We start from the raw sequence: 57,671 nt of genomic DNA, 5'->3' as shown, positions 1-57,671 counted from the left end.
CAGAGGAAGTGTCAGCTACTGTACAGGAACAAAGTAACTCAATGGAAAATATATCTCAAGGAGCATATATGTTATTTGAATTATCAAGTAAATTAAGTAATATAGTTGCAAAGTTTAAAATAGAATAACATTAATAAAAAAATCGGATTGTAATTTCAATCCGATTTTTTGTGTTCTATTTAAGATTTATGCACTCAGCATGATATTAAAACTGTTTCTTTATATTTTAGAATTATTACAATTCAAAATAAAGTAATTAATAAGTTTAGTAGATGTAAAGGTAAGTTATGAAAAATAGGTATAGATTAAATATAATCTAAATAACTATAAATATATCATAAAAATGTAAATGGAGGACTGTAAATTGAAAATTTCAAAGTTTCTAAAAATTATGGGATCAGTATTTTTAATCCTAATATTAAGTATTACTATAAGCATACTTTCACTTAATAGCGCGTTTGAAGAATCTAGAATAGCTATGAATCGTCAAATAGAGGCTAAAGAATTAGGATTTATGCTAAAAGATTCTTCGGACTATGTAGAAAATCAAATACAAGGTTATGTACAGTTTGGTGAGAAAAAATACTATGATAACTATTGGAAAGAATTTAATGAAACTAAAACAACAGAAGTAGTCATAAAAAGACTGAAAGAATTAAAGATTCCAGATGAATTAATAAAAATAGTACTAGATTCAACATCAGTTTATGAAGGGCTGGTTGCTTTAGAAGAAGAAGCTATGGCAGCAGTGGAAGCCGGAGATTTTGAAAAAGCTAGAAGACTTATATTTAGCTCTGAATATGACGCAGAGATGGAAAAAATAAATACACCTATATTTGAATTTATAGATAAAATGGATAAATCAGTTGCTCAAGATGTAGAAGATTCCAGAGGAAAATTAAAAGGTTTAATAATAACCATAACTATATTAATGGTTATAGCTTGTGGACTTATAGTGTATACATTTATTGTACTGATTAAAAGAGTAAGTAAACTTAGAGAAGTTTCTAATAGACTAAAAGAGTTATCCAATAGTGAGGGAGACTTAACAACTAGACTAAATGTACATAGCAATGATGAAATAGGAGAAATAGTAACTTCACTAAATAGTACTTTAGACAATCTACATAATATGATAACAGATATAAATCATACTAGTCACAAAGTAAATGTTAGTTGCGAAGAGTTCAGGAAGATGACTGATATAGCCAAAGAAGGAAATGAGCAAATAGCAGCTACTATGCAACAAATGGCATCTGGCTCTGAGGAACAAGCTAGCTCAGCAAGCCATGTAGCACATTCCAGCAGTGAACTAAACAATTATATAGATTCATTAAAATTAGATGGTAGTGAACTAAGAGATTCTTCGGAAGAAATACTAAATATAACTGAAGATGGTTCTGTTCAGATGGAAAAGACTACAGAACAAATCGTAATTGTAAATGATATAATAAAAGATGCAACTGATAAGATAGAAACTCTAGGAATAAAATCACAAGAGATATCAAAGTTGATTCAAGTTATAAATGACATAGCGGAGCAAACAAATCTCCTATCCCTTAATGCAGCTATAGAAGCAGCTAGGGCTGGTGAATCTGGAAGAGGATTTGCAGTTGTAGCAGAAGAAATAAGAAACTTATCGGATCAAGTAGGGGAGTCTGTAAGTGATATTACAAGAATAGTACAAGATATTCAAAAGGAAACTGAAAATATGACTAGTGTATTATTAAAAGGATATGATGAAGTAGAAGAAGGAACAAATCAGATAAAGACAACGGGTCAGACTTTTGAAAGTATAAATGAAAAGGTAGTTGAAATGGTAGATAAAATACAGAGAATATATGATGGACTAGATGAAATGTCAAAAAATAGTTCTTCAATAAATGATGCTATAGATAATGTGGCCGCAATAATAGAGGAAAGTACGGCAGGAACACAAGAAGTAGCGGCTACGGTGCAAGAGCAAAGTGATACTATGGAGAATATATCTGATGGAGCGAATACACTGTTTGAATTATCAAATAACTTAGATGATATAGTTAGAAAATTCAAAATAAAGTAAATATCAAACTAATAAGAAATGGAGCTTACCTTAAGGTAAACTCCATTTCTTATTAGTTATTAAAAGGTTAAATACATTTCTAAACTAGAGAATAAAAAGTTATCATAATATTAATTAAAAAATATGTGGAAAAAACATATTAGTTATTGAACTAGAATAAATATATAGCTAGGAGGAGATTTTATGAAGAAGATTAAAAAGGCATTAGCTATACTACTAGTTGTATTTATAGTTCTAGGTCCTATATCTGTGATTGTATTTAATATAGACATATCTGATGATGAAAATAATAGCAATATAGAAAAAGAAGAAGAGAGCTGGAGAGGCGTAATAAGAATGTGGGACTTTCCAAGGTTGGATACAACAACAGGTAGTAGATATGGCTGGATAGAAAACAAAATAAAACGATTTGAAGCAAAAAATCCAGGCGTATTTATAGAGCTTACTCCTATAGATTGGAATAAGGGGCCTATAAAGCTTGAAGTAGGATTAGAGACAGGGAATTTACCAGATATAGCCCCTGTAGGAACAGATTTTTTATATATGAATGATAAAACATTAGAGCCACTAGATAGCTATTTTGAAGATAGTGAAATAAAAGAGTTCAAAGATTTAGCAATAAAAGCCGTGAAAAATGATGGAAAAACGTGGGGAGTTCCATTTATGATGACTACATATGGAGTGTATATAAATCTAGACTTATTTAAAGAGAAAGATATAGAGCCACCAAAAGACGGAAACTGGACTTATGATGAATTTGTAGAGATAGCTAAGAAGCTTACATTTGACTCAGATAATGATGGAAAGATAGATCAATATGGCTTTCATTCATTTATAAAGCCTAATTACTATAATTTATGGGGAATGATATTAAGTGATGACGGAAAAATAGTGAATGAAAAGGATAAAAGTTATACGTTTTATGATAAGCAAGCAATTAGTGGGGTTGAAAAAATAGTAGATTTAAAAAATAAGCATAAAGTCACTCCAGAAGATTTTGGAACTTCCAATGAAAATAAGGCTTGGGATATGTTTAGCAAGGAAAAGAAGGTAGCCATTTACCCAGCAGGATCTTGGGGAGTTAAAGTATTAGAGAATCTAGACAAGAATGGAGAAGGATTTGATTTTACAGTAGTTAATTATCCTACAGGAGATAGTGGAAAACCTACATCACTTAATAATAGTATAAGTGCATATGGAGTATTTAAGCAAAAGGATAAACAAAAGTTAGATACAATAGTAAAGTTTCTAAAATTTCTTGTAGAAGATGAAACACAAAAAGAATTAGAAAAATTAGGTGTATTTAGTGTTAAAAATAATATTGATGAAATGTATGCTGATAATGAGCATATGAAAAGAATAGAGGAAAGTTTAAAGCATACACAAACCATACCTAAACACCCAAAGTGGAAGGAGATGGATAGAATACTACAAAATCAAATTAGATTAGCAGTTATAAAAGAGAAAACATCAAAAGAAGCACTTGAAGAAGCTAAAAGTCAGATAGAACAAATTTTAAGTAACTAATATTGTTTATTAATATGAAAAAAGATATACTTAATGATATATAAGACAATTGATTCATATAGATAATAAGGAGTGGTAACTTGAATAAAGAATTAATATTAAACTTATTTACGCAAATAATAAAACAAGGAAATATACTAATAGATGAACCAATGAAGAAACATACATCATTTAAAATAGGTGGACCAGTAGACTTTTTAATAACTCCTGGAAATATGGATGAAGTATATAAGTCAGTAAAATTATGTCGTGATAATAATATAGATTATATGATAATAGGAAATGGAAGTAATCTTTTAGTAAAAGATGGTGGAATAAGAGGTGTAGTTATAAAAATAGCAGATAAACTTAATAATATAGTTATAGATGAAGATAGAATGATAGTAGAAGCAGGTGCACTTCTATCAACAATATCTAAGACTGCACTAAAAAACTCATTAGCTGGACTTGAATTTGCAAGTGGAATACCAGGCACTATAGGTGGAGCAATGACCATGAATGCAGGGGCATATGGCGGTGAGATGAAAGATATAACAGAGAAAGTAAAATGCATAGATAGACATGGTGATATAATAGAGCTTAATAATGAAGAAATGAACTTTGGATATAGAAAAAGTCGAGTTGAAGAGGAAAATTTAATAGTACTTGAAGTAGAAATTAAATTAAGAAAATCAAATTATGAGGATGTAAAAATGCATATGGATGAGCTTAATAAAAAAAGAACTACTAAGCAACCATTAAATTTACCAAGTGGTGGAAGTACATTTAAAAGACCAACAGGATATTTTGCAGCAAAATTAATAGAAGACTGTGGACTAAAGGGAGTTACACATGGAGGAGCACAGGTTTCAGATAAGCATGCAGGATTTATAGTAAATATAGATAAAGCTACAAGTAAAGATGTTTTAAACTTGATAGAAACGGTAAAAAAAGTAGTAAGGGATAAATTTAAAGTTGATCTTGAAACAGAAGTAAAAATAGTAGGTGAAGATTAATAACAAAGAGGTGTAACTAGTGAAAATATTTGGGGACTACCATACTCATACAGTATATAGTCATGGAAAAGGAACTATAAGGGATAACGTGGAAAGTGCCATAAAAAAAGGGCTAAAAGAGATTGCTATATGTGACCATGGACCTGATCATATGTTTTTTGGAGTTAAAAAAGAAAACTTCAAAAAGATGAGGCAAGAAATAGATGAACTTAATGATGAGTATAAAAATATAAAAATACTATTAGGGGTAGAAGCAAATGTAATAAGCTTTGAAGGTGAGATAGATGTGGATGATGAGATCTTAAGACTAATAGATATACTTTTAGTTGGATTTCACTTTGGATCAAGGCCTAAAACTTTAAAAGATGCATATAATATGTATATATTTAACAAAGTTTTATCGAAATCAAGAATTATTAGAAAGAAATCTAGATATTTAAATACGAAAGCATTAATAAATGCGATAAATAATTATAATATAGACTTAATAACACATCCAGGGGCAAAGGTGAATATAGATACTATTGAGTTAGCAAGAGCTGCAGTAAAAAGAGGAACAGCTCTTGAGATAAACTCTAGCCATGGATATTTGACAGTTGATGGTATAAAAGCGGCTATGAACGAAAATGTAAACTTTATGATAAATAGTGACGCTCATACGAAAGAGCGAGTAGGAGATGTGCAAAGTGGTATAAATAGGGCAATAGAAGCTGGATTAAATAAGAATCAAATAATAAACATAGAAAAATAAACTATTCATGAAAGGAGTAATTTACAATATGCAAATAGTTATAATAACAGGACTTTCAGGGGCAGGTAAAAGTCAAGCATTAAAGGCTATGGAGGACAATGGCTTTTACTGCATGGACAACCTACCACCTGCTTTACTTCCAGACTTTGTAAAACTATGCTCCAAATCTCAGGATAGTATAGATAAAATAGCACTAGTGTTGGATATTAGGGGTGGCGATTTTTTCAATGATTTGTTTAAAAATCTAGATATATTGGAAGAGCAAGGATTTAATTATAAAATACTATATTTAGACTCTTCTGATAATACTTTAATAAAAAGATTCAAAGAGTTAAGAAGACCTCATCCACTAAATCCAAGAGGTAGAATAATAGATGGAATAGATAAAGAAAGAGATATATTAAGAGAGGTCAAGCGAAAGTCAGACTATATAATAGATACATCAGGGTTAACGATTGGAATACTTAAAGAAGAAATCTTTAAGATATTTTTAGAGGGAAAAGAATCGGGAAATCTAACTCTTTCTATTATGTCATTTGGGTTTAAGCAAGGAGTTCCAATAGATGCTGACTTATTGTTTGATGTGAGGTTTTTACCAAATCCATACTATATACCAGAATTAAAAGAATATACAGGAAATGATATTCAAGTAAGAGAATATGTAATGAAGTGGCAACAGGCACAGACTTTTCTAAATAAATTAGTAGATATGATAGAGTTTTTAATACCTTTTTATATTAAAGAAGGAAAAACACAATTAATTATAGGAATAGGATGTACTGGTGGAAAACATAGATCGGTAACTATAGCAAATGAGCTTTATGAATACTTGAAAGAAAAAACCATAGAGTAACTATAAATCATAGAGATATTGATATACACTAAAGGGGAAAATCATGAATATTAAAAATTGGATTAAACCAGGATTGGGAATAAAAAGATGGATATTTTTAGGTATACTTGGAATGATATCATTCTCTACAGGAATTTTTAGTATGGGTATTGATATTTCGAGCGATATACTAGACAAGGCACATATATCTATAGCCCTCATTATATTAGGTATAATATTGATATTTATAGGTATCAACAATTCTTTTGCTTCGATACTAAAAGTGGTAAACCAATATAAAAATTGTGGAAATATGAATAGAGAAAAAGTAAATAAATTGATACACAGAGACAAAATACTAAACAAAGGACCTAAAATAGTAGTAATAGGAGGAGGGACAGGACTTTCTGTACTACTAAGAGGGCTTAAAGAATATACATCTAATATAACTGCTATAGTCACGGTTGCTGACGATGGAGGAGGATCAGGTGTACTAAGGGAAGACCTAGGGATGTTGCCACCAGGTGATATAAGAAGCTGTTTACTTTCATTAGCTAATACAGAACCTGCTATGGAAAAAATACTACAATATAGATTTAAAGATGGTAACTTAAAAGGTCAAAGTTTTGGAAATTTATTCATAGCTGCTATGAATGAGATACATGGAAACTTTGAAGTAGCAATAAAGGAAATGAGTAATGTATTAGCTGTAACTGGTAGAGTAATTCCTATGACTCTTCAAGATGTAAAGCTATATGCAAAATTAAAAAATGGAGATATAGTTCAGGGAGAGTCGAATATACCGGAAAAAAGCAAAGAATTAGGAAGCAAAATAGAAAGCGTATTTTTGAAACCCAAAAAAGTACATTCACCAGAAGATGCAATAAAAGCAATAAGAGATGCAGATTGTATAGTACTAGGTCCAGGAAGCCTTTATACGAGCATAATTCCTAATTTACTAGTAAAAGATATTGTAAAAGAAATAGATAAGTCTAATTCTATTAAGATATATATATCTAATGTCATGACACAGCCAGGCGAGACAGATGATTATAGTGTTATAGATCATATAGATACTATACACAAGCATACTAAAAAGGACATAATAAACTATGCGATTGTTAATAATGGAAATATATCAGACACTACTTTAGAAAAATATTTTAAAGACGGAGCTAAACCAGTTATAATAACAGAAGAAGAGAAGGAAGAACTACTATCGAAAGGCATATGTGTTGTAGAGGATAATCTTATAGATATAAAAAAGAACTATATAAGACATAATGCCGAAAGACTTAGTGAAATAATAATTGGTATAACTAGTCGGATATAGCATCTAAAAAAATAAAAAGCTAAAGTAATTTTAATTACTCAGCTTTTTATTCGTTTCTATATTTATCCATAACACCGGAAAATAAATTTGACATAGATGGTGGAGTATAAGTAATGGCATTTGCACCAGCTTCTATAGTTCTTAAAATAGAGTCATCATTAGGTCCACCAGTAGCTATGATAGGGACGTCAGGGTACTTCTCTCGTATACTTTTTACAATATCGGGAGTTCTTGATGCACCAGAAACATTAAGTATATTAGCACCATATTTAAGTCTAGACTCTATATCTGATTTTTCAGAAGTTACAGTTACAACTATCGGTATATCTATAGTGTTAGCAAGCTCATCTATAACTTCATTAGATATAGGAGCATTAACAACTACACCTATTGCACCTTGAAACTCAGCATGTAAAGCGAGGTTTATAGTTCTTTTACCAGTAGTAAGACCGCCACCTACGCCACAAAAAACGGGGATATCTGCTGCTGTCATTAGTGCTTGGGTTATTATAAGCTGAGGTGTGAAAGGATAAACAGCTATAACTGCATCGGCATTTATATTTCTTATAATAGCTACATCTGTAGAAAAAACTAATGATTTTATTAGCTTTCCATTGACTCTTATTCCAGACACATTGTCAATTACAGACGGAACATATATCATATTTTTTCTAAGATAGCTTGAAACGCTAGGGATATTATTTTTAATCATGACATCCTCCTTTTTATTAATAATATAGATTAAATAAAATTTATCATTAAATTATAACACTAAGCGACATGTATTCCAACTAAAAAAATAAGATGTTAGAATTTCTGGAAACCTGTTGTATAGTATAACTATAGCTTATATTAATTATTCTATCAACTATGACAAATCTGAAAATATTTAAAAACATAAAATATATGACTTAAAATGTTAATAGTTGAAAAAAATTAAGCAATATGATAATTTAAATAGAGTGGTACTATAGAGGAAAACGTATATTAGTGCATGATTTAGAGGTATGTCAAAAGTCGGGGTAATAAATTAATGCATGATATAAGGTCCGCTCTTAATTGAAAAAATTGAATGAAGTTTAGTATCACAAAAGACAAGGTTGATCAAAAAAATAAAATAGTTTATAGTTATAGAAGTTTAGAAAAAATCCGGGGTAAAATCTAAAATAGAAAAATATTAGTGAAAATATAATATAAAGTTATAAATGTAAAATATGATTAATAAAGTGCTTTAGTAGTCTTAATCACTGTATAAAAATAAGGTAATTAACAGATGTGAAAAAAATATAAAAGTAGATTTATTTATATTTAGAAGGGGTAGATATATATATGTTATCGTTCTCATCCACAACAAAAAATGAACTTTCTAGGATAAATATAGAGGGAAACTGCTGTATACTAGCTGAATTAGCAGCACTTATAAGAATGAACGGTAGCATTCAGATAAATGGTGTAGGAAGAGTAAACTTAAAATTTTCTACAGAAAATGCTGCTATAGCTAGAAGAATATTTACCTTAATTAAAAGTTTATATAATATTCAAACTGAAGTTATGGTTAGAAAAAACAAGCAATTAAAAAAGAATAATAATTATTTAGTTTTCATAGATTATTCAAATAATGCAGAAAAGATATTGCTAGATACAGGAGTTTTGAAACAAGACAAGTATAGCTATTATAGTATAAACTATAGCATACCTCAGCATCTGATCAAAGAGAGATGCTGTAAAAGAGCGTATATAAGGGGTGCCTTTTTAGGTGGAGGATCAATCAGTAATCCTGAGAAAACGTATCACTTAGAGTTTGTAACTAATAGTAAAGAACATAGTGAAGATTTATGCAATTTAATAAATACATTTGGACTGAATGCAAAAATAGTTATTAGAAAAGACAACTATGTAGTTTACTTAAAAGAAGGAGAACAAATTGTAGACTTATTAAATATAATAGAAGCTCATACGTCACTTCTTAAACTGGAAGATATTAGGATTTTGAAAGAAGTAAGAAATAACGTAAATAGGATAGTAAATTGTGAGACAGCCAATTTAGCAAAAACTATAAATGCATCTATAAGACAGATAAATAATATCAAATATATAGATAGTGTAATAGGAATAAATAATTTGCCTGAAAATTTAATAGATGTAGCGAGGTTAAGAGTTGAGAATAGAGATGCTAGCTTAAAAGAATTAGGAGAAATGCTTAATCCACCGGTAGGGAAGTCAGGGGTCAACCATAGATTAAGAAAATTAGATGAGATAGCTGAAGATTTAAAGAAAAAGGGGGAGAAAAAAATTGATACATAAATCAATTGAAATAAAAAACAACGAGGGACTTCATGCTAGAGTTGCAGCACTATTCGTTCAAACATGTAGTAAATATAAAAGTGATATCTATATAGAAAAAAATGGCATGCAAATTAATGCAAAAAGTATAATGGGTATAATGGCATTAGGAGCTTCTAAAGGCGAAACAATAAATATAATTGTAGACGGATACGATGAAGAAGAAGCTATGAAAGCAATAGAGGAGCTTCTAAAAGATCTAGGGTAAATTTTTTAGAAAGACCTAAAAATTCTATGATTTCTGATATAATTAAAGATAGTGAGATTCACTATCTTTTTTAATTGAAAAGGATGATAAAATATGAAAAATAAATTTACACACCTTCATGTCCATACATCCCATAGTCTTTTAGATGGTTCAGTTAGAATAAATGAATTAATGGATAGAGTAAAAGATTTAGGCATGGAGAGTATAGCTATAACAGACCATGGAAATATGTTTGGAGTAATAGAATTTTACAAACAGGCAACTAAAAAGGGAATAAAGCCTATACTGGGATGTGAAGTATATGTTACTAAAGGAAACTATATGGAGAAGGACAAGTCTAAAGAAAGAGAACAATACCATTTAGTTTTACTTGCAGAAAATGACGAAGGGTATTTAAATTTAATTAAAATAGTATCAGAAGGATATATTAATGGGTTTTACTATAAACCTAGAGTAGACCATAATGTATTAAAAAAATATAGTAGTGGAATAATTGCGTTAAGCGCATGTTTAGGTGGAGAGGTTCAAAAACACTTAATATATAATGAATATGATGAAGCTAAAAAGATAGCAAATATATATAATGAAATATTTGGACAAGATAATTTTTATCTAGAAGTTCAAGACCACGGAATGAGAGAACAAAAGTTAGTGAATCAACAGCTTATACGATTAAGCAGAGAAACGAACATACCATTAGTAGCAACAAATGACATTCATTATATAAGAAAAGAAGATGCAAAAGTACATGATGCACTTCTATGCATACAGACGGGCAAAACTATAGATGAAGAAAATAGAATGAAATTTCCATCTGACGAGTTCTATTTAAAATCTTACGAAGAAATGAGATCAATGTTTCCTAGCTTAGAAGAAGCGTTAGAAAATACAGTAAAGATATCAGAAAGATGTAATGTAGAGTTAGATTTTAATACAATACACTTACCAGAATATGATATTCCAGATGGGACTACCAATTCAGAGTACTTTAGAAAACTATGTTATGAAGGACTAAAGAATAGATATGAGATCATAACAGAAGAAATAAAAGAAAGATTAGAATTTGAAATAGAAACTATAGAAAAAATGGGGTATGTAGATTACTTTCTAATTGTTTGGGATTTTATAAAATATGCAAAAGATAATGGAATAATGGTAGGTCCAGGTAGAGGTTCAGCAGCGGGAAGCTTGGTGTCTTATACTCTTGGAATAATAGATATAGATCCATTAAAGTATGGACTACTGTTTGAAAGGTTTCTAAACCCAGAAAGAATAAGCATGCCAGATATTGATATAGATTTTTGCTATGAGAGAAGAGAAGAAGTAATAGATTATGTAGTTGAAAAATACGGAGAAGATAGGGTAGCGCAAATAGTTACATTTGGTACAATGGCAGCAAGAGGTGCAATAAGAGATGTAGGAAGAGCTATAAATGTATCTTATGGAGAGGTAGATGCTATAGCTAAACAAATTCCTGTAGAAATAGGAATGACTATAGAGAAAGCTTTAGTTATGAATAAAACATTGAAAGAAATGTATGATAAAAATGAAACTGTAAAAGAAGTTATAGATTTAGCACGTGCAGTAGAAGGACTACCTAGACATACATCGACTCATGCAGCAGGAGTTGTTATATCTAAGCTACCAATAACAGAATATGTTCCACTTTCTAAAAATAATGATTCTATTACTACTCAATTTACTATGACTGAACTAGAAGAACTAGGATTATTAAAAATGGACTTCTTAGGTCTGAGAACTTTAACTGTAATAAGAGATGCACTAAAACTTATAAAAGATAACTATAGTAAAGATATAGATTTTTCGCAGTCAAATCATGACGATCCAAAAGTATATGAAATGTTTAGTAGAGGAGAGACTCTAGGAATATTTCAATTTGAGAGTTCTGGAATGAGACAAGTTTTAAAAGAATTGAAACCAACAGGATTTGAAGACATAGTAGCAGCGAACTCACTTTATAGACCAGGACCTATGAGTCAAATACCAAGATTTATAGAAAATAAGGAAAATGCATCAAAGATAGTATATGCTCACCCTAAACTAGAACCAATATTAAACGTTACTTATGGATGTATGGTATATCAAGAACAGGTAATGCAGATAGTTAGAGATATTGGTGGATTCTCGATGGGTAGATCCGACCTAGTTAGAAGAGCTATGGGTAAAAAGAAAATGGATGTAATGGAGGAAGAAAGAAAAAATTTCATATATGGTAAAACTAATGAAAATGGTGAGGTAGAAATTGCTGGTGCTATAAAAAATGGAGTAGATGAACATATAGCGAATAAGATATATGACGAGATGATAGACTTCGCAAAATATGCTTTCAACAAATCACATTCAGCTGCATATGCGGTAGTAGCATATCAAACAGCATGGTTAAAACTATATTATCCTGTAGAGTTTATGGCAGCACTTATAACTAGCATTATGGGGAACTCTACATCGGTATCTCTGTATATCGAAGAATGTAAAAGATTAAATATAGAAATACTTCCTCCAGATATAAATGAAAGTTTTGCTAAGTTTACTGTATCAAATGGAAAAATAAGATTTGGACTATCAGCCATAAAAAATGTAGGAGCATCTGGTATAGAAGCAATAACTAAATGTAGGGAAACTGATGGCAAATATAAGAACTTCACAGACTTTTGTAAAAGAGTAGATTCAAGTGCTTTAAATAAAAGAATGTTAGAAAGTTTAATAAAGTCAGGTGCATTTGACTCTTTTGGTGTAAAAAGAGCACAACTTTTATCTGTATATGAAAGAATAATAGATGGAATAAATAAAGATAAAAAAAGAAATGTAGAAGGACAATTTTCTTTATTTGATACTGTGGAAGATGATAAAAATGAATTTGATATAGAAAACTATCCAGATATAGAAGAGTTTGAAGAGAGAATTTTACTTGCTATGGAAAAAGAAATGATGGGAATATATATAAGTGGACATCCTTTGTCATCATATAAAGAAGACTTAAAAGATGTATCTAATACTAATACTATAGAGATAAATGAAGTAAATGAAAATCAAGGAGTAAAGCCTATAAGTTCTAAAATAAAAGATGGAAGTTTTGTAACTATAGGAGGAATAATATCTAAAAAGCAAAATACAATAACTAAGAACAATAATATGATGTGCTTTGCTACTTTAGAAGATTTATATGGATCTATAGAAGTTATAGTATTTCCACAGGTTTATGAGAAATATGGTAAGTATGCGATAGAAGATGAAGTTGTAGTGGTAACAGGTAAATTAGTAATGAATGAAGAAGATAATCCTAAGATAATATGTGATAAAATAGAGCCAATAAATGATGCAAAAGACAGAAAGAAAAGACTATATATAAAAATACCAAAAGAAAACAATTAAGCATAATGGGAGAAGTGAAACTTATACTGTACAAATATAAAGGATTAACACCAGTATATGTTTATGTAGAAAAAGTAAGAAGACTGTTGTGGCAGAAAGAGATTATTGGGTAGATATAAAAAAGATGACTTATATGGTGAGTTAGAAAATATACTTGGAGAAAACTGTGTAGTAGTAAAATAAGAAGAGGGAGGATAAAGATGAAAACTATAGGGGTACTTACCAGTGGTGGAGATGCACCAGGAATGAACGCAGCTATAAGAGCTGTGGTAAGAACAGGAATATATAACGGGATTAAAGTTATGGGAGTAAAAGAAGGATATAATGGCCTTATAAAGGGCAATATATCAGAGATGAACCTTTCATCCGTGGGAGATACCATACACAGGGGAGGTACGATTTTAAGATCAGCTAGAAGTGATGAATTTAGAACAGATTTAGGCAAGAATAGAGCTTTAACTGTAATGGAGATATTTGGGATAGAAGGACTTGTAGTTATAGGTGGAGATGGAACTCTTAGGGGAGCTAATGATTTAAATAAGCTAGGGGTTCCGGTTATAGGAATACCAGGAACTATAGATAACGACCTAGCCTATACAGACCTTACTATAGGCTTTGATACTGTTGTAAATACAGTAGTAGATTTGATAAGTAATGTTAGGGATACATCTGCTTCACATGGAAGAGCTAATATAATAGAAGTAATGGGAAGAGAATGTGGAGATATTGCATTGTGTTCGGGGCTTGCAGGTGGAGCAGAAAGTATAATAGTGCCAGAAGAAAAACTAGATATAGATGAAGTGTGTAAGAAATTAATTCAAGGAAGAAACAGAGGTAAACTTCATAGTATAATAGTTTTAGCAGAAGGTGCAGGGAATGCATATGAATTAAAAAATAGTATTGAAGAAAAGACAGGTATAGAAACTAGAGTAACTATACTAGGACACATTCAAAGGGGAGGAAATCCAACAGCGACAGATAGAATAATAGCTAGTAAAATGGGGGCAAAATCTGTAGAGCTTTTAATGAAAGGAATTTCAGGTAAAGTTGTTGGAGTAAGAGACAATAAGATCATAGATATGGATATAGATGAAGCTCTTTCAATGAAAAAAGAATTTGACAGTGAGACTTATAAACTATCTAAAATGATTTCAATATAAGGAGTGGTTTTATTGAGAAAGACAAAAATAGTTTGTACCGTGGGTCCATCTACAAAAAGTGAAGAAATGTTAGAAAAAATAATGCTTAAAGGAATGAATGTAACTAGACTAAATTTCTCACATCAGACACGTAAAGAACATAAAAAAATGATTGATAGTATAAAAAAAGTAAGAGAAAAGCTTAACTTACCCGTGTCTATAATGCTAGATACTAAAGGACCTGAAATAAGAACAGGGGACTTTGAAAACGGAGAGATAGAAATTAAAGAAGGCAGTGAATTCATTTTAACTACAAGAGATATACTAGGGAACAATGAAATAACCAATATAACATATAAAAACTTACCTAATGATATAGCAATAGGAAATAAGATTTTAATAGATGATGGACTTATAGAACTAGAAGTAATAGAAAAAAGCGACACTGATATAAAGTGTATGGTTAAAAATGGAGGTATAATAAAGAATCATAAAGGTGTAAATGTTCCGGATGTACAAGTAAATTTACCAGCCATTACGGAGAAAGATATAGAAGATATAAAGTTCGGAATAGATAATGAGTTAGACTTTATAGCAGCATCATTTATAAGAAAAGCTACAGATGTAATAGAAATAAGAAAAATACTAGAGGAAAACAATGGAGAACATATTCAAATAATCTCTAAAATAGAAAATCGTGAAGGTGTAGAAAATATAGATGATATAATAAAGGTTTCAGATGGGATAATGGTGGCTAGGGGAGATTTAGGTGTAGAGATACCTCCAGAAGAAGTTCCACTAGTTCAGAAGATGATAATAAAAAGATGTAATGAAGCAGGAAAGCCAGTTATAACAGCAACACAGATGTTAGACTCTATGATGAGAAATCCAAGACCAACAAGAGCAGAAGTAACGGACGTAGCAAATGCAATACTGGATGGTACAGATGCTATAATGCTATCAGGAGAAACTGCCGCTGGAAAATATCCAGAGGAATCAATACAAACTATGAATAATATTGCCATTAAGACGGAGAGCTCACTGAATTACGAAGAGTTGTTAAGAAACAAAACTATAGGAAGAGATATAACTATAACTAATGCAATAAGTCATGCTACATGCTCTACTGCACAAGACTTAGGGGCTGCTGCAATAGTTACACCAACTTCTTCAGGATATACAGCAGTAGCAGTTTCTAAATATAGACCACATGCACCAATAATAGCAACAACACCAGACGAAAGTGTAATGAGAAAATTATCATTAGTATGGGGAGTTTATCCTTTAAAATCTAAGCATGTTGAGACTACTGATGATATAATAGACTCATCAGTTGAAGCTACTTTAGAAAAAGGGTATTTTAAACAAGGGGATCTAATAGTAATAACAGCAGGAATACCAGTAGGAGAAATAGGAAGTACTAACTTAATAAAGGTTCACATAGTTAGTAAAACATTATTAAGAGGAATAGGCATAGGGGAAAAATCTATAAGTGGAAAAGTTTGTATAGCATCAGATAGAAAGAAACTACAGGAGTCGTTTGAAGAAGGAGATATAATCGTAGATATAGCTACAGACAAAGATATAATAGAATACTTAAAAAAAGCATCTGCAATAATAACAGAAAGTGGAGGACTCACTTCACACGCTGCAATAGTCGGTTTAAACTTAGGAATACCAGTTATAGTAGGCGTTGAAGATGCTACTACTAAGCTTAAAAATGATGAAGTAATAACAGTAGATAGCGTCGGAGGATTAATATACAAAGGAGAAGCGAAGGTGTTTTAAATTGATAAATGAAACAATAGTTAGAGTTAGATATGCAGAAACAGATCAAATGGGGGTCGTTTATCATTCCAACTATATTGTATGGTTTGAGATTGGAAGAACAGAGTTTTTCAGGAATATAGGATTAGAATATACTGAACTAGAATATAACAACATACTAGTTCCAGTAGTAGATGTTAGATGTACTTACAAATCATCTGCAAAATATGATGATGAAATAATAATAAAAACTAAAGTAACTAAGCTTACACCAGCGAGAATACAATTTGATTATGAGATAGTAAGAAAATTCGATAAAGAAGTTTTAGCTAATGGGTATACAGTTCATGCATTTGCATCAAAAGATTTAAAAATTATTAACATGAAAAAAAATTATAAGGAAGTTTTTGATATAATATATGATATTATAGAAAAATAATATATATTATATTACAATAAATAGGTATAGAAAAAATTTCTAAGGTATAAAATGTATAGTAGGACAACAACAATAAAGGCAAACTGATTCTAATCTTTGGCATACCAATTGGCTGGGTATGCTATTTTTTTGCTAAAAAAGTAAAGAGGAAGTGAAATTATGAAAATTAACAAAAGATATTCAAATATAGTTTCTGGATTTATGATTTCTGTATCGTTGTCATTATCCATATCTTTTTTTATAACAGTTATAAAAAGTGCGCCTCTTCCTATCGGACAATTTACAATTATTTGGCTTAAATCTTCATTATTAGGATTTTGCATAGGATTTCCTTTAGCTCAATTATATGTGCCAGTTATACTAAAAATAGTGGATAATATGACTGATGATAAAGAACGTGAAAATGGATAGTAATTATATGAATATTAAAAATTTATAGGCTGGACAGTAAAAATAATATTACTTATAATTGAAAGGAAGAAAAGAGAGAGAGGTCAGTATATGAGTGAAATAATAAAAAGAGGAACTATATTAGATGGAGAAATCATAGATATAACACATGAAGGAAAAGGTGTAGCTAAAATAAATGGATTAACTGTATTTATAGACGGTGGAACTATAGGAGATATAGTAAAGATAAAAATAAGTGAAATGAAAAAAAGATTTGCTTTAGGAAAAGTATTAGAAATAGTAAAACCATCAGTCTATAGGGTCGATTCATTATGCAAAGTATCAGAAAATTGTGGTGGATGTCAACTCAGAGATTTAAAGTATGAAAAACAATTAGAATTAAAGACAAATAAAGTAATTAATGATATAGAGAAAATAGGAAAACTAAAAAACGTAATAGTTCATAACATTATAGGAATGGAAGACCCATTAAGATATAGAAACAAGGTTCAAGTTCCAGTAGATGAAAATCATATAGGATTTTATAAAAAGGAAAGTCATAATATAGTAGATACAGATGAGTGTATAATACAACATGAACTGAGTGAGAAAGCTATAAATATAGTAAGAGAGTTTATGAAGAAATTCAATGTATCTGGATATAATAGGAAGACCGCAGAAGGAAATATAAGACATGTAATAACTAAAGTATCTTTTAAAACTAAGGATACTATGATTATAATAGTAACTAATACTAAAAGATTACCTTATTATGAAGAACTTATAGATATGTTAAAAAAAGAAATTCCAAGTGTAAAAAGTATAGTTCAGAACATAAATAAAAATAAGACCAACTTAGTACTCGGAGATAAAAATAAAGTGTTATATGGTGATGAAAAAATAATAGACTATATAGGAGCGTTAAAGTTTAATATTTCTCCACAATCATTCTTTCAAATAAATTCTATTCAAACTGAAATACTATATAAGAAGGCGCTAGAATATGCAGATTTAAAAGGAAAAGAAACTGTGTATGATATATATTGTGGTATAGGTACAATATCATTGTTTCTTGCCCAAAAAGCTAAAAAAGTCTATGGTATAGAAGTAATAAGTGAAGCTATAGAAGATGCTAAAGAAAATGCAGAACTAAACGGTATAGAAAATGTAGAATTTTATGAAGGAACAGCAGAAACAGTACTACCTGAACTCTATAAAGAGGGAATAAAAGCAGATGTAATAGTACTAGATCCACCAAGAAAAGGATGTGAAAAAGAAGTACTAGACACTATAGTGTCAATGAAACCAGAAAGAGTAGTTTATGTCTCTTGTAATCCTTCTACACTTGCTAGAGACCTTAACTATTTAAGTAATAAAGGATTTTTAGTTAAAGAAGTTCAACCAGTAGATGTTTTTGCTGGGAGTATGCATGTTGAATGTGTAGTTTTGTTGGTGAATAGTGGACAAGTGGGAAAATAAGACGATTTAATCATAAGATGTTGAAGTTTTGTTCGTTTTTATAGATGACATCCTAAGAACGCAAATTTTATAGAGGAAAAGTTCCCTTTCATCGCAATATATCAAGAAATGAGAGAATCTTCAAGATGATATTAAATATTCTAAAGGAGATGTGATATGAGTCATATCAAACATATTATAAATAAATATTATGATATAGAGGTCAATACCATTGCTTCTCAAAAGGGAGGATGGTCGGCACTGGCGTACCGTATTGAAGATTGTACACACACCTATTTTTTAAAGAAGTATGAGAAATCCAGAGCTTCAACGCAAAAGTATACAGCTTTGATAGATCAATATATTCCAATTACGCAGTGGCTCATACAGTACTCTGATTTAAAAGGAAAGCTGCCAGTTCCTCTGTTAACAAGGGATGGAACATATAAGTGTGAAGATAAGAACGCTATCTATCTTCTCTATGAGTTTATAGATGGTGAAACAGTAGGGGAAAAAACTTTAACACCAAAGCAGGTAGAACAGCTTGGAGGATTAGTCGCATCCCTTCACAAGTACGGAAAGGAGATTCCTATTCATACAGAGGATATTGTTGAAAGTTTCGAAGTTCCTTTTATTAGAGAGCTTAATAAAATACTCTTAGAAAAAGCTGGTCTCCTTCCAGCCACAGTCAAACTACTGTTACAGCCTTATATTTCTTCCATCAATATTTTGATAGATACTTTATTAAAGTTGCAAAAAAATTTAAAAAACAGTAATATTAAACGGGTACTCTGCCATACAGACCTTCATAACTGGAATCTAATGGAGTCCAAGGGACAATTGATACTTATTGATTGGGAAGGATTAAAGCTGGCTCCTCCAGAGGCGGATATTATGTTTTTCACGGATAAAACCTATTACTCTCAATTTATGGATGCCTATCGAAAAACTCATAAAGATTTCACTCTAAATCAAGAAGCCTTGAGATTTTATCAAATTCGTCGGAATTTAGAGGATATATGGGAATGGCTGGAGCAACTTTTGTTTGACAGACAGGATGAAGATGCCAAGAATGATAGTATTGAGGGACTTCAGATGGCATTGAAAGATACAGAATTTTTTAATTCTAAGTTTGTATTGTAATTATGGATGGTTTCCAATGGAGGTAACATAATGAATAAAGAGAAATATAATATTCAGACTTTGACACCAAGGGGGTATTAGGCTCAATTGGCATTTTTGTATTCCCAAGGAACGTTGAATGTGTTGCGTTTATAGAGAGAATGAATCTTTTTTTATATTAAAAACTAAAAGGATAAAGGAGAAAGAAATATGAGTTTACTTGAACTGTTTATTATAGCAGTTGGGTTATCAATGGATGCATTTGCAGTAGCCATTTGTAAAGGATTGTCTATAAAAAAGATTAATGTTAAAAAGGCTGGAATAGTTGGGCTGTATTTTGGAGCATTTCAAGCAGGAATGCCTTTAATAGGATATTTTCTTGGAGTGAGGTTTCAAAACAAAATTACATCTATTGACCACTGGATAGCATTTATATTGCTTTTATTTATTGGTTTAAAAATGATTCGTGAATCAAGAGGTTGCGAATGTGGAATTGAAGATGACTCTAAGAGTATAGGTGACTCTCTTAGTTTTAAAAGCATGTCCGTGTTAGCAGTTGCAACAAGTATTGATGCCCTAGCGGTAGGAGTTACCTTAGCATTTCTTAATGTAAACATTACTACGGCAGTTTTGCTTATAGGAATTGTTACTTTTGTATTATCAATGTTTGGTGTTAGGATAGGAAATACATTTGGAAATAAATTTAAGACGAAGGCGGAACTTATAGGTGGACTAATTCTAATATTTATGGGTACTAAAATTTTATTTGAGCATCTAGGAATAGTAGGATCTTAGACAGAAGAAAATATTATTTTGAAATCTGTAGTAAGAAATAAATCAAAACTAATATTAAAAAATAAGAAACGAAAAAATACTAGAATAGCAAAATATAATGAATAATTCTTAATTTTCATAATTTAAGTAAAAGATATAAAGTAAGTCTATAATTAATAAAAAAAAGGATGAACTAACCTTAGATAAAATAACTAACAGGGAGAATTTAAGTTACCCTGTTTTTTCTTTATAAGATCAGATAGATTTAAACTATCTGATCTATTTTGATTCTTTATAACTTAATACAAGTAAATAATTAACATAATAGATCAAATAAGTAAGTCAATAATAGTAAATATATTGACTGAATGAATTGCTTAAATTGCTATGATAATATAAAATAATATCTTAGGAAAAAACAATACAGATTTAGAGAAAGTTATAAAATTAATACAGTAAATAAATCTAAGAATTTTAAGGATATAAAATACAATAAAAAGAAGGTGTATATATGACTGCTAAAATATTAGTAGTTGAAGATGAAAAAGAAATAGCTAACTTAATTGAATTATACTTAAAAAATGAGAACTTTATAGTATTTAAGTGCTATACAGGAGCAGAGGCGATAAAAGTTATAGAAAATGAACAGTTAGATATGGCTATTTTAGACATCATGCTTCCAGATATAGATGGATTTTCAATATGCCAAAAAATAAGAGCTTCTTACAACTTTCCAATTATAATGTTAACTGCAAAAGATGAAGAGTTAGACAAGATTACAGGATTGACACTAGGTGCAGATGATTATATTACAAAGCCATTTAGACCACTAGAATTAGTAGCAAGGGTAAAGGCACAGTTAAGAAGATTTACAAAGTATAATCAATTAAATAAATCTCAAAAAGAAAATATAATTTCTATAGGAGGATTAATAGTAGATAAAGATACTCATGAATGCTTCTTAAATGAAAAATCATTATCCTTAACTCCGACAGAGTTTTCAATTCTATGGGTATTATGTGAAAATAAAGGACAAGTTGTAAGCTCTGATGAATTGTTTAGGAAAGTTTGGGGAGAGAAATACTTTACTAACAATAATAACACTATTATGGTTCATATTAGGCATCTAAGAGAAAAAATGAATGATTCTGCTGAGAATCCTAAATATATCAAAACTGTATGGGGAGTTGGTTATAAAATTGAAGGCTAAAAGAACAAGAAAAAATGACTACTTAGCATTTAAACGGAAAATATCCTTTAAAGTATTAATGCTTATCTTAGCAAGTGTTGGATTTTTAATATTATTAAGTATAGGATTAAGAGGTCATTTTGGAAATTGGATTGTAAATTTTTTAAAGGATACATTTTATTTATCTGACTCAGATGCAGTGATTATTCATCAATATGTATTTCGTAATAATATAAATGAAATTATGTTGGGGTCATGCGTTGTTTTTTTCTTAATTATATTTAGATTTGCTATCTCTTGGGTGACAAAATACTTTGATGAGATAGACAGGGGAATGGATATTTTAGTGAGTGGTTCAGACGGAGATATTGAATTATCACCAGAGATGAGCTCTATGGAAACTAAGTTAAATATGTGTAAGCATATTTTAGAAAAGAGAGAAAGAGATGCTAAACAGGCAGAGCAAAGAAAGAATGATTTAGTTGTTTATTTAGCACATGATATAAAAACTCCTCTTACTTCAGTTATTGGATATTTGGATTTAATGTCAGAGATACCCGATATGCCTATTGAACAAAGAGCAAAGTACATGGAAATTACTTTAGAAAAGGCAAGTAGACTTGAAAAACTTATTAATGAATTTTTTGAAATTACTAGATATAATCTTCAAGCCATTGTATTAGAGAAAAAAGATTTTAATTTATCTTATATGCTGTTTCAAATGGCTGATGAATTTTATCCAATGCTTTCTGAAAAAAAGCAAGAAGTTATAGTAAATGCAGAAGATAATATTATGCTTTGTGGTGATCCAGATAAACTAGCAAGAGTATTTAATAATGTATTTAAAAATGCAATTGCATATGGTTATGAAAATAGTGAAGTTACAATAGATGTGAAGAAACAATCGCAGAATGCCATTATAACTTTTAAAAATTATGGAAAAAGTATTCCACAGCAAAAATTGAACAGCATATTTGAAAAGTTTTATAGGATAGATGAATCTAGAGGAACAGAAACTGGTAATGCTGGTTTAGGCCTTGCTATTGCTAAAGAAATTATAACTCTACATGAAGGTGAAATTTATGCGGAGAGCAATGACGACTATACTACATTCTATATAAAAATACCGGGAGTAATCAATAACTAATGAACACCATTCTACTATGATATGAAAAATCATAGAGAATGGTGTTTTTTATTGGGTTAAAAAGTCATGAAAACATTAATCGGTTCTTAAGAGAATCTTAAGTAGTCTATAAGTGATTGTTTATACATAAAATATTTACTTTTATTAGAATTGTATTGTAAGACAATATTGTAATTTGCACTTAGGAGGAATATTAAAATGAGATCACGTAGACAAAGACACAATGAGAAAAAGAGCAAGATAAAGCTTACTCTTCTAATGATATGTATATTTTTTACAATATGTATAGCGGCTTTATTTATGTTAAATCACTCAACAAATAAAAATAACCTTGAAACAGAAATAACTGAAGAAAAACAAAAAGTAAGGTCTTACGATAAAATTAATCAGGATGTAGCTTATGATATACATAGTTCAAACGCCATTCTTATTTCTTTAGATGATAATGAAATATTATTGGATAAATCAGGTGATGAAAGAGTTTATCCTGCATCTCTTACAAAAATTATGACAGCTATAGTAGCAATTGAAAATCTACCTAATCTAAATCAAAAGATTCATCTAGAGAAAGATATGTTTGATGAACTATACACACAAGGTGCTTCTATGGCAGGTTTCTTACCAAATGAAAGTGTAGAAGCAATTGATTTAATTTACGGAGTATTACTGCCTTCTGGCGCAGAAAGTTGTATTGGATTAGCTAACGAAATTTCAGACTCAGAAAAAGATTATGTTAGGTTAATGAATGAAAAGGCTCAAGAGCTAGGAATGAAGAATACTCACTTTACAAATTCTACAGGACTACATAATGAAAGACATTATAGTACTGTAAGTGATATTGCAATCCTGCTGGAATATGCATTACAAGATGATACATTTAGAGAAATATATACATCAAAAAGCCATACAGCACAGGGGACTAATCTTCAACCTGATGGAGTTACTTTACAAAGTACAATGTTCAAACATATGGATACAGATGAGCTGAATAATGGAACCATTGAAGGTGGAAAAACCGGTTATACACAAGAGGCTAAGTTATGCCTTGCTAGTTTAGCAAATATAGATGGCAAGGAATATATTCTGGTTACTGCTAATGCAGACGGAAGTCCTCAAACGGAGCAGTTCAATATTCTAGATGCATTTACTGTGTATAACCAAATTTCTGATAGTAGTGACTATTGAAAATATTAAGCGTCTCATAAGCAATTCTTAAGAATTCAATAAGGATATATATACAAATATTCTCCTTAATTCCTATAAACTCTATTTGTTGTCATGAAACTATTTATGAAAGGAGAAATAAAAATGTATAGAAAAAATTATATTTTTATTGGAGGACCATAAATTATAAGTTTTTTGAAATCAAAATTAGAATAAACCAAGTTGTTTATATAGCTTTATAAGCTTTATTTATAAAATAGTAAATTAGCAATTATTATAGCTAAAGCATGAAAATATAAAAATAAAGGAGAGTTAATATGAAAAGAAAAATCTTAATAACCTTAATAGCGGGAGTACTTTCTATATCAATGGTAGCGTGTGATAAATCTAAGGAAGAAAATTCAAAGCAAACCAAAAGTGAAACTAAAAAAGCAGAAACCGTACAAGATGAAACATTAAGAAGATTTGAAGATATAGGAGTTGAGTTTAGTGTACCTAGCAAGTGGAAGAGTAAAGCACAAAATATAGATGCATATGCAACCCAAGCAGAAGAAAATATAGAAGGACAAATGATAGTTAGTTTCATACCTGATGAGACTATGGAGAAAGCACGAAAATTAAGTGAAGAAGCAGACAAAATTCCAGAAACAGATAAAGAAAAAATCAAAAAAGCTGCAGATGAAATTATGGATTTAACTAAGGAATTTAAAGAGTTATGGACTGTAGCAGTTATAGATAAGGGTAAAGAAGAGGGTAAACTTCAGAAAGAGTTATTTGCAAAATATAAAAATAAAGACTTAATGGGAAAAGAAGATAATCTTGAATTTTACTTACTATATAATGATACTCTTGATACTAATGGCTTATCAGAAAAGTCTAAGAAAGAATATGAAGAAATACATGGAGAAATTAAAGAATTTAAAAGCTTGATTAAGACATTTAAGCCAGTAACAGAACAGGAAAAATTAAGTGAAAATAAGAAACTTGAATTTAATGCTAAAACTCTAGATGGTAAGAAAATAGACAGTAGTATTTTAAAAGATAGTAAACTTACGATGGTAAATATATGGGCTACATATTGTGGACCATGTATAAAAGAAATGCCTGATCTTCAAAAGCTTTATGAGGAAGTTAAGGATGAGAATATTAATATCCTTGGTATCGTTTCAGATACACCGGATCCAGATAATGAAGAACTAGCTAAACAAATTGTATCAAAAAAAGGTGTAAAGTTTGCCAATATTATTCCAGATGAAAAGCTTATGAATGGTATATTACAAGACGTTTCAGGAGTTCCAACTACGTTCTTTGTTGATAGTGAAGGTAATATCATTGGAGAGTTTGTAGTAGGTGCTAAGAATAAAGACGGATATATGAAAGAAATTCAAGATAGATTAAAAAGTATAAAGTAGTAAAATATATACCTTACCTTATAGTAGGTGAGGTATATAACTGTTATTTAATAAACGAGATATTAAGGAAGTGGAATTTATGAATGTAGATAAATTCAACAGAAAAGTAAGATATGGAATGTTAATTATGAGCATTATATTTATTTTTACTGGAATATACAGAGATGAAGTAAGAATTGTATTAAAAAAGGCAATAAACATATGTTTGGAGTGTATAGGAATTGGATAAGAGAATAATAACACAAATTATTGCGACTATAACTACTAATGCAAATATAAACGGATTTCTAAACGGTACTATCTATAAAGGAAATACAAAAAAACTATGTGTTCCAGGTCTAAACTGTTACTCTTGTCCAGGAGCCATGGGATCTTGTCCAATAGGTTCTTTACAGGCTGTTATGGGAACAATAAGGTATAATTTTTCACTATATGTAATTGGATTTATGTCTTTATTCGGTGTAATATTTGGGAGATTTATATGTGGATGGTTATGTCCATTTGGCTTTATTCAGGACTTACTATATAAGATACCTTCTAAAAAGATAAATGTGAGTAAAAAGGTAAACAATGTGCTTAAATACTTTAAATATATCATACTAGCACTGTTTGTTATAATCTTTCCTATGTTTTTAGTAAATGAATTTGGAACAAGTCCTCCATATTTTTGTCAATATATATGCCCTGCAGGAACGCTAGAAGGTGGAATACCACTAATTTCACAAAATGAATCTTTAAGAGGGGCCTTAGGATATTTATTTGTTTGGAAGATGTTTTTATTAATTTTAACGATTGTATCATCGATACTTATATATAGACCATTTTGTAGATTTGTATGTCCATTAGGAGCATTCTACTCACTATTTAATAAAATAAGTTTTTATAAGTATGAAGTAGACAAAACCAAGTGTACAAGCTGTAGCGCATGTACACACAAGTGCAAGATGAATATAGAAGTTTATAAAAATCCTAATAGTCCTGAATGCATTAGATGTGGAGAATGTATAAAAACATGTCCTACGAAATCTATAAAAAAAGGATTTAAATTTTAAAGATTCATATAAAAACTTAAAATCATAAGCATTATATAAAATCTTGATATTAATTAATGAATAAGGAATACCATCTTACTATAGTACAAAAAAGCATAGTAAAATGGTATTTCTTTATTTTTGTGATAAGTTGAAACTATGAGAATTAAGCAGCCCTTAAGATAATCTTAAGAAGTCTATAAGCTGTTGTTTATACAAAAAGTATTGCTTTATACTAGAATAATATTATAAGACAATACTTAATCTTATATCCAAGGAGGAATATTAAAATGATAGCTTATAGATCAAAGAACGAAACCAAAAAGAGAAAAATAAGAGGTGATCTTTTAATAATATGTATATGTATTACAGTATTACTTTTATTAAATAGTGTAATGGCTAATGACTTATATAATAATCTATATAGTTCAAATGCCATTCTTATATCTTTAGATGATAATGAAGTATTAATAGATAAATCAAGTAATAAAAGAATTTATCCAGCATCTCTTACAAAGATTATGACGGCAATATTAGCGATTGAAAATCTACCTAATTTAAATGAAAAGATTTATTTGTCAGAAGATATGTTTCAAGAATTGTACTCTCAAGGTGCTTCTATGGCAGGTTTCTTACCGAATGAAAGTGTACAAGCAATTGATTTAATTTACGGAGTACTATTACCTTCTGGTGCAGAAAGCTGTATTGGATTAGCTAATGCAATTTCAGGATCAGAAAAAAACTATGTGAGGTTAATGAATGAAAAGGCTAAAGAACTAGGAATGAAGAATACTCATTTTACAAACTCTACAGGATTACATGATATTAATCATTATAGTAGTGTAAGTGATATAGCAATACTACTAAAATATGCATTACAGAATGATACATTTAGAGAAGTATATACATCAAAAAGTCACACGACACAAGCTACTAATCTTCAACCTAATGGGATTACTCTTCAAAGTACAATGTTTAAACATATGGATACAGAAGAGATAAATAACGGAATTATTGAAGGTGGAAAAACTGGTTATACAGAACAAGCTAAACTATGTCTTGCTAGCTTAGCAAAAATAGATGATAAGGAGTATATTTTAGTAACAGCTAATGCAGATGGAAACCCCTATACAAAGCAATTCAATATTTTTGATGCATTCACTGCCTATAACCAAGTTTCTCAAAATAATGTCTCTTTAAAATATCAAAAATAGGCTTTGTTAGGTAATTGTGTTATTAATTATATAAGCAATAGTTATGAAATAGATATCAACTATACTTCATAGAAAGCATGCCTATTTTATTGCAAGAGATGGATAGAAAATCCATGGGTAAAGATTTGAATAAGGATGAACTTAGATATTTAATTTCAGTAGCACAAGGTACTAATTATATAGATTAAGTTATTAAATGAAGGAGTAAGAAACATGAATAAAAAAAGACACAATTTATTAGTAACATTATTACTAATTTATACAATTGTTATAATCTATTTTATGTTCTTTGGATTTGGTAGACTGCAGGCAAGTAGCACTATTCTAGGATATCGTTTTTCGATAATTCCTACAAGAATACCATTATGGTATCCGAAGGAATTGTCACTTTTGTGGTTTTTTAGTTTAGGTAATCTATTAGCTTTTGTGCCTTTTGGAATACTAATACCTATGATATTTGATACTAAATATTATAAATTTATATTTGTTTTTTTGATTTTCATATTATCATTAGAAATTCTTCAAATGATAACATATCTTGGTAGTTTTGATACGGAAGATATAATTATAAACTCAATAGGAGCTACTATAGGCTTTTTATCATACAAAATAAGTAATAAGTTTAAACTAGTATCACAAAAAACAATCAGTACTTTATTTTTAATTTTGATTTTATCTTTTACAATGATTAATTTTGCAGAGATTTTTAATAAATTTATATCCTATACTTAAATGGTCAACGAGAATTTTATAGTTCATAACTTTAATATATTGCGTACTCATCACATAATTGTCTAATGTAGCCTAAAATTAAAATACTAAAGATTTATATATGCTAATAGTGAAACCGTAGATGTATATACAATACATTGACATGCATCCATAAGAGGAATAGGATATTAATATATGGGTAAAAATAATGACAAAACAAAATATTCTGGAGGTGCTTATGTGTTACTAAAAGATAAGGTTGCTGTTATCACTGGTGCGGCATCAGGATTTGGAAAAGAAGCATCATTACTATTCTCTAAGCAAGGTGCAAAAATAGTAGCAGTGGATTACGATGTGGCTGGCGAAAAAGTAGTAGAAGAAATCAAGAAAAATGGTTGTGAAGCAATATTTGTAAAAGCAGATGTATCATCAGATGAAGATGTTAAAAACTTTATTGATAAAGCAATACAACAATTTGGAAAGATAGATATACTTTTCAATAATGCTGGGGTATATGTCCCTGGAAAAGCTGATGAACTTTCTGAAAGTGATTGGGATAGAGTAATAAATATAAATTTGAAAAGCGTGTATTTAGTAAGTAAATATGCAGTTCCACATATGAAAACAAATAATGAAGGAGTAATAATAAATACTGCTTCAGCTGCTGGAATTATTGGCTTCCCAGATGCTATATCTTATGCTGCATCTAAAGGTGGAGTTGTTTCTTTAACTAAAGCTATGGCGGTGGATTATGCTCAACATAACATTAGAGTAAACTGTATTTGTCCAGGTACTGGTGAAACTGGAATGACCAAAGATGTACTTGAGAATAAAGAACTAAGAGAAATGTTTTTAGCACCCATACCATTAAAAAGGTTTGGTCAAGTAGAAGATATAGCAAATGCAGCGCTTTTCTTAGCATCTGATTTATCTTCATATTTAACAGGAGTTGTTCTTCCTGTAGATGGTGGATGGACTGTAGCATAATTTAAAAGTTTAAATACTTATAAAGACTATATAAAAACTAAAAGCTAATATATTTTTCATGTTCCCTTAGACAGATAGTTTAAGGGTCATTTTTATTATAAATTGTAGGAATACAAGCACAATATAGTTAACGAGAGGAAGATTATATGGAAAAAATAGTTGAAAGATTTACTAGATATATAGCTATAGATACAAAATCTGATGAAAGTAGTGAAAGTTGTCCAAGTACACCTGGGCAATTAGAACTTGGAAAGCTATTAGTAGAAGAGTTGAAAGAATTAGGACTTAAGGATGTAAAACAGGATGAGAATGGTTATATATATGCTACACTTAAGTCCAATATAGATAAAAAGGTACCGACAATAGGTTTCATTGCTCACTTAGATACTAGTCCTAGCTTAGATGGTAAATGTATAAATCCTAATATACTTCTATACGAGGATGGAGATATAAAACTAAATGATCAATATACTATGACAGTAAAAGAGTTTCCTTTCCTAGAAGAGCTTAAAGGAAAAGAAATCATTACAACAGATGGTACAACTTTACTAGGTGCAGATGATAAGGCGGGAGTAGCTGCAATTATGGATGCCGTTGAATATTTAATTAAACATCCAGAAGTTAAACATGGAGATATTAAAATAGGTTTTACGCCAGACGAAGAAATAGGTAGAGGAGCAGACTTATTTGATGTAAAGGGTTTTAATGCAGACTTTGCTTATACTATAGATGGAGGGCCTGTTGGTGAGTTGGAGTATGAAAACTTTAATGCTGCAAGTGTAAAGATAGAAATTCAAGGTAAAAATGTTCATCCAGGAACAGCAAAAGATATTATGGTTAATTCACTTAGAGTGGCTATGGAGATTGAAAATATGTTACCAGTAAATCAGAAACCAGAATATACCGAAATGTATGAAGGTTTCTATTTATTAGATTCAATGTCTGGAAGTGTAGACTATACTGTTTCTAACTATATTATTAGAGATCATTCAATAGATAAATTTGAGGAGAAGAAAGAATATTTAAAAAAAATAGTAGAACTTTTAAATCACAAGTATGACAATATAATTAATATGGAAATAAAAGATAGTTACTACAATATGAAAGAAAAGATTGAACCGCATATGGAGATTGTTGAATTAGCTAAAAGTTCTATGATAGAGCTTGGAATAGAACCTATTATTAAGCCTATAAGAGGTGGAACAGATGGTGCAAGACTTTCATATATGGGTTTACCATGCCCTAATATTTTCACAGGTGGATACAACTTTCATGGAAGGTTTGAATTGATACCTACAGAATCTATGAAATTGGCATCAAACTTAATTATAAAAATTATTGAGAATAATGCTAAATAGGTAAGGTTTTTAGACTATTAAATTTAAAAATAATAAATAAGAAGAGGTCAGGAAAGAAAGAAGAGAAGAAAAACAACTTTCAATCCTGACCTTATTGAGTTATGCCCATTGTAAAGATATCGTTATAGAACATAATCATTGCTCCTGCTGTAGTTTTTTGAGCTAAAGGCAGTGCACATTTGGTAACCTGATAATAACGTTGTTCATCATCTAAAATGAGATTAAACTTTGTATAAATTTTAATAGCAATTCGAGCGTTATATCTAATATAGTCCTCTATGGAGTCTAATAAATATAATTGTTTGACAACCTGAAAGTCTTTAATATATTTATAAGTTTGTTTAACAAAAGTTTCGTATTGACGATGACTGTCTAGTAGTCTGATATTAGCATGCTGTGGTATAGTCATATCCTGAATAATATGCAAAGCTGCGCCTAAATAAAATAGAGATTTGTTGAATTCTCCAACTTTCCATAGGTTAATGGCATTAGAGTAGTAATCTATACCTAAGTTCATAGCATTACTTCTGCCATACAAGCCTTTATTTTTATAGGGATTATAAAAATGATTTGAGCTTTTAAAATCTTGATCTGCCCACACAGCTCCTTCGTTAATATTTAAAATATAACTATTAAAAAAGTTATGCTCTTCCATATAACCATTATTCATAAGCACTTTTAATGATTTAACGTTAATAAACTTATGAACCTCACATTTAGTTTCAATAATTGACTTCTTTAAAGGATTTGCAATACCAAACATTGTCCTTAAAAAATAATCATAGGCTGTTTGCAAAATGTCTATTTTAATTACCTCCTATCTTTCCGTATATAAAATTATTGTTTGTAATTTTAGAAAAAATAGACACTATAATTACTTAATTTTGATTGTAAGCATCACTTTTATAGTGTATTTTAACGTTCTATACGTGTACATTTACTAGAATTTAGTTATAATTTGATTAACTGTGAAGGTTATTAATCATAAATTCTCCTAAAAGATATAATTTATACAGAAGTAGTTTAGGAAGTTCCATATTTATGATAGAATAAATACTAGGATAACTTAAAATACAAACATATATAGCTCATATCATTTAAAAATCATTATAAATAACAGTAGGTAATAAAACTATTTTTACATGTGTTTATAAAACAAGAGGAGGTTTTTTTATGAAACTAGGACTTATAGTAAATCCAATTGCAGGAATGGGAGGAAGAGTAGGACTTAAAGGGACAGATGGTCCTGAGGTTTTAGAGAAAGCACTTAGTTTAGGTGCAGTACCTGAATCACCAGAAAAAGCAAAAAAAGCTTTAAAAGTCTTACTTCCACTCAAAGATAATTTACAAATCATTACTTATCCTGGAAAAATGGGTGAAGAAGAAGCTATAGAAGTGGGATTTGAACCTACAGTACTTGGAGATGGTAAAGGAGACACTAGTCCTTTAGATACAGAGCAAGCTGCAAAACAAATGGTTGAAGCTGGAGTAGATATAATACTTTTTGCAGGTGGAGATGGTACTGCACGTAATATCTGTAGCGCTATAGGAACAGAAATACCAGTTATAGGTATACCAGCAGGAGTAAAAATTCATTCAGCAGTGTATGCAAATCATCCTAGAGCAGCAGGTGAAGTAGTTTTAAAATATCTTCAAAATGAAAATATGAACACAAAAGAATCAGAAGTAATGGATATAGATGAAGAAGCATTTAGAAAAGGAACAGTGACTACAAGGCTATATGGTTATATGAAGATTCCTGTAGAAGAAGGATTAATTCAAGTAACTAAATCTGGTGGGGGAAGTTCAGAAGCAGAATCATTAGAAGGGATCTCTGAGAGAATAGTAGATGATATGGAGGATGATGTATTCTACATAATTGGATCAGGTACATCTATTAGACCTATCATGGATAAGTTAGAGTTACCTAATACTCTTTTAGGAATAGATATTGTAAAAAATAAAGAATTAGTGGCATCGGATGTAAATGAAAAACAAATTCTAGATATAATAGGAGACAATAAAGCTAAGATAATAGTTACTGTTATTGGTGGTCAAGGATACATTTTTGGAAGAGGAAACCAACAGTTAAGTGCAGAAGTTATAAAAAGAGTAGGAAAAGCAAATATACGAATAATAGCAACTAAAAGCAAACTTATGTCACTAGAAGATAGACCTCTTTTAGTAGACACAGGAAACGATGAAGTAAACAGTATGTTTACTGGCTACACAAGGGTTTTAAGTAATTATGACACTGAAAATATAATGGAGATAAAAGGTTTATAATAAAGTACAAAACTTATTTAAATAATTAAATCTAGACTCCCCTATACTTATAGTTAGGGGAGTTTAATATTAATACAATGTTTATGCTATGATATTTTTTATAATATAGTGACTTTAATGAATGAAAGGTGAGATACCAATGACTCAAGACATTATGCTATATCAATATATTTGGTTCTTTACAATCTATGCTTTTATTGGATGGTGCACTGAGGTTATTTATGCCACTGTAAATACCGGTAAGTTTGTTAACAGAGGCTTTCTGAATGGACCAGTATGTCCTATATATGGATTTGGAACAGTTATATTAGTTTATTTTCTAACACCAGTTAAGGATAATCTTATTATACTTTTTTTAGGTTCAGTTATCCTAACTTCACTACTTGAATATATAACCGGTTTTATACTAGAAAAACTATTTCATCATAAATGGTGGGATTACTCTGGGGAACCTTTTAATATTCAAGGGTATATTTGCTTGAAGTTCTCACTTTTATGGGGACTTGGATGTATATTAATTATGAAAGTTATTCATCCAATTATAAATAGGTTTGTTATGGATATACCTAAATTCTTCGGATATCCACTTGTTTTATTTATACTATTAATTTTTATTGTAGATGCTTATGTTACAGTAGTATCAATATATGGCCTAAATAGAAAGCTTGATCAGCTTGAGGATATTACAATTAAAATAAAAGAACTTTCAGATGAGCTTGGTGAAAATATATCTGGACGAACTCATACTATATTAGAAAAAAATGAGAAGTTAAAAATAAGATTTAATGAATTAAGATTAAAACAAAAAGAGGTCTTAAAAGAAAGACAATTAATACACAAAAGACTTATTAAAGCATTTCCAAATATGAAATCGAATCGATTCTATGAAGCTCTTGAAAAATTGAAAAAACATAGTAAATAATATAAAAAACTTTATAAAAAAATTGTAGCAAAATTATAAAATTTAGAGCAAGTTTATAACAAAGTTGGGTATAGAATAAATATGTAATAAAGTTTATTGAATAAAGAATTTGAAAGTGTTTAATAATTCACGTACAAAGAATGTATATTTCTTAAAAGGTACAAAAGCAATACTACTGTTTTAAAAAACTATATCCAAAGAGGAGAGATAAAATGCCAAATTTAATGTTTTGTTATCAATGTGAGCAAACAATGGGAGGAAAAGGATGCACAAAGAGTGGTGTATGTGGAAAAGTACCGGAAATTGCTAACTTACAAGACCTCTTAATATACCAACTAAAAGGTATAGCTTGTTATGCAAAACCTTTAATTGACAATGGAGAAGTTATTGACAAAGAAATTGTAGCGTTTGTAGAAAATGGATTATTTACAACATTGACAAATGTAAACTTTGATGCAGAAGTTCATGTACAATTATTAAAAGAATCGCAAAAAATAAAAGAAAGCTTGAGAAATAAGGCGCCACAAGGACAATATCCTGATGCAGCTACATATAACCTTAGTGACACTAAAGAAGATATGCTAAGAGACTCTGAAAGAGCTGGCATCATGTATGATCAATCTCTTAATGAAGATATACGTTCTTTGAGATCAACAATACTATATGGATTAAAAGGAGTAAGTGCTTATGGACATCAAGCAAGATTTATAAACTACAATAGTGATCAAGTAGATCAATTTTATTTCATAGGGCTAGAATCTACTACAAATGACAAGTTAACTCTTGAAGATATGATACGAATGACTATGAGAGTAGGCGAAATGAGCGTAGAAGTAATGAGAGTATTAGATGAGGCTAACACCACAAAATATCAAAATCCATCTCCTCATAAAGTAAATGTGCATACTAAAAAAGGACCATTTATAATAATATCAGGGCATGATTTAAGAGATTTAGAAATGCTACTAGAGCAAACAGATGGAAAGGGAATTAATATATATACTCATGGAGAAATGTTATCATCACATGGATATCCAGAACTAAAAAGATATAAGCATTTAGTAGGTAACTATGGGTCTGCTTGGCAAAACCAACAGAAAGAATTTGACAATATACCAGGATGTATATTGATGACTACTAATTGTTTAATGAGACCTAGAGAAACATACAAAGACAGAATATACAGCACTAATGTTGTGGGCTGGGATGGTATTAAGCATATTAAAACAAATGAAGATGGAACTAAAGACTTTAGTGAAATCATAAATAAATCACTAGAATTAGGTGGATTTAAAGAGGATGAAGAGGAAAAAGAAATATTAGTAGGATTTGGACATAATGCAACATTGTCTCATGCGGAGGATATAGTAAATGCAGTAAAAGGAGGTCAATTGAGACACTTTTTCTTAATCGGTGGATGTGACGGAGCTAAGCCAGGAAGAAATTATTATACTGAGTTTGCAGAAAAAGTTCCTGAGGATTGTGTAATACTTACATTAGCTTGTGGAAAGTATAGATTTAATAAATTAGATTTTGGAACAGTATCGGGATTACCAAGATTGTTAGATGTAGGACAATGTAATGATGCATATTCGGCAGTTAGAATTGCAACAGCGCTTGGAGATGCATTTGAAACAGATGTAAACTCTTTACCACTTACAATAGTATTATCTTGGTATGAGCAAAAGGCGGTAGCCGATCTATTAGCATTGTTATCACTAGGAATAAAAGGTATGTACTTAGGGCCAAGTCTACCAGCATTTTTATCTCCTAATGTATTACAATATTTAGTAGATACGTTTAATATAAAACAGATAAGTATAGCAGATGAGGATTTAAAAGATGCACTTAAGCAAGCAAACTAAAGATATAATTATTTAAAATACAAAACATCTGTTATTCTGAAAATTCATATACTTTCAGAATAACAGATGTTTTATTTTGAAGAAAAGAAAACGTTGTCATAATGCTATAAAGGTGATAAAATTGAATTTATTAACAAACCATATATAATGTTTTTTATCATAAATACTGGGTATAAGAATTAGAAAAAATAAAAGAGGAGTGAGGATATTAGAGGATAACAATATGAAATTATAAAGTAAAATTAAAAAAAGGGGAAAATATAATGAATAAGGCAAATAACAAATGGATGAGATCTGCTATACCTGCACTTTTAATTCACTGTAGTATAGGTACTGTTTATTGCTGGTCGTTAATAAAAGGTGATATTGCTAAGCATATTGGCAGTACTCAATCAGAGATAGAATGGGCTTTTAGTTTAGCGATTTTTTGTCTTGGAATATCAGCTGCATTTTTTGGTAAGATTATAGAGAGAGATGTCAAAAAATCATCTATAATTTCAACTATATGCTTTACACTAGGACTTGCTTTAACTGGAGTCTCGATATACTTTAAATCTCTATTAGGTATATATATAAGTTATGGTGTGATAATGGGTATAGGTCTTGGTATAGGATATTTATCACCAGTAAAGACACTTATGCTTTGGTTTGATAAGCAAAAAGGTCTAGCAACGGGTCTTGCTATTACAGGATTTGGTTTAGCAAAGGTTATAGCTAGTCCGGTTATGGTTTTCTTATTAGAAAAGGTTGGTCTCGTTTCAATGTTTTATATTTTAGCGGCAGTTTATTTTGTTATGATGATTACAGGAAGTATACTAATCAAAAAGCCGGAAGGATGGGTTGAAGAGCAAGGGAAGACCGACTTTAAAGTTATCTCTATGTTTAAAGATAGAACATTTATAGGTATTTGGCTTATGATATATATTAACATTACATGTGGTCTTGCTCTAATCTCACAAGAAAAAGATATTATGAAATTTGCAGGACTATCTTTATCAGCAGTAGGTATGGTGTCTTCGTTAACAGCGGTGTTTAATGCAGGCGGTAGACTTGCTTACTCAGCAGCATCAGATAAGTTGAAAGATAGAAATACTATATATAAAATAATACTTCTACTTTCTATAGCTACTGTTGGATTAACAATTATAACAAATAGTATTCAAAGTGGAATTGCCTCTATAGTTATTATTTTACTGTGTGCTATAAACTCCACATATGGTGGAGGATTTAGTAACTTACCAACGATATTATCAGATTGCTTCGGTATGAAAAATATTAGTAAGATTCATGGATTAGCACTTTCAGCATGGGCCATAGCAGGTTTAAGCGGTAATCAACTAAGTGCATTTATTTTTTCTAGAACAGGATCATATAATGATATATTATTAGCAATATTAGCACTATATACATTAGCATTAATTATTAATTTCACAATGGTACGTCAAAATAAAGAAGTAAAAGCTTTATAGTAAATAAAAACTCTTTTCTGACAAAGATTATAAAATCTATGCTAGAAAGGAGTTTTTTATTTTCCATAATGTTGATATTTTTCTTATTATAATATTTAAACTTGATAGTCAAATATTGTTTTTAAATATCTATTATAGAAAAAATTTATCGAAAAGCAAAGAATTATATAGAATTACTATTTGAAGTAGGTATTTCTTTGGTATATCATGGAACTGGTATTTGAAAAATAAATATTAGAGAAAGGGGGAGATGCTTATATGAATAAAAGTTCATCTAAAGTACTTAACGGAATTCTAGTATTAGTAGGGTTTATAGTTATAAGTGCAATACTTATATGGTCACCAGTTTGTGAGAAAATGATAGAGTTAGCTAATGGAAATATGACTCATATGAGATGCTTCTATACAGGACAAGCATCCATATTATTATCTATAGTTCTTATAGTAGCTGGAATAGAGTCACTGTTTATGAATACAAGAAAACCTTGGACGTTTATAGCAATAGGAATTTTGTTTTTAGTAGTTACATCTGATTCAGTATTAGGAATAGGACTATGCATTAAAGAGACTATGCCATGTCATAGTACTGCTGTTTGGATACGTGGTGGTGGAATATTAACTATAATATGTGGGCTATTATCTTTAGTTAAAGGTGATACAAGACAATAGCTAATAGGATAATAAAAAATAAAGTAAATACGATTCTATAATGAGCTAGTCAGACTATTTAATATTACCTATTGAAAATTATATGAAACTACATATAAATGATACAGAGATCAAAATTATTACCTTACTATACTTTAAATTATATCTAGACATAAAAAGCTAAAGAAAAAGGAGATGATAATGTGAAAGCAATGAGTTTAACAAAAGAGGAGCTACTTGAGATGGAAAGTCTGCCTAAAACCAAATTAGATGTTATGAAGGATTATCTAATATGTTTTTTACCAGTTACTATAGGCATTTTATGTTTATTAGAGTACTATTTCATTCCTAACTATGGAATGAATACTATTACTAATGTATATGGAGGCTTTATAGGTATTCTTATAACAGTATTTTTTATAATGTTTTTAATCTCTTTAAAGAACAAATTGGTTTTTGAAAAGTTAAGATATAAGGCACCTTTTTACTCCGCGGTTTTTATGTTATTAACTGGCTATGATGTATTAACATTAAAAACAGGAACTTTGATGCTACCATATTTTCCTTGGACAGATCGTATTTTAAATGCAATGATTTCTGACTGGAGATATTTATTAGATTGTGTCAAAAATTCTTTGATTCTTTTATTTACAGGATATTTCTCTGGAGCAATAATAGGACTAATTACAGGAATATCTTGTGGATATAGTAAGAAAGTTAACTATTGGATATCACCATTTATGAGACTTTTAGGGCCTATTCCATCAATTACTTGGCTACCAATTGTAATAGTAATTATGACATCTTTATTTAACGGAGCAGTAGTTATCATTGCATTGGGAGTGTGGTACTCTGTATCTATGGCAACAATCACAGGCATAAGTAATGTTGATGCTTCTTACTTTGAAGTTGCAAAAACGTTAGGGGCAGGTTCTAAAGAGCTTGTATTTGGAATTGCAATTCCACATGCAATGCCTAATATATTTCAAGGTTTAACTCAGGGAATGAGTTCTGCTTGTACAGCTTTATTAATTGCAGAGATGGTGGGAGTAGAATCAGGGCTTGGGTGGTATATCAATTGGCAGAAATCTTGGGCGGAATTTGGAAAAATGTATGGAGCTGTTATACTAATCTGTTTAACATTCATTACAGTTAACTTTATACTATCAAGAATTAAAAAATATGTACTTAGGTGGCAGGAAGGAGTTATTCAGTAATGAAAGAAAGCACTTTAATTCTAGATAATATCTCTAAGAGTTTCGCAAGAACAGATACTAATACAATTACCCATGCTTTAGATAATATAAACTTTACAGTACGAGAGGGAGAATTTGTTAGTATAGTTGGACCAAGTGGATGTGGAAAATCAACCATACTAAGACTAATTGCAGGACTAATTGTACCTACGGCCGGAGAAATAAGACTTAATAATGAGAAAATTGAAGGAACTAATCCAGATAGGGGGATGGTATTTCAAAAACCTACGCTATTTCCATGGCTTACAGTAGAAGAAAATGTAGCATATAGTTTGAAAGTTCAAAATAAGCTTGAATCTGGGAAAGAAGAGGTGGATCGTCTTATTTCAAAAGTCGGATTAAGTGAGTTTAAAAATTCATATCCCCATCAATTATCAGGAGGTATGGCGCAACGAGTATCTCTTATACGCTCCATGATAAATAAGCCAAGAGTTTTCTTACTAGATGAACCTTTAGGGGCTTTAGATGCATTTACAAGAATGGATATGCAAGATGAATTGCTAGGTATGTGGAGAGAAAATAAACATATTATGATAATGGTTACTCATGATGTGGATGAAGCTATATATATGAGTACTAGAGTAATAGTAATGGCTCCACGTCCAGGAAGAATTCGAAAGTCTATTGATATTGACTTAGATTATCCTAGAAATAGATTAAGTAATGATTTTGTTGATTATCGCAAGGAAATAATGGAGATGCTGGATTTTGGTAAGATAGAAAAATAAAAATTAGGGGGAAAAAAGAAATGAAAAAAAGAGTAGGATTATTATTAGCAGCAGTACTATGTGTAAGTACATTATTAACAGCTTGTGGTAAAGCTAATCAAGAAAAAGCTAGCAAAGAGGCTAGTGTTGAGAAAACAGCAGGATTATCTGAGGAAGAAGCATGGAAATTAGAACCTGCATATGGACAAACAATCAAAATTGGATATGACGGAGGACTTTGTACAGCTTCACCAGGTGTTGCATCAGTCAAAGGATTTTACGAAAAAAATGGTTTGAAAACTGAACTTGTTAATGTGCAGTCAGGTATTGATGCTATAGGTACAAATAAAATTCAAGTATATACAAGTCATATTGCAGAATTAGTGGTTCCTATAGTAAATGGTGTAAATGCGGTATTTACGACAGGAGCACAGACTGGGTGTAAATCGTTATATGTTCTTAATGATTCAAATATCAATTCTACTAAAGATTTAATCAATAAAACGGTAGCTGTTCCTAATGGAATTGGTAAATCGGATCATAATATTGCACTAAGATTTTTTAATCATGACAAGATAGATCCAAGAAAAGTTAATTTTAAACCAGTAGAAACTAGTGCTACTATTTTAGCAATGCAAAATAAAGAAGTACAAGGTGCTGTTCTTTCAGATCAATTTGCAGAAAAACTTGTTCAAGATGGAACATTAAAAGTTATTCGTTCATTAACATGGGATGAAGATTTTAAAGTAGAACCGTGCTGTGTTCATGTACTAAACAAAGATTTTGTTGAGAAAAATCCTATTACTGCTAAGAAGATAACTCTTGCTACTAAACAAGCATCATATTGGATTGAAGAAAATAAGGCTGAAGCTACCCAAATCTTATTTGATAATAATTGGGCATCAGGAGACTTTGAGCAAAGTGTTAGAATGCTGGAATCATATGATTTTAAGATTTCAGATGAATTAACAGAAAAAGCTTTGACAAGTATTATTGATGACTATAAGAGCTTTGGATTAATAGATTCAAAATTAGATACAAAGAAAACCTTATCTAATATTTGGAGTCCTTTGATTAAAGATATTAAAATTGAAGAACAAAAGTAAGATTAAATATATAAGACTTAGTGTTTAGCAAAACTATTGTATTATCAATTAAAAATAGAGGAGATATCTCCTCTATTTTTAATTGATAAAGAACTTAAAATACTGATAAAAATAAAGGAGATTTTATGAGTAAGAAGATTAATATAAATTTTTTAGCAAAAGAGAATATTAGACAAAAAAGAGCACGTTCCATAGGATTAATTCTATTAGTAAGCATGCTATCATTTACTCTGTTTATGAGTACCTTTATGGTATTGAGTTTAAAGGGAGGAATGGACTCTCTAAAAAATAGATTAGGAGCAGATATTCTGATAGTGCCTGAGGGCTATGAAGGAGAAGTAGAAGGAGCAATTTTAAATGGAAAACCAAGCAACTTTTATATTCAAAATGATTTAGTTGAAAAGGTCAGAAATATTAATGGTGTTAAAGAAGCTACTCCTCAAGTTTATATTGCTACATTGAGTTTAAGCTGTTGTAGTATGCCAACTCAGGTAATAGGAGTAGATTTTGAATCTGACTTTGTAATAAAATCGTGGATTGAAAGTAATGCTAATATCAGTTTGAAAGAAGGAGAAATACTTGTTGGAAGTAATAACTATTTTAACACAGGAGATAGTTTGTCGCTTTTTAATCATAAGTATAAAATTGCAGGGAAGCTAGGCAAGACGGGTTCTGGTTTTGATGATACAATTTTTACAACAATAAGTGAAGCGAAGAAGATGGTAGGATATGCTTCTGATATATTAGAAACACCATTAACTACAGATGATAAATTAATATCAAATGTTCTAGTTAAATTAGACAATAATTCAAATCCAAAAGAAGTGTATGTCAATATTCAAAAAGAATTATATGGACAAGGTGTTAAACTAATGCTATCTCAGGAAATAATGTCTGAGGTACAAGGAAAAATAAATAGCTTAAACATTTATATCTATATTCTAGTTGCTATAGTATGGTTATTAGCTTTTATATTATTAACTATAGTATTTTCTATGAATCTAAATGAAAGAAAAAAAGAATACGGAACATTACGAATTATAGGTGCAACTAAGAAAAATCTAAAACAATTATGTATTTTGGAGTCTTTATATATTAGTTTTATTGGTGCAACTAGTGGTGTTGTAACTTCACTAATTGTCTGTTGGATTTTTGACTCAAGTATTAGTAAATCTATAGAAATGCCTTTTGTAGCACCAAGTGTTTCTACATTAGTTACTATAGGGTTATTTACCTTAGTGATATCATCACTCATAGGGCCACTGGCATCATTGAAAACAGTTAATACGATAAATAAACAAGAATTAGCATTAATAACAAAAGATAATAATTAGAGGTGAAAAAATGAATGTGCTTGAAGTCACTGGACTAACAAAGACCTTTATGAGAGGTGATAAACGAAAAGTTGTTTTAAATCAACTAGATTTAAGTATTAAAGAAGGAGACTTTGTAAATATCATTGGAAGATCAGGTAGCGGGAAATCAACGTTTGTAAATTTAATTTCAGGTGTAATGATTCCTGATGAAGGAGAGATATTGATAGAAGGACAATCAATACTAAACTTGTCTGATGATGATATGTCTAAAATACGAAATGAAAAAATAGGATATGTTCCACAGGGAATGGGATCACTTCCTAACTTAACAGTTTATGATAACATTAGACTTCCTTATTATCTTGGATCTAATGATGGAGATATTGATAAAAAAGTAGAAGAGCTAATGTCTATACTAGGCATACTAGATTTAAAGAATCAATTTCCTAAGCAATTATCAGGTGGAGAGTTAAAGAGAATGCTTATAGCTAGAGCGTTGATAAATGATCCTAAACTACTAATCGCTGATGAACCGACAGCGGATTTAGATATTGAAACAACTAAAGAAGTTTTAGAGTTGATAAAAGACATAAATAAAAAAGGAACTACTGTCATTATTATTACACATGAATTAGAGATACTAAGTTATGGGAATAGAGTAATGAAAATGATAGAAGGCAAATTAGAAGATGTTTAGACGGTAAATAATTATTTTATTTACTGTCTTTCATGCTTTATAAGTATAATTAAACATATTACAACTTATTAAGAAAATTAGAGTTCTCCTATTAAGAATTAAATTACAAAATCATGATTAATAGATATTTAGTATCTTAGAAATTAAGACTATAGATAAAACCCAAACTATAGTATATAATGAAAGAATACAATAAATATTTATAAAAATGCATTATTTCATACATTTAATTACAAAAAACTAGTTCATAAACAAAGTTTTTTACACTTACTTTAAAATATATTTATAAAATACAGTTATGAATTTTGCAATATTATAATAATTATATAAAGTAAAGGAGAAATAAAAAAGATGGCAGGAAATAAAGTAATTTGTACTACAAATAATGTTGAGTACATAGCAATTAGAAAGGCAATGTGTGCTGGAGCAAGAACTTTAGATGAAATAACTGAAATGACAGGAATTTGTAATAAGTGCGAAGGGTGTAAGAGTGAAATTGACTATATCCTTTCTTCAGTTTGTGGATGTAAAAATGTAATGCTTAAAGATGTAATTGATGCTGTTAAGAATGGTGCTGATACAGTAGACAAAGTTGGAGAGATTACAGGAGCAGGAACAGATTGTGAAAGATGTAAGGCTCTTGTTCAAAATATAATTGAATTAGGAAGATAAAGTTAAGGTAAAAAATCATACTCTAGAAGCTTTAAAAGGTATGGTTTTTTACAATTATAGGAGAAGGAGGTAATACAGTGAATAATAATAAATATAAGCTAGTCTACATGGCTGCAATATCCTATGCTATAATAACGGGACTCTCATTTCTATTTACGAAAATTGCTTTAGGCTATGGTGATCCTACAGATATATTAGCCCATCGCTTTACTGCATCTTTTATAGCTATTTCAATACCAGTACTAATGAAGTGGACGAAAGTAGATTATAATAAAGAAAGAATTAAAAAGATTATTCCACTCGCAATACTATATCCACTTATGTTTTTCGGTTTTCAAACATTTGGACTTATACATGCATCTTCCTCTGAGGCCGGAATATTAATGGCAGCAGCACCTGTATTTACTTTAATACTAGCTACATATTTCTTAAAAGAAAAAACTAACATATTACAAAAAATATCTATAGTACTATCTGTTTTAGGTGTTATTTATATTATGGTTATGAAAGGTTCAGCTTTTGACGTTAATAATATGACAGGAATTATATTGTTAGTTTTATCAGCATTATGTTTTTCAGGCTATAGTGTTATGGCTAGAAGTTTAACTAAAGATTTCACTACTATAGAACTTAGTTATATGATGACAATAATCAGCTTTATATGCTTTAATGTTGTATCTATAGGAAATCATATAATAAGAGGAGATATAAAAGCATATATTACTCCACTTGGAAGTTTAAACTATATTATAGCTATAGTATATTTAGGGGTATTATCATCCTTAGGAACATCACTTCTTACTAACTATGTTTTATCTAAGATAGAGGCTTCGAAGATGAGTGTTTTTTCAAATTTAGGAACTGTTATTTCAATAGTTGCAGGAGTGGTATTTTTAAAAGAGGAAATATTCTACTATCATATTATAGGATCAATATTCATAATAGGAGGAGTTATTGGTACAAATTTTCTAGGGGATAAGGATTCCAAATAAATTATGTTTATATATAGACATAAGAAAGTGACATAAAAGAATATGCTTTTACAATAAAATATATTCTTTTATGTTATATTAAAATGTAATCAATAAATACATAGGAATATAAGTAAAATGTTGTCAATCGGTTTTTTAACATAGAAAGAAGGAATTAAATAAACTATGAAGAAATAAATTAAATAAGCTCTTGTGTTGATGCTTTGGAGGGTGACAGATGGCTCGTAAATTAGTAAATTTTAAGGGTAATAAAGAAGGAATTAGTATATATGTGAAAGATGGTGACTTTGAGGCCATAAAAAAAGAACTAGACGACAAGGTGAAAAAATCTAGAGGTTTCTTTAGAGGGGCTAAGGTCATTGGTATATATGGAGTAGATGGTAAAGAACTGACTATTGAGGAAGAGGAAGAGCTAAAAAGTATTATAAAAGAAAAATATAATATGATTATAGATCATAAAAAGGAGCAAGTAGAAGCAGTGGATCAAAATAATGTAAGTCAAAATATTATAGAAAGTATTGAGGAAATAACAGATTCACAACCTTTTCCAGGAATAAAAGAGGGGATTACTAAATTTATAAAAACCACAATAAGGTCAGGCCAATTAATAGAGTTTGATGGGAATATCGTCATTCTAGGTGATGTAAACCCAGGAGGAGTAGTAACAGCAAAAGGAAATATTATAGTCTTAGGTTCTTTAAGAGGAGTTGCAAACGCAGGAAGTGATGGAAATGAAGACTCTATTGTTGCAGCTTTCAGTTTGCAACCAACTCAGCTAAGAATAGCTAATACTATAGCACGTAAGCCAGATGGAGAAATGAGACCTCCAAAGTGGCCTGAAATTGCTAAAATTTGTGAGGAATCAGTTGTTATAGAACCTTATTTACTTAAAAAATGATAGATGATAGGAGGTAGAACATATGGGAGAGGTAATAGTAATTACTTCAGGAAAAGGTGGAGTAGGAAAAACGACTACTACAGCAAATATAGGAACTGGACTAGCTATGTTAGGAAAAAGTGTAGCAGTAGTGGATGCTGATATTGGACTTAGAAACCTAGATGTTGTTATGGGACTGGAGAATAGAATAGTTTATGATATTGTTGATGTAGTTGAAAAAAAATGTAGAATAAAGCAAGGTCTGATTAGAGATAAAAAACTTGAAAGCTTATATCTTTTACCCGCAGCACAAACTAAAGATAAGAACGCAATATCTCCAAGTCAAATGAAAGAATTGTGTGATGAACTAAAAGAGATGTTTGATTTTGTTATAATAGACTGTCCCGCTGGTATAGAGCAAGGGTTTCAAAATGCTATAGCTGGAGCAGACAAAGCACTAGTAGTCACTACTCCAGAAATATCCGCAGTAAGAGATGCAGATAGAATAATAGGTCTTTTAGAAGCTAACTCCTTAAATGACCCTAAGCTTATAATCAATAGAATAAGATATGATATGGTTAAAAGAGGAGACATGATGAATATTGATGATATGATTGATATTCTAGCTATAGATTTAATTGGAGTAGTTCCTGATGATGAAGCTATAGTTATATCTACTAATAAGGGAGAACCTGTAGTTATAGAGGAAAAAGCTTTAGCAGGACAAGCTTATAATAATATAGTAAAAAGATTACTTGGTGAAAATGTGCCATTATTAAATTTAGATGTAGATGAAGGTGTATTTAGTAAGATAAGAAAAATGTTTTTTGGAAAGTAGTTCAAAGGGGGGATTAACTTGGATTTTCTAAAAATATTCGGAAGAAGTGAAAAGAAAAGTAAGAATGTAGCAAAAGAAAGACTAAAATTAGTGTTGATTCATGATAGGGCAAATCTTTCTCCTAATTTCTTAGAAATGATAAAAGGGGATATTATTAGGGTTATTTCTGACTACATGGTTATAGATGAAGAAGGACTAGATATAAAATTAACAAGAACAAGAAATGACAATGATAATACACCTATATCAGCCCTAGTGGCGAACATTCCTATATTAAAGATGAAAGAAAACTCTATAGACTAAAAGTATGACCCTGTCGATTATGATAGGGTCATTTTAGTAATAAAGACTCCTACTTTTAAATATCATTGTAATAGTGAGAATGAAGTGGGGGAAAAAAACTTGAATATAAATAAGCGATATAGAAATAATCTTTCAAAGAATATTTACAAAAAGCAGTTGATAAAGCTATTTATAAGTATATTAATAATATTATTAGTACTTCTTATAAACAATATAAACACCGCATATACTAAAAAAAGCATAGTTATGATAAAGAAAACACTAAACTATGAATTGGATATGAATGACAAGAGGATTAAAGATATTAAGAAAGCAGTAACTGCATTTAGTATAAATGTATCAGACGAAAAATATTCAACACCTATACAGGGGACTTTATATAAGAAATATAGTGAAGATGAAAATGGTATTGATATAATAGCTTATGAAGAGTTTGTTAAATCCATTGGAAATGGAGAAGTTATTGAAGTTAATAAAAAAAGTGATGGAATAGAAATAAAGGTTTTACATGGCGATATAAAAGCAATATATTCTAAACTAGAAAAAGTTAATGTCAAAAAAGGAGAGAAAATAATAAAGGGTCACATACTGGGGAGCATGGGGGATGTATCTAGAAAAAATAAACAGCTTCACTTTGAAATGTGGAAAGACAATAAGTCTTTAAATCCTTTAGAATATTTAGAAAGCAATAGTAAAACACCATTATCTTATAAATAAAGTAAAAAATTTAGGCTACTAAAATATAAATAGTAGCTTTTCTTTGATTTAAAAGTAATAAAAATAGAAAAACTATCAAACCATAATAAAAAGTGATAAAATGATATGAGACAAAAAACAAGAAGAGGATGATTTATGAATGATAGATATGAGTACACTAGAAAAGATCCTTCCGAAAGTAGAGAAGCCATCTAGATATATAGGAGATGAACTTGGTAGTATAAAAAAAGAAGTAAAAGAAGGATTAATTAGATTTGGATTTGGATTTCCGGATGTATACGAAGTAGGTATGTCTCACTTAGGTATGCATATATTATATAATCTTTTAAATAGTGAAGAAGATATTTATTGTGAAAGAATATTTGCTCCGTGGATAGATATGGAAGAGGAAATGAGAAAAAACAATATACCTCTTTATGGACTAGAAAGTAAAGATGCTATAAGTGAATTTGACTTTGTAGGGTTTACACTGCAATACGAAATGAGTTATACAAATATAATAAATATGCTAGATCTAGGAGGAATTCCAATACTATCTAAAGATAGAGAAGAAGAAGATCCTATAGTAGTAGCAGGAGGACCTTGTGCATATAATCCAGAACCATTAGTGGATATAATAGACTTTTTCATTATAGGAGAAGGTGAAGAAGTAAATATAGAGTTTATAAGACTATATAAACAATATAAAGAAAATAAAAAAGTAGAGCTGAATTTTTTAGAGGCTGTAAGTGAAATAGATGGAATATATGTTCCTAGTCTTTACGAGGTAGATTACAACGAAGATGGAACTATAAAAGACTTTTATCCTAAAAATGACAAAAGTCCTAAGAAAATTAAAAAAAGAATAGTTAGTAGTTTAGAAGAATCTTATTTCCCAGAAAAACTAGTAGTACCATATATAGAAACCGTACATGATAGAGTAATGTTAGAAATATTTAGAGGATGTACTAGAGGATGTAGATTTTGTCAGGCAGGTATGATTTATAGACCTGTTAGAGAAAGAAGTATAGAGACATTAATGAACTTAGCTAAAAAGCTTATAAAGGCTACAGGATATGAAGAAATATCTTTATCATCTTTAAGTACTAGTGACTATTCTCAGCTAGAAGAATTAGTAACTAAACTTATGATAGAATTTAAAGATCAAAAAATAGGACTATCACTTCCTTCATTAAGAATAGATAATTTCTCCCTAGAAGTAATAGAGGAAATACAAAAAGTAAGAAAAACAGGACTTACATTTGCACCAGAGGCAGGAACTCAAAGACTTAGAGATGTTATTAATAAAGGTATAACTGAAGACAATATAATTAACTCAGTAAAAGATGCTTTTAGTAGAGGATGGTCAGGTGTAAAACTTTACTTTATGATAGGCCTTCCAACAGAAACTTACGAAGATATAGATGGAATAAAGGATTTAGCATATAAGGTTAAAGATGAATTCTTTAAAATACCTAGGGAAGAGAGAAAAGGAAACTTGAGAGTAACAGTTAGTACTTCATGCTTTGTACCAAAACCATTTACTCCTTTCCAATGGCATCCACAAGACACTTTAGAGGAGTTTGATGCAAAAATTAAGCACTTAAGAAGTCAAATTAGAGATGGAAAAATAAATTATAACTATCATGACTCTAAATTAAGTTACTTAGAGGCTATAATAGCTAGAGGAGATAGAAGAATTTCAAAAGCACTAGTAAAAGCTTGGGAAAAAGGATGTAAATTTGACGGTTGGTCTGATTTCTTTGATTTTGATAAATGGATGGAAACTTTTGAGGAACTAGAAATAAATCCTGATTTTTATGCAACTAGAGAAAGAAGTTATGAAGAAATATTACCGTGGGATTTTTTAGATATAGGTGTGTCTAAAGAATATCTTATATCTGAAAATGAAAAATCAAAGGAAGAAGAATTAACTAAAGATTGTAGAAAAGGATGTACAGCATGTGGTATAAATAAAAGTTTTACAGGTGGTGTATGCTAATGATTAATATAAGAGCAAAATTTACAAAACAGAAGAATTCAAAGTATATATCTCACTTAGATTTAATGAGGTTATTTCAAAGGGCATTTAGAAGGGCTGGTATTTTAGTAAAGCATACAGAGGGATTTAATCCTCAACCTAAATTAGCTTTTGCTACAGCCCTATCTCTTGGGGTTTCTAGTGAAGGTGAATATATGGATGTTGAACTAGAAAATTCAATAGAAGTCGATGAATTTATAAATAGAACAAATAGTGTATTACCAGAAGGCGTAAAAATAGTAAAGGCAGCATATAAAGAAGAAAAAGAGTCTATAATGTCTCTAATAAGATGGGGATCATATATAGTTGAGATAGAATTAATTAATGATATAGATAATACTAAGTTAGAGTCTGAAATACAGAGATTTTTAAGCTTAGAAGAAATTCCTGTAATGAAAGAAAGAAAGAGAAAGAAGAAAATAGAGATAAGACAAGAGAATATAAAAGACAAAATAAAAGATATAAAGGTACTTTTACATGAAGATAAAAGAGTAGTTTTAAAAACTACTCTAATGACAGGAAGTAACGGAAATTTAAAACCAGAGTTGCTTTTAGAGGCAATAGATAAATATAGTGAGATAAAGATAAACAGTAGTGAAACTAAAATTCATAGACTTGAGCTTTTTATAGAACAAGATGGCAATGTAATAACTCCAATATAGAAAAATAGGTGAGATTATATGAATCAAATAATAATAGATGTAAGTATGAATGAGAGTAAGGTAGCCATACTTGAAGACGATGAAATGGTAGAACTATATATAGAACATGATGATAGCAAAAAGGTTACTGGAAATATATATAAGGGAAGAGTAGTAAATGTATTGCCGGGAATGCAAGCTGCCTTTATAGATATAGGACTTGAGAAGAATGCTTTTTTGTATGTAAAGGATGCACTTCCTAAAGAGATGTTTTCTAATAAGAAAATAAATCTAAAAGATATAGATATAAAAAGTATTATAAAGTCAGGTCAAGAGTTAATAGTACAAGTTGTAAAAGAACCTTATGGGACTAAAGGTGCTAGGGTAACTACACATATAAGTATACCAGGAAGACATGTTGTTCTTATGGCAGATACAAACTATATAGGCATATCTAGAAAAATTACAGCGGAAAAAGATAGAGATAGACTAAGAAAGTTAGCTGAAAAGTATAAGCCAAAAGACATGGGTGTAATATTAAGGACAGCAAGTGGAAATATTGATGAAGAAGAATTTAAGCATGATATTGATTATTTATTAAAGATTTTCAATAATATTGACAAAGAAAAAAAACTTGGAGTAGCTCCGAGAATAATATATAAGGACTTAGATATTATTCAGAGAACTGTAAGAGATTTGTTTACTAAAAATATAGATAAACTTATTATAAATAATAAACAAAGCTATGATAGTATAATAAAACTAGCAGACATGGTATCACCAGAATTAAAGTCTAGGATAGAATGTTTAGATGACATACATGATATATTTGGATATTTTAAAATAGATGGAATGATTAGTAAAGCCCTAGACAAAAAAGTATGGTTAAAAAGTGGAGGATATATAATAATAGATGAAACAGAAGCCTTGACATCTATTGATGTAAACACTGGTAAATATGTTGGAAGTATTAATTTAGAGGATACAGTACTACAGACTAATATTGAGGCAGCAAAAGAAATAGCTAAGCAGCTAATGTTAAGAAATATAGGTGGAATAATAATAATAGATTTTATAGATATGTCAAATGCTCAATATGAAAAAAGAGTACTAGATGAGCTGGAACAAGCTTTGAAAAAAGATAGAACTAAGTCAACGGTATTTGGAATGACACAACTTGGACTAGTAGAAATGACTAGAAAAAAAACAAGATCAAGATTAACGGAAAAACTACTAAGGAGTTGTCCATATTGCGATGGTACGGGAAAAGTCGAGTCAGAGGATTTCGTTCTATCTAAAATAGAAAAAGAAGTAAAAAGAACAAAATATCATACTACTGCTGAAGCTATTATATTTAAGGTGAATCCATCTATACAGAAATATATAGAAAACGAAGTAAAAGATTATATAGATAGTATAAAAAATGAATACAATATAGAAATACATTTTATTATAGATACAACCATACATTACAATGATGTAAAAGTATTTAGAATAGGAAAAAAGGAATATATAGAAAATACTTTAAAAGAAGAAAAACTTTAATCAATCTAGTTGACAAACTGATGTTGTTCTGATAAAATTTAGTCTTGTAAAGTAGCCGCACAATGGAGGTTTTAAACTGAAAAGTACCTTTACATTGGCGAGACTGGATAGAGGAGGTGCATCGTAGAATGTACGCAGTAATAGAAACAGGTGGAAAACAATACAGAGTTCAAGAAGGAGATACAATCTTCATTGAAAAGGTTGATGCAAACCAAGGAGATAGTATAAACTTTGATAAAGTACTTTTAGTTTCAGGAGAAGGAGACTTAAAAGTAGGTAAGCCTTATGTTGATGGAGTTACAGTTAGCGGAAGTGTATTAGAGCAAGGAAAAGGAAAAAAAATAATAGTGTTCAAATACAAAGCTAAGAAAAACTACAGAAAAAACAAGGACATCGTCAACCATATACAAGAGTTAAAATTGAAAAGATTAATGGTTAATAACTGATTAATTATGACTAATATAAAAATATTCACAGATCAGGATGGAAGCATAGTTCAATATGAAATATCAGGACATGCAGATTTTGATGAATACGGAAAAGATATTCTCTGTGCAGCAATATCTGTACTTAGTCAAACTACTCTTATAGCTTTAAATAAGGTATGTGGTATAAAAGAAAAAGATATAGCTTTTTCTGTAGATGATGAAAGTGGATACTTAAAAGTATCTATACCTAAGAACTTAGAAAAAAACATAAAAGATAAGGCTAATGTCGTACTAGAGACTATGATTGTAGGAATAGAAGACTTAGCTTATCAGTATCCCAAATATATAAGTATAAAGAAAGAGGAGGTGTAAAAAATGATGAGAATTAATTTACAACTTTTCGCATCGAAAAAAGGAGTAGGTAGCTCTAGAAACGGTCGTGATAGCCAGGCAAAAAGACTAGGTGTTAAGAGAGCTGACGGACAATTTGTTCTAGCAGGAAACATATTAGTTAGACAAAGAGGAACAAAAATTCACCCAGGAGTAAACGTTGGAAGAGGTGGAGATGATACTCTATTCGCAACAGTTAGCGGAATAGTTAAGTTTGAAAGAAAAGGTAAAGATAAAAAACAAGTTAGTATATATCCACAAGAAGAATTAGCTTAATTTAAAGACCTACCAATGTTGGTAGGTTTTTTTGCTTATAAAAAAGTTAATAAATTTAAGAAAGTTACTTATATTAAATCTCTTACAAGGATGTGAAAAATACTTGAAGAACTTAGAACTTTTAAATATAAAAGATTTAAAAAACTTATCTAGAAATCAAAGACATGATTATATGAATATTTTTCAAATAATATATGGATATCTTCAGCTAAATAGAAAAGAAGATGCGATAGATCAAATAAAGAAAGTTACGAGTATGACGCAAAATATAAGTAAATTATATAGTATATCTATTTTTAGCATGGTCCTACTGTTGGAAAGAAAAATAATGCAAGCAAATAATCTAGGAATAAACTTAAATATAGAAGTAGAGACTGAATCAAATAGTGAATTTAGAGCAATTGATAATGAAGAAGAACTGTTAGAAAAAACAAGAGAGATAATTGACTGCTTATTATATCAACATAGTGAAGATCAAGAGCTTACTATTAATATGAAAATAATAGAAAATATAGACAGTATAGAAATTACTATTTTAACAAATTCACAGTATTATAATTTAGACGAAGTAAAGTATATAGAAAACTTATATGACGAAGCTAAAGTACATAATAATAAAATTATAATAACTTTGAAATATGAAGGAGTAAAAAATATACAAATTAAAGAAAGTATTTATTCCAAAATATATTCTAATACTATATAGTAGACATAAAATAAATTTATTGACACAATAAAGATAATTGATATAATGAAAATACTAAACTTTAGTAAGGATGATAAATATGTTTATAGATATAGCAAATATTTATGTAAAAGGCGGAAATGGTGGTAATGGAGCCGTAGCCTTTAGAAGGGAAAAATACGAGCCAGCGGGTGGACCAGCAGGTGGAGATGGTGGTAACGGTGGTAGTGTTATAATTGAAGTAGATAGTGGACTTAGAACACTAATGGATTTTAGATATAAAAAGCACTATAAAGCTCAAGTTGGAGAAGATGGAAAGTCTAAAAATCAATACGGTAAAAATGGAGAAAATATGACATTAAAAGTTCCACCAGGAACTATAGTTAGAGATACTGAAACTGGAGTAGTTTTAGCTGACTTAACAGAAGACAAAAAGTCTGTAGTAATAGCAAGAGGCGGTAAAGGTGGAAAAGGAAACTCCAAGTTTACGACATCTACACGTCAAGCACCTAGATTTGCAGAGGGTGGTAGTAAAGGGGAGGAAAGATCAATTACCCTAGAACTAAAGCTTATAGCGGATGTTGGACTTATAGGGTTTCCTAATGTAGGAAAATCTACACTTTTGTCCATCGTAACGGATGCTAAACCTAAAATTGCAAATTATCACTTTACAACATTAACTCCTAATTTAGGAATGGTACAAGTAGATGATGGTAAAAGTTTTGCTATAGCAGATATTCCAGGACTTATAGAAGGTGCACATACTGGTGTTGGACTAGGTCATGAGTTTTTAAGACATATAGAAAGAACTAGAGTATTGGTTCATTTGATAGATGTATCTGGCCAAGAGGGAAGAGATCCTATAGAGGACTTCTATAAGATAAATGAAGAACTAGAGAAATATAGTTCAAAGCTTGCTAAAAAACCTCAAATAGTAGTTGGAAATAAAATGGACATACCAGAGTCTGAAGAAGGATATGAAAAACTAAAAGAAGAAGTTGAAAAACAAGGATATAGCATTTATCCTATATCAGCAGCCACAAGAAAAGGAATAAGAGAGCTTGAATATGCAATATTAAATAAACTAGAAGAAATAGGTGAAGCAGAGCCTATAGAAGAAGTAATTGATGAAAGTAAACTATATGAGTTTAAGAAGAATGATAGTGAAGTTATAGTTAAAAAAGAAAATGAGATTTATATCGTAGAAGGTTATCCTATAGAAAAACTAATAAACTCTACTAACTTTGATGATCATGAGTCAGTTAGACATTTCCAAGAAATCATAAGAAAAAGAGGAATAGTAGAGGAATTAAGAAAATTAGGTATACAAGAAGAAGACATTGTAAATATATGTGGATATGAATTTGAGTTTTTTGAATAAGATTTTTAATGAAGGGGAGTAGTTTTTTTGATAACAAGTAAACAAAGAAGTTATTTAAAGTCATTAGCTCATAATATAGAGCCATTATTTCAATTAGGAAAATACGGAGTTTCAGAAAATTTTCTGAAACAAGTAGATGAAGCTTTAGAAGCTAGAGAATTAATAAAAATTAAAATTTTAAATAATAGTGAACTAGAGGCAAAAGAAGTAGCTAATGAGATATCAGAACAGTTAAGAGCTGAATTTGTTCAAAGCATAGGAAATAGATTTGTTATATATAGAGAATCAAAGGAAAAGAAAAAGATAGAGTTACCAAGAAAGTAGAAAGCTATAGAATAAATTTAGGTAAAAGGATAAAAATATAAATAACAAAAGATAAGGGATTAGAAATCTAGTCTCTTTTTTTATACTTCATAACTAGAGTAATATTAGTAAGATAGGGAGCTGTATAATATGAGCATCAATAAAGTTAAGGAAATAAAAGATCTATATGAAAATAGATTCAAGTGCATAAAGTATGAGTTTGCAGATAGTGGAGATTTTACAGTATATTTAAAAAATTTTGAAGAAGAAAAAACTAATACTGTAGTAATTAAAGATGAAAAAGAAATATCCGATATTAAAAACTTTATAGACAACTATTAAAAATAAGATCAAGAGCTAAAATATCAGACTCTTGATTTTTTTATTTGAGTTCTGCGAAAAATGATATATAATGAAATAACATATAGTTAAAAGAACAGTGTAAACGCTATCAGGAGGAAGTAAAATGGAAAAAAAGAAAAAAAGATATGGTATTATGGGGGGAACTTTTGACCCAATCCATACAGGACATCTAGTAGTAGCAGAGGAAGTAAGACAAGAGTTTAATTTAGATAAGGTTATTTTTATGCCAACGGGAGATCCTCCACATAAAAGCAGTAAAGAAGTTGCATTAGGACAATATAGGTATGAAATGACACTTTTAGCTACAGTAACTAATCCATTTTTTGAAGTATCTAGGCTAGAACTAGATAGAAAAGGTACGACATATACTATAGATACTATGATTACTTTAAAAGAAAAATATAAAGATGATGTTGAATTTTATTTTATAACTGGAGCAGACTCTCTCTTAGAGTTACATACTTGGAAAGACTCTGATAAAATTTTAGAGTTATGCAAAATAGTTGCAGCAACTAGACCTGGATATGATCTAGGAGATATGGAAGAAAGACTAAAAGAGTTAAATGAAGATAATAAGGAAAGTATAAACACTATAACTACACCAGGACTTCAAATATCATCTACAGATATAAGACATAGAGTTAAAAATGGTATGACAATAAAATACCTCCTACCTGAATCAGTTGAAGTATACATAGAAAAGTATAAACTATATAAATAATAGGTGATAATTATGATAGAAAAAATAAAGGAAGACTTGTTAAATTCAATAGGGACAAAAAGATATGAGCACTCATTAAGAGTAATGGATGAGGCCAATAAGCTTGCAGAAATGTATGGTGTAGATCAAGCTAAAGCTAGTATAGCAGGACTTTTACATGACTGCGGTAGACTTAAAGAAAAATCATATTTATTGAAAAAAGCTCAGGATTTTGGTATAATTTTAGAAGATGTTTATGCAAAAAGTGATAATCTTCTACACGCTTACTTAGGAGCTGAAATAGCTAAACAAGAATATAATATAGATGACATAGATATTTTAAATTCTATAAGATATCATACTACAGGTAGAGAAAATATGAGTAAATTAGAAAAGATTATATATATGGCAGATTATATAGAACCGGGTAGAGATTTTGACGGAATAGATAAAATAAGAGAATTATGTTATAAAGATTTAGACAAATCTCTTATAAGATCGATTGACAATACTATAGTTTATATAATAAAAAGGGGATTAATTATTCACGAGGATACTATAAAAGCAAGGAATTTTTTGTTGTTTAGCCTTGAATAATAGAAGAATGGGTGAGATTATATGGTAAAGTTTTTTAAAACTTTTTTTGTTTCTCTTATGATATTTTCAGTAATTGCTGGAGGAGGAATATTCTTTACTATTCAAAATAAAGAATATGATCAAGAAATTTATACTAATATAGTGGAAGAAAATGAAAAGAAAGAAGACAACAAAAAAGAAGATATTACGTTTTTATTAATGGGAGTAGATGCTAAAGACGCTAAAAAATCTGAAGGACAAAGAACAGATACTATGATAATTTGCAGATATGATAGCACAACAGGGAAAGCTTCTATGCTATCTATACCGAGAGATACTAAAGCAAAAATAAAAGGAAAAAGATTTGAAGAGAAAATAAATCACGCACATGCTTACGGTGGACCAGAACTAGCACTGAAAACAGTAAATGAGTTATTAGATACAGATATTAATTACTACGTTATGGTAAATTATAATGTAGTTAGGGATTTTGTTGATACAATGGGAGGCGTAGAAATAGACGTTCCTATGGATATGAGATATAGTGATCCTGTTGCAGATCCTCCTCTTAGTATAAATCTTAAAAAAGGTAAACAAACACTAGATGGTGATAAAGCATTACAATTTTTAAGATTTAGAAAAGGATATGCAGATCAAGATTTGGGAAGGATAAATGCACAACAAGAATTCATAAAAAGTGCAAGTAAAGAACTATTAAATCCAAAAAATATTTTTAAACTACCAAAAGTTGTAGATACTTTTGTAAATAATGTTGATACAAATATTCCAACTAAAGTCATGCTACAATATGCACTAGATGTTAAGAATCTTGATACTGAAAAGATGGAGTCTAATACTCTTCCGGGAGAAGCTAAGATGGTAGATGATTTATGGTACTTCATTGCAGATAAAGAAGAGTCAAGTAAGATTATTAAAGATATGTTTT

General features: G+C 29.9%; 57 protein-coding genes and 1 pseudogene (2 of these 58 cut by a window edge). 56 read left to right on the top strand and 2 right to left on the bottom strand.

The window, feature by feature from the left end; translation table 11 throughout:
* From CURI_RS10180 to CURI_RS10150, 7 genes are all read left to right on the top strand, one after another.
* Window positions 1-128 carry the end of a methyl-accepting chemotaxis protein gene (locus CURI_RS10180; RefSeq protein WP_051003990.1) on the top strand. It extends 1,621 nt beyond the left edge of the window, so only the last 128 of its 1,749 coding nucleotides appear in the window; the start codon falls outside the window, past its left edge; its stop codon occupies window positions 126-128.
* Between the two features lie 236 nt (window positions 129-364).
* Window positions 365-2,062 carry a methyl-accepting chemotaxis protein gene (locus tag CURI_RS10175; protein WP_014968171.1) on the top strand — a complete coding sequence of 566 codons (1,698 nt, stop codon included), beginning with the start codon at window positions 365-367 and terminating at the stop codon, window positions 2,060-2,062.
* A 183-nt stretch (window positions 2,063-2,245) separates the two neighbouring features.
* Window positions 2,246-3,589 (top strand): ABC transporter substrate-binding protein, encoded by a 1,344-nt coding sequence (locus CURI_RS10170; RefSeq protein ID WP_014968170.1) that lies wholly within the window; start codon window positions 2,246-2,248, stop codon window positions 3,587-3,589.
* Between the two features lie 80 nt (window positions 3,590-3,669).
* Window positions 3,670-4,584 (top strand): UDP-N-acetylmuramate dehydrogenase, encoded by a 915-nt coding sequence (gene murB / locus CURI_RS10165; RefSeq protein ID WP_014968169.1) that lies wholly within the window; start codon window positions 3,670-3,672, stop codon window positions 4,582-4,584.
* A gap of 19 nt (window positions 4,585-4,603) precedes the next feature.
* The gene (locus tag CURI_RS10160) at window positions 4,604-5,335 is read left to right on the top strand and encodes a PHP domain-containing protein (protein WP_014968168.1); all 732 of its coding nucleotides are present in this window, start codon (window positions 4,604-4,606) and stop codon (window positions 5,333-5,335) included.
* A 28-nt stretch (window positions 5,336-5,363) separates the two neighbouring features.
* On the top strand, window positions 5,364-6,188 hold the full coding sequence (gene rapZ, locus CURI_RS10155) for an RNase adapter RapZ (RefSeq protein ID WP_338028486.1): 825 nt from the start codon (window positions 5,364-5,366) through the stop codon (window positions 6,186-6,188).
* Between the two features lie 43 nt (window positions 6,189-6,231).
* Window positions 6,232-7,500, top strand: a complete 1,269-nt coding sequence (locus tag CURI_RS10150; RefSeq protein WP_014968166.1) for a gluconeogenesis factor YvcK family protein — start codon at window positions 6,232-6,234, stop codon at window positions 7,498-7,500.
* A gap of 46 nt (window positions 7,501-7,546) precedes the next feature.
* Here CURI_RS10150 and CURI_RS10145 read toward each other — a convergent pair whose 3' ends face one another.
* Window positions 7,547-8,212, bottom strand: a complete 666-nt coding sequence (locus CURI_RS10145; RefSeq protein ID WP_014968165.1) for a beta/alpha barrel domain-containing protein — start codon at window positions 8,210-8,212, stop codon at window positions 7,547-7,549.
* Between the two features lie 617 nt (window positions 8,213-8,829).
* Here CURI_RS10145 and whiA point away from each other — a divergent pair.
* The 20 genes from whiA to pepT all read left to right on the top strand — a co-directional run bounded on the left by whiA (window position 8,830) and on the right by pepT (window position 30,746).
* Complete coding sequence (whiA, locus tag CURI_RS10140; protein ID WP_014968164.1) at window positions 8,830-9,804, top strand: DNA-binding protein WhiA; 975 nt, start codon at window positions 8,830-8,832, stop codon at window positions 9,802-9,804.
* Entirely contained in the window at window positions 9,794-10,051 is a 258-nt protein-coding gene (locus CURI_RS10135; protein ID WP_014968163.1) for an HPr family phosphocarrier protein, read from the top strand. The genes whiA and CURI_RS10135 overlap by 11 nt, the downstream gene beginning before the upstream one ends.
* Window positions 10,052-10,144: 93 nt before the next feature.
* On the top strand, window positions 10,145-13,444 hold the full coding sequence (locus CURI_RS10130) for a DNA polymerase III subunit alpha (RefSeq protein WP_014968162.1): 3,300 nt from the start codon (window positions 10,145-10,147) through the stop codon (window positions 13,442-13,444).
* A 200-nt stretch (window positions 13,445-13,644) separates the two neighbouring features.
* Window positions 13,645-14,604 (top strand): 6-phosphofructokinase, encoded by a 960-nt coding sequence (gene pfkA / locus CURI_RS10125; RefSeq protein WP_014968161.1) that lies wholly within the window; start codon window positions 13,645-13,647, stop codon window positions 14,602-14,604.
* Window positions 14,605-14,616: 12 nt separating this feature from the next.
* On the top strand, window positions 14,617-16,371 hold the full coding sequence (gene pyk, locus CURI_RS10120) for a pyruvate kinase (RefSeq protein WP_014968160.1): 1,755 nt from the start codon (window positions 14,617-14,619) through the stop codon (window positions 16,369-16,371).
* A 1-nt stretch (window position 16,372) separates the two neighbouring features.
* Complete coding sequence (locus CURI_RS10115) at window positions 16,373-16,789, top strand: acyl-CoA thioesterase (protein ID WP_014968159.1); 417 nt, start codon at window positions 16,373-16,375, stop codon at window positions 16,787-16,789.
* Window positions 16,790-16,948: 159 nt separating this feature from the next.
* Window positions 16,949-17,200, top strand: a complete 252-nt coding sequence (locus CURI_RS10110) for a DUF2798 domain-containing protein (protein ID WP_014968158.1) — start codon at window positions 16,949-16,951, stop codon at window positions 17,198-17,200.
* A gap of 90 nt (window positions 17,201-17,290) precedes the next feature.
* Window positions 17,291-18,658 carry a 23S rRNA (uracil(1939)-C(5))-methyltransferase RlmD gene (gene rlmD, locus CURI_RS10105; RefSeq protein WP_014968157.1) on the top strand — a complete coding sequence of 456 codons (1,368 nt, stop codon included), beginning with the start codon at window positions 17,291-17,293 and terminating at the stop codon, window positions 18,656-18,658.
* A gap of 156 nt (window positions 18,659-18,814) precedes the next feature.
* Window positions 18,815-19,780, top strand: coding sequence for an aminoglycoside phosphotransferase family protein (locus CURI_RS10100; protein ID WP_014968156.1), 966 nt, complete (start codon window positions 18,815-18,817; stop codon window positions 19,778-19,780).
* 189 nt (window positions 19,781-19,969) lie between these two features.
* Complete coding sequence (locus tag CURI_RS10095) at window positions 19,970-20,554, top strand: manganese efflux pump MntP (protein ID WP_014968155.1); 585 nt, start codon at window positions 19,970-19,972, stop codon at window positions 20,552-20,554.
* A gap of 490 nt (window positions 20,555-21,044) precedes the next feature.
* Complete coding sequence (gene vanR / locus CURI_RS10090) at window positions 21,045-21,743, top strand: VanR-ABDEGLN family response regulator transcription factor (protein ID WP_014968154.1); 699 nt, start codon at window positions 21,045-21,047, stop codon at window positions 21,741-21,743.
* A complete protein-coding gene (locus tag CURI_RS10085) occupies window positions 21,721-22,869 on the top strand; it encodes a sensor histidine kinase (protein ID WP_228370415.1) in 1,149 nt (382 codons plus the stop codon). The genes vanR and CURI_RS10085 overlap by 23 nt, the downstream gene beginning before the upstream one ends.
* 198 nt (window positions 22,870-23,067) lie before the next feature.
* A complete protein-coding gene (locus tag CURI_RS10080; protein WP_014968152.1) occupies window positions 23,068-24,054 on the top strand; it encodes a D-alanyl-D-alanine carboxypeptidase family protein in 987 nt (328 codons plus the stop codon).
* 296 nt (window positions 24,055-24,350) lie between these two features.
* Window positions 24,351-25,445: a TlpA disulfide reductase family protein gene (locus tag CURI_RS15075; RefSeq protein WP_014968151.1), complete on the top strand. Its 1,095-nt coding sequence runs from the start codon at window positions 24,351-24,353 to the stop codon at window positions 25,443-25,445.
* A 79-nt stretch (window positions 25,446-25,524) separates the two neighbouring features.
* Window positions 25,525-25,674: a CD1871A family CXXC motif-containing protein gene (locus tag CURI_RS15895; protein WP_095532015.1), complete on the top strand. Its 150-nt coding sequence runs from the start codon at window positions 25,525-25,527 to the stop codon at window positions 25,672-25,674.
* Window positions 25,667-26,497, top strand: a complete 831-nt coding sequence (locus CURI_RS10070) for a 4Fe-4S binding protein (protein ID WP_014968150.1) — start codon at window positions 25,667-25,669, stop codon at window positions 26,495-26,497. Before CURI_RS15895 ends, CURI_RS10070 begins: the two co-directional genes overlap by 8 nt.
* A gap of 269 nt (window positions 26,498-26,766) precedes the next feature.
* Window positions 26,767-27,690 (top strand): D-alanyl-D-alanine carboxypeptidase family protein, encoded by a 924-nt coding sequence (locus tag CURI_RS10065; RefSeq protein WP_014968149.1) that lies wholly within the window; start codon window positions 26,767-26,769, stop codon window positions 27,688-27,690.
* A 213-nt stretch (window positions 27,691-27,903) separates the two neighbouring features.
* A complete protein-coding gene (locus CURI_RS10060; RefSeq protein ID WP_014968148.1) occupies window positions 27,904-28,422 on the top strand; it encodes a VanZ family protein in 519 nt (172 codons plus the stop codon).
* 174 nt (window positions 28,423-28,596) lie between these two features.
* Window positions 28,597-29,388, top strand: coding sequence for an SDR family NAD(P)-dependent oxidoreductase (locus tag CURI_RS10055; protein ID WP_228370414.1), 792 nt, complete (start codon window positions 28,597-28,599; stop codon window positions 29,386-29,388).
* 146 nt (window positions 29,389-29,534) lie between these two features.
* A complete protein-coding gene (pepT, locus tag CURI_RS10050; protein ID WP_014968146.1) occupies window positions 29,535-30,746 on the top strand; it encodes a peptidase T in 1,212 nt (403 codons plus the stop codon).
* Window positions 30,747-30,837: 91 nt separating this feature from the next.
* Here the strand turns inward: pepT and CURI_RS10045 are convergent, their stop codons facing one another.
* Window positions 30,838-31,509: a zinc dependent phospholipase C family protein gene (locus CURI_RS10045; RefSeq protein WP_051004022.1), complete on the bottom strand. Its 672-nt coding sequence runs from the start codon at window positions 31,507-31,509 to the stop codon at window positions 30,838-30,840.
* A gap of 410 nt (window positions 31,510-31,919) precedes the next feature.
* Here CURI_RS10045 and CURI_RS10040 point away from each other — a divergent pair, with 410 nt between their 5' ends.
* From CURI_RS10040 to CURI_RS09900, 29 genes and pseudogenes are all read left to right on the top strand, one after another.
* Window positions 31,920-33,032 carry an ATP-NAD kinase family protein gene (locus CURI_RS10040; protein WP_014968144.1) on the top strand — a complete coding sequence of 371 codons (1,113 nt, stop codon included), beginning with the start codon at window positions 31,920-31,922 and terminating at the stop codon, window positions 33,030-33,032.
* A gap of 139 nt (window positions 33,033-33,171) precedes the next feature.
* Window positions 33,172-33,954, top strand: coding sequence for a putative ABC transporter permease (locus CURI_RS10035; protein ID WP_041701767.1), 783 nt, complete (start codon window positions 33,172-33,174; stop codon window positions 33,952-33,954).
* Between the two features lie 212 nt (window positions 33,955-34,166).
* Window positions 34,167-35,819 (top strand): hydroxylamine reductase, encoded by a 1,653-nt coding sequence (gene hcp / locus CURI_RS10030; RefSeq protein WP_014968142.1) that lies wholly within the window; start codon window positions 34,167-34,169, stop codon window positions 35,817-35,819.
* Window positions 35,820-36,082: 263 nt separating this feature from the next.
* Entirely contained in the window at window positions 36,083-37,288 is a 1,206-nt protein-coding gene (locus CURI_RS10025) for an OFA family MFS transporter (protein ID WP_014968141.1), read from the top strand.
* 258 nt (window positions 37,289-37,546) lie between these two features.
* Window positions 37,547-37,957 carry a DUF4418 family protein gene (locus CURI_RS10020; RefSeq protein WP_014968140.1) on the top strand — a complete coding sequence of 137 codons (411 nt, stop codon included), beginning with the start codon at window positions 37,547-37,549 and terminating at the stop codon, window positions 37,955-37,957.
* A gap of 191 nt (window positions 37,958-38,148) precedes the next feature.
* On the top strand, window positions 38,149-39,153 hold the full coding sequence (locus CURI_RS10015; protein WP_041702091.1) for an ABC transporter permease: 1,005 nt from the start codon (window positions 38,149-38,151) through the stop codon (window positions 39,151-39,153).
* The gene (locus CURI_RS10010) at window positions 39,153-39,920 is read left to right on the top strand and encodes an ABC transporter ATP-binding protein (protein WP_014968138.1); all 768 of its coding nucleotides are present in this window, start codon (window positions 39,153-39,155) and stop codon (window positions 39,918-39,920) included. Before CURI_RS10015 ends, CURI_RS10010 begins: the two co-directional genes overlap by 1 nt.
* Before the next feature lie 20 nt (window positions 39,921-39,940).
* On the top strand, window positions 39,941-41,005 hold the full coding sequence (locus CURI_RS10005; RefSeq protein WP_014968137.1) for an ABC transporter substrate-binding protein: 1,065 nt from the start codon (window positions 39,941-39,943) through the stop codon (window positions 41,003-41,005).
* A 125-nt stretch (window positions 41,006-41,130) separates the two neighbouring features.
* A complete protein-coding gene (locus CURI_RS10000) occupies window positions 41,131-42,339 on the top strand; it encodes an ABC transporter permease (RefSeq protein WP_014968136.1) in 1,209 nt (402 codons plus the stop codon).
* Between the two features lie 10 nt (window positions 42,340-42,349).
* Window positions 42,350-43,018, top strand: a complete 669-nt coding sequence (locus CURI_RS09995) for an ABC transporter ATP-binding protein (protein WP_014968135.1) — start codon at window positions 42,350-42,352, stop codon at window positions 43,016-43,018.
* Between the two features lie 351 nt (window positions 43,019-43,369).
* The gene (locus CURI_RS09990) at window positions 43,370-43,690 is read left to right on the top strand and encodes a (2Fe-2S)-binding protein (RefSeq protein ID WP_014968134.1); all 321 of its coding nucleotides are present in this window, start codon (window positions 43,370-43,372) and stop codon (window positions 43,688-43,690) included.
* Between the two features lie 77 nt (window positions 43,691-43,767).
* Window positions 43,768-44,682 carry a DMT family transporter gene (locus tag CURI_RS09985; RefSeq protein ID WP_014968133.1) on the top strand — a complete coding sequence of 305 codons (915 nt, stop codon included), beginning with the start codon at window positions 43,768-43,770 and terminating at the stop codon, window positions 44,680-44,682.
* Between the two features lie 217 nt (window positions 44,683-44,899).
* Entirely contained in the window at window positions 44,900-45,580 is a 681-nt protein-coding gene (gene minC, locus CURI_RS09980) for a septum site-determining protein MinC (protein WP_014968132.1), read from the top strand.
* Window positions 45,581-45,602: 22 nt separating this feature from the next.
* Complete coding sequence (gene minD / locus CURI_RS09975; protein WP_014968131.1) at window positions 45,603-46,397, top strand: septum site-determining protein MinD; 795 nt, start codon at window positions 45,603-45,605, stop codon at window positions 46,395-46,397.
* 18 nt (window positions 46,398-46,415) lie between these two features.
* Window positions 46,416-46,700, top strand: a complete 285-nt coding sequence (minE, locus tag CURI_RS09970; RefSeq protein WP_014968130.1) for a cell division topological specificity factor MinE — start codon at window positions 46,416-46,418, stop codon at window positions 46,698-46,700.
* Between the two features lie 99 nt (window positions 46,701-46,799).
* Window positions 46,800-47,417 carry a M23 family metallopeptidase gene (locus tag CURI_RS09965; protein WP_041701765.1) on the top strand — a complete coding sequence of 206 codons (618 nt, stop codon included), beginning with the start codon at window positions 46,800-46,802 and terminating at the stop codon, window positions 47,415-47,417.
* Window positions 47,418-47,556: 139 nt separating this feature from the next.
* On the top strand, window positions 47,557-49,398 hold the full coding sequence (locus CURI_RS09960) for a TIGR03960 family B12-binding radical SAM protein (protein ID WP_014968128.1): 1,842 nt from the start codon (window positions 47,557-47,559) through the stop codon (window positions 49,396-49,398).
* Entirely contained in the window at window positions 49,398-50,099 is a 702-nt protein-coding gene (locus CURI_RS09955; RefSeq protein WP_014968127.1) for a TIGR03936 family radical SAM-associated protein, read from the top strand. Before CURI_RS09960 ends, CURI_RS09955 begins: the two co-directional genes overlap by 1 nt.
* A gap of 18 nt (window positions 50,100-50,117) precedes the next feature.
* Complete coding sequence (locus tag CURI_RS09950) at window positions 50,118-51,623, top strand: Rne/Rng family ribonuclease (protein WP_014968126.1); 1,506 nt, start codon at window positions 50,118-50,120, stop codon at window positions 51,621-51,623.
* A 128-nt stretch (window positions 51,624-51,751) separates the two neighbouring features.
* Window positions 51,752-52,062, top strand: a pseudogene (rplU, locus tag CURI_RS09945) (50S ribosomal protein L21).
* A 13-nt stretch (window positions 52,063-52,075) separates the two neighbouring features.
* Window positions 52,076-52,423 carry a ribosomal-processing cysteine protease Prp gene (locus tag CURI_RS09940; RefSeq protein WP_014968124.1) on the top strand — a complete coding sequence of 116 codons (348 nt, stop codon included), beginning with the start codon at window positions 52,076-52,078 and terminating at the stop codon, window positions 52,421-52,423.
* 3 nt (window positions 52,424-52,426) lie between these two features.
* A complete protein-coding gene (gene rpmA / locus CURI_RS09935) occupies window positions 52,427-52,717 on the top strand; it encodes a 50S ribosomal protein L27 (RefSeq protein ID WP_041701764.1) in 291 nt (96 codons plus the stop codon).
* A 31-nt stretch (window positions 52,718-52,748) separates the two neighbouring features.
* Window positions 52,749-53,423 (top strand): Spo0B domain-containing protein, encoded by a 675-nt coding sequence (locus CURI_RS09930; RefSeq protein WP_041701763.1) that lies wholly within the window; start codon window positions 52,749-52,751, stop codon window positions 53,421-53,423.
* A 79-nt stretch (window positions 53,424-53,502) separates the two neighbouring features.
* A complete protein-coding gene (obgE, locus tag CURI_RS09925) occupies window positions 53,503-54,783 on the top strand; it encodes a GTPase ObgE (RefSeq protein ID WP_041701762.1) in 1,281 nt (426 codons plus the stop codon).
* Window positions 54,784-54,810: 27 nt separating this feature from the next.
* A complete protein-coding gene (gene yhbY / locus CURI_RS09920) occupies window positions 54,811-55,107 on the top strand; it encodes a ribosome assembly RNA-binding protein YhbY (protein WP_014968120.1) in 297 nt (98 codons plus the stop codon).
* A 129-nt stretch (window positions 55,108-55,236) separates the two neighbouring features.
* The gene (locus CURI_RS09915; protein WP_014968119.1) at window positions 55,237-55,428 is read left to right on the top strand and encodes a hypothetical protein; all 192 of its coding nucleotides are present in this window, start codon (window positions 55,237-55,239) and stop codon (window positions 55,426-55,428) included.
* A 124-nt stretch (window positions 55,429-55,552) separates the two neighbouring features.
* Window positions 55,553-56,170, top strand: a complete 618-nt coding sequence (nadD, locus tag CURI_RS09910) for a nicotinate-nucleotide adenylyltransferase (protein WP_014968118.1) — start codon at window positions 55,553-55,555, stop codon at window positions 56,168-56,170.
* A gap of 12 nt (window positions 56,171-56,182) precedes the next feature.
* Complete coding sequence (gene yqeK, locus CURI_RS09905; protein ID WP_014968117.1) at window positions 56,183-56,746, top strand: bis(5'-nucleosyl)-tetraphosphatase (symmetrical) YqeK; 564 nt, start codon at window positions 56,183-56,185, stop codon at window positions 56,744-56,746.
* Between the two features lie 21 nt (window positions 56,747-56,767).
* Window positions 56,768-57,671, top strand: the 5' portion of a protein-coding gene (locus tag CURI_RS09900; RefSeq protein WP_014968116.1) for an LCP family protein. It continues 47 nt past the right edge of the window; the window shows 904 of its 951 coding nt (coding positions 1-904); it begins with the start codon at window positions 56,768-56,770; its stop codon lies off the right edge, out of view.

It is taken from the genome of Gottschalkia acidurici 9a (assembly GCF_000299355.1).
Lineage (GTDB): Bacteria > Bacillota > Clostridia > Tissierellales > Gottschalkiaceae > Gottschalkia > Gottschalkia acidurici.
Note: the sequence above shows the minus strand (reverse complement) of the source record. Positions and strands in the feature narration are given on the sequence as shown.

What these genes read in the sequence shown, in the direction of transcription:
- CURI_RS10150 (WP_014968166.1), top strand. Translation starts at nt 6,232, where the DNA reads ATGAATATTAAAAATTGGATTAAACCAGGATTGGGAATAAAAAGATGG.
- CURI_RS09955 (WP_014968127.1), top strand. Translation starts at nt 49,398, where the DNA reads ATGATTAATATAAGAGCAAAATTTACAAAACAGAAGAATTCAAAGTAT.
- pepT (WP_014968146.1), top strand. Translation starts at nt 29,535, where the DNA reads ATGGAAAAAATAGTTGAAAGATTTACTAGATATATAGCTATAGATACA.
- obgE (WP_041701762.1), top strand. Translation starts at nt 53,503, where the DNA reads ATGTTTATAGATATAGCAAATATTTATGTAAAAGGCGGAAATGGTGGT.
- CURI_RS15895 (WP_095532015.1), top strand. Translation starts at nt 25,525, where the DNA reads ATGAATGTAGATAAATTCAACAGAAAAGTAAGATATGGAATGTTAATT.
- CURI_RS09995 (WP_014968135.1), top strand. Translation starts at nt 42,350, where the DNA reads ATGAATGTGCTTGAAGTCACTGGACTAACAAAGACCTTTATGAGAGGT.
- CURI_RS09940 (WP_014968124.1), top strand. Translation starts at nt 52,076, where the DNA reads ATGACTAATATAAAAATATTCACAGATCAGGATGGAAGCATAGTTCAA.
- CURI_RS09960 (WP_014968128.1), top strand. Translation starts at nt 47,557, where the DNA reads ATGATAGATATGAGTACACTAGAAAAGATCCTTCCGAAAGTAGAGAAG.
- rlmD (WP_014968157.1), top strand. Translation starts at nt 17,291, where the DNA reads ATGAGTGAAATAATAAAAAGAGGAACTATATTAGATGGAGAAATCATA.
- CURI_RS10025 (WP_014968141.1), top strand. Translation starts at nt 36,083, where the DNA reads ATGAATAAGGCAAATAACAAATGGATGAGATCTGCTATACCTGCACTT.
- hcp (WP_014968142.1), top strand. Translation starts at nt 34,167, where the DNA reads ATGCCAAATTTAATGTTTTGTTATCAATGTGAGCAAACAATGGGAGGA.
- CURI_RS10060 (WP_014968148.1), top strand. Translation starts at nt 27,904, where the DNA reads ATGAATAAAAAAAGACACAATTTATTAGTAACATTATTACTAATTTAT.
- rpmA (WP_041701764.1), top strand. Translation starts at nt 52,427, where the DNA reads ATGATGAGAATTAATTTACAACTTTTCGCATCGAAAAAAGGAGTAGGT.
- CURI_RS10020 (WP_014968140.1), top strand. Translation starts at nt 37,547, where the DNA reads ATGAATAAAAGTTCATCTAAAGTACTTAACGGAATTCTAGTATTAGTA.
- minC (WP_014968132.1), top strand. Translation starts at nt 44,900, where the DNA reads ATGGCTCGTAAATTAGTAAATTTTAAGGGTAATAAAGAAGGAATTAGT.
- CURI_RS15075 (WP_014968151.1), top strand. Translation starts at nt 24,351, where the DNA reads ATGAAAAGAAAAATCTTAATAACCTTAATAGCGGGAGTACTTTCTATA.
- CURI_RS10095 (WP_014968155.1), top strand. Translation starts at nt 19,970, where the DNA reads ATGAGTTTACTTGAACTGTTTATTATAGCAGTTGGGTTATCAATGGAT.
- CURI_RS10100 (WP_014968156.1), top strand. Translation starts at nt 18,815, where the DNA reads ATGAGTCATATCAAACATATTATAAATAAATATTATGATATAGAGGTC.
- minD (WP_014968131.1), top strand. Translation starts at nt 45,603, where the DNA reads ATGGGAGAGGTAATAGTAATTACTTCAGGAAAAGGTGGAGTAGGAAAA.
- CURI_RS10015 (WP_041702091.1), top strand. Translation starts at nt 38,149, where the DNA reads ATGAGTTTAACAAAAGAGGAGCTACTTGAGATGGAAAGTCTGCCTAAA.
- CURI_RS10055 (WP_228370414.1), top strand. Translation starts at nt 28,597, where the DNA reads ATGGGTAAAAATAATGACAAAACAAAATATTCTGGAGGTGCTTATGTG.
- CURI_RS10040 (WP_014968144.1), top strand. Translation starts at nt 31,920, where the DNA reads ATGAAACTAGGACTTATAGTAAATCCAATTGCAGGAATGGGAGGAAGA.
- CURI_RS10045 (WP_051004022.1), bottom strand. Translation starts at nt 31,509, where the DNA reads ATGTTTGGTATTGCAAATCCTTTAAAGAAGTCAATTATTGAAACTAAA.
- CURI_RS09950 (WP_014968126.1), top strand. Translation starts at nt 50,118, where the DNA reads ATGAATCAAATAATAATAGATGTAAGTATGAATGAGAGTAAGGTAGCC.
- pfkA (WP_014968161.1), top strand. Translation starts at nt 13,645, where the DNA reads ATGAAAACTATAGGGGTACTTACCAGTGGTGGAGATGCACCAGGAATG.
- CURI_RS10005 (WP_014968137.1), top strand. Translation starts at nt 39,941, where the DNA reads ATGAAAAAAAGAGTAGGATTATTATTAGCAGCAGTACTATGTGTAAGT.
- vanR (WP_014968154.1), top strand. Translation starts at nt 21,045, where the DNA reads ATGACTGCTAAAATATTAGTAGTTGAAGATGAAAAAGAAATAGCTAAC.
- CURI_RS10145 (WP_014968165.1), bottom strand. Translation starts at nt 8,212, where the DNA reads ATGATTAAAAATAATATCCCTAGCGTTTCAAGCTATCTTAGAAAAAAT.
- nadD (WP_014968118.1), top strand. Translation starts at nt 55,553, where the DNA reads ATGGAAAAAAAGAAAAAAAGATATGGTATTATGGGGGGAACTTTTGAC.
- yqeK (WP_014968117.1), top strand. Translation starts at nt 56,183, where the DNA reads ATGATAGAAAAAATAAAGGAAGACTTGTTAAATTCAATAGGGACAAAA.
- CURI_RS10110 (WP_014968158.1), top strand. Translation starts at nt 16,949, where the DNA reads ATGAAAATTAACAAAAGATATTCAAATATAGTTTCTGGATTTATGATT.
- CURI_RS09915 (WP_014968119.1), top strand. Translation starts at nt 55,237, where the DNA reads ATGAGCATCAATAAAGTTAAGGAAATAAAAGATCTATATGAAAATAGA.
- CURI_RS09990 (WP_014968134.1), top strand. Translation starts at nt 43,370, where the DNA reads ATGGCAGGAAATAAAGTAATTTGTACTACAAATAATGTTGAGTACATA.
- CURI_RS10065 (WP_014968149.1), top strand. Translation starts at nt 26,767, where the DNA reads ATGATAGCTTATAGATCAAAGAACGAAACCAAAAAGAGAAAAATAAGA.
- CURI_RS10080 (WP_014968152.1), top strand. Translation starts at nt 23,068, where the DNA reads ATGAGATCACGTAGACAAAGACACAATGAGAAAAAGAGCAAGATAAAG.
- CURI_RS10035 (WP_041701767.1), top strand. Translation starts at nt 33,172, where the DNA reads ATGACTCAAGACATTATGCTATATCAATATATTTGGTTCTTTACAATC.
- whiA (WP_014968164.1), top strand. Translation starts at nt 8,830, where the DNA reads ATGTTATCGTTCTCATCCACAACAAAAAATGAACTTTCTAGGATAAAT.
- CURI_RS10170 (WP_014968170.1), top strand. Translation starts at nt 2,246, where the DNA reads ATGAAGAAGATTAAAAAGGCATTAGCTATACTACTAGTTGTATTTATA.
- rapZ (WP_338028486.1), top strand. Translation starts at nt 5,364, where the DNA reads ATGCAAATAGTTATAATAACAGGACTTTCAGGGGCAGGTAAAAGTCAA.
- CURI_RS10000 (WP_014968136.1), top strand. Translation starts at nt 41,131, where the DNA reads ATGAGTAAGAAGATTAATATAAATTTTTTAGCAAAAGAGAATATTAGA.
- CURI_RS10130 (WP_014968162.1), top strand. Translation starts at nt 10,145, where the DNA reads ATGAAAAATAAATTTACACACCTTCATGTCCATACATCCCATAGTCTT.
- CURI_RS10010 (WP_014968138.1), top strand. Translation starts at nt 39,153, where the DNA reads ATGAAAGAAAGCACTTTAATTCTAGATAATATCTCTAAGAGTTTCGCA.